Source organism: Ensifer sp. (assembly GCF_035999185.1).
Taxonomy (GTDB): Bacteria; Pseudomonadota; Alphaproteobacteria; order Rhizobiales; family Rhizobiaceae; genus Ensifer.
Genome location: NZ_DASYHB010000224.1, coordinates 114,170 through 163,095, shown reverse-complemented (window position 1 = coordinate 163,095; position 48,926 = coordinate 114,170). Strand labels below are relative to the sequence as shown.

The 48,926-nt window shown below is 61.0% G+C and carries 46 protein-coding genes and 2 pseudogenes (1 of these 48 cut by a window edge); 31 read left to right on the top strand and 17 right to left on the bottom strand.

The genetic code is table 11. The features are described 5' to 3' along the window. Nucleotides 1-171: 171 nt before the first annotated feature. From VGO04_RS32885 to VGO04_RS32860, 6 genes and pseudogenes are all read left to right on the top strand, one after another. Entirely contained in the window at nt 172-1,707 is a 1,536-nt protein-coding gene (locus VGO04_RS32885) for a sugar ABC transporter ATP-binding protein (protein WP_327500179.1), read from the top strand. Next, complete coding sequence (locus VGO04_RS32880) at nt 1,704-2,693, top strand: ABC transporter permease (RefSeq protein ID WP_327500178.1); 990 nt, start codon at nt 1,704-1,706, stop codon at nt 2,691-2,693. The genes VGO04_RS32885 and VGO04_RS32880 overlap by 4 nt, the downstream gene beginning before the upstream one ends. A gap of 102 nt (nt 2,694-2,795) precedes the next feature. Beyond that, nucleotides 2,796-3,584: an SDR family NAD(P)-dependent oxidoreductase gene (locus VGO04_RS32875; protein ID WP_327500177.1), complete on the top strand. Its 789-nt coding sequence runs from the start codon at nt 2,796-2,798 to the stop codon at nt 3,582-3,584. Between the two features lie 13 nt (nt 3,585-3,597). After that, complete coding sequence (locus VGO04_RS32870; protein WP_327500176.1) at nt 3,598-4,029, top strand: hypothetical protein; 432 nt, start codon at nt 3,598-3,600, stop codon at nt 4,027-4,029. A 136-nt stretch (nt 4,030-4,165) separates the two neighbouring features. Continuing rightward, the gene (locus VGO04_RS32865; protein WP_327500175.1) at nt 4,166-4,474 is read left to right on the top strand and encodes a type II toxin-antitoxin system RelB/DinJ family antitoxin; all 309 of its coding nucleotides are present in this window, start codon (nt 4,166-4,168) and stop codon (nt 4,472-4,474) included. Next, nucleotides 4,471-4,764: pseudogene (locus tag VGO04_RS32860) on the top strand (type II toxin-antitoxin system RelE/ParE family toxin). The gene VGO04_RS32865 and the pseudogene VGO04_RS32860 overlap by 4 nt, the downstream one beginning before the upstream one ends. A gap of 343 nt (nt 4,765-5,107) precedes the next feature. On the opposite strand, the gene VGO04_RS32855 reads toward VGO04_RS32860, so the two are convergent. Beyond that, entirely contained in the window at nt 5,108-5,233 is a 126-nt protein-coding gene (locus tag VGO04_RS32855) for a hypothetical protein (protein ID WP_327500174.1), read from the bottom strand. A 73-nt stretch (nt 5,234-5,306) separates the two neighbouring features. Here VGO04_RS32855 and VGO04_RS32850 point away from each other — a divergent pair, with 73 nt between their 5' ends. The 3 genes from VGO04_RS32850 (at nt 5,307) to VGO04_RS32840 (ending at nt 7,504) form a co-directional block, all read left to right on the top strand. Continuing rightward, nucleotides 5,307-6,143 carry an alpha/beta hydrolase gene (locus VGO04_RS32850; RefSeq protein ID WP_327500173.1) on the top strand — a complete coding sequence of 279 codons (837 nt, stop codon included), beginning with the start codon at nt 5,307-5,309 and terminating at the stop codon, nt 6,141-6,143. 96 nt (nt 6,144-6,239) lie between these two features. Further along, the gene (locus VGO04_RS32845; protein ID WP_327500172.1) at nt 6,240-6,701 is read left to right on the top strand and encodes a Rid family hydrolase; all 462 of its coding nucleotides are present in this window, start codon (nt 6,240-6,242) and stop codon (nt 6,699-6,701) included. Between the two features lie 116 nt (nt 6,702-6,817). After that, on the top strand, nt 6,818-7,504 hold the full coding sequence (locus VGO04_RS32840) for a gamma-glutamylcyclotransferase (protein ID WP_327500171.1): 687 nt from the start codon (nt 6,818-6,820) through the stop codon (nt 7,502-7,504). Nucleotides 7,505-7,543: 39 nt separating this feature from the next. Here the strand turns inward: VGO04_RS32840 and VGO04_RS32835 are convergent, their stop codons facing one another. Further along, nucleotides 7,544-8,443, bottom strand: a complete 900-nt coding sequence (locus VGO04_RS32835) for a LysR family transcriptional regulator (RefSeq protein ID WP_327500170.1) — start codon at nt 8,441-8,443, stop codon at nt 7,544-7,546. Nucleotides 8,444-8,553: 110 nt separating this feature from the next. On the opposite strand from VGO04_RS32835, the gene VGO04_RS32830 reads away from it, so the two are divergent. The 8 genes from VGO04_RS32830 to VGO04_RS32795 all read left to right on the top strand — a co-directional run bounded on the left by VGO04_RS32830 (nt 8,554) and on the right by VGO04_RS32795 (nt 16,086). Further along, a complete protein-coding gene (locus VGO04_RS32830; protein ID WP_327500169.1) occupies nt 8,554-9,486 on the top strand; it encodes a VOC family protein in 933 nt (310 codons plus the stop codon). A 316-nt stretch (nt 9,487-9,802) separates the two neighbouring features. Continuing rightward, on the top strand, nt 9,803-10,492 hold the full coding sequence (locus VGO04_RS32825) for a hydrolase (RefSeq protein ID WP_327500168.1): 690 nt from the start codon (nt 9,803-9,805) through the stop codon (nt 10,490-10,492). Between the two features lie 65 nt (nt 10,493-10,557). Then, nucleotides 10,558-10,845 carry a XapX domain-containing protein gene (locus tag VGO04_RS32820; RefSeq protein WP_327500167.1) on the top strand — a complete coding sequence of 96 codons (288 nt, stop codon included), beginning with the start codon at nt 10,558-10,560 and terminating at the stop codon, nt 10,843-10,845. After that, nucleotides 10,845-12,827: an amidohydrolase gene (locus VGO04_RS32815; RefSeq protein ID WP_327500166.1), complete on the top strand. Its 1,983-nt coding sequence runs from the start codon at nt 10,845-10,847 to the stop codon at nt 12,825-12,827. The genes VGO04_RS32820 and VGO04_RS32815 overlap by 1 nt, the downstream gene beginning before the upstream one ends. 160 nt (nt 12,828-12,987) lie before the next feature. Continuing rightward, a complete protein-coding gene (locus tag VGO04_RS32810; RefSeq protein ID WP_327500165.1) occupies nt 12,988-13,431 on the top strand; it encodes a DoxX family protein in 444 nt (147 codons plus the stop codon). Then, nucleotides 13,428-15,026, top strand: a complete 1,599-nt coding sequence (locus tag VGO04_RS32805) for an MFS transporter (RefSeq protein ID WP_327500164.1) — start codon at nt 13,428-13,430, stop codon at nt 15,024-15,026. Before VGO04_RS32810 ends, VGO04_RS32805 begins: the two co-directional genes overlap by 4 nt. A 369-nt stretch (nt 15,027-15,395) precedes the next feature. Further along, nucleotides 15,396-15,704 carry a hypothetical protein gene (locus VGO04_RS32800; protein WP_327500163.1) on the top strand — a complete coding sequence of 103 codons (309 nt, stop codon included), beginning with the start codon at nt 15,396-15,398 and terminating at the stop codon, nt 15,702-15,704. A 244-nt stretch (nt 15,705-15,948) separates the two neighbouring features. Further along, nucleotides 15,949-16,086, top strand: a complete 138-nt coding sequence (locus VGO04_RS32795) for a hypothetical protein (protein ID WP_275024823.1) — start codon at nt 15,949-15,951, stop codon at nt 16,084-16,086. 229 nt (nt 16,087-16,315) lie between these two features. Here the strand turns inward: VGO04_RS32795 and VGO04_RS32790 are convergent. From VGO04_RS32790 to VGO04_RS32755, 8 genes and pseudogenes are all read right to left on the bottom strand, one after another. Continuing rightward, nucleotides 16,316-16,446, bottom strand: a pseudogene (locus VGO04_RS32790) (LysR family transcriptional regulator); the annotation flags it as partial. A 142-nt stretch (nt 16,447-16,588) separates the two neighbouring features. Beyond that, nucleotides 16,589-18,163, bottom strand: a complete 1,575-nt coding sequence (locus VGO04_RS32785; RefSeq protein WP_327500190.1) for a TerC family protein — start codon at nt 18,161-18,163, stop codon at nt 16,589-16,591. 403 nt (nt 18,164-18,566) lie between these two features. Then, a complete protein-coding gene (locus VGO04_RS32780) occupies nt 18,567-19,283 on the bottom strand; it encodes a Bax inhibitor-1/YccA family protein (RefSeq protein WP_327500162.1) in 717 nt (238 codons plus the stop codon). A 10-nt stretch (nt 19,284-19,293) separates the two neighbouring features. Continuing rightward, a complete protein-coding gene (locus tag VGO04_RS32775; RefSeq protein ID WP_327500161.1) occupies nt 19,294-20,055 on the bottom strand; it encodes an anti-sigma factor in 762 nt (253 codons plus the stop codon). Beyond that, on the bottom strand, nt 20,048-20,578 hold the full coding sequence (locus tag VGO04_RS32770; protein WP_327500160.1) for a sigma-70 family RNA polymerase sigma factor: 531 nt from the start codon (nt 20,576-20,578) through the stop codon (nt 20,048-20,050). The genes VGO04_RS32775 and VGO04_RS32770 overlap by 8 nt, the downstream gene beginning before the upstream one ends. Nucleotides 20,579-20,735: 157 nt before the next feature. Next, on the bottom strand, nt 20,736-22,535 hold the full coding sequence (locus VGO04_RS32765; protein WP_327500159.1) for an NAD(P)/FAD-dependent oxidoreductase: 1,800 nt from the start codon (nt 22,533-22,535) through the stop codon (nt 20,736-20,738). A gap of 69 nt (nt 22,536-22,604) precedes the next feature. Then, nucleotides 22,605-23,678, bottom strand: a complete 1,074-nt coding sequence (locus VGO04_RS32760) for a 2,3-butanediol dehydrogenase (protein WP_327500158.1) — start codon at nt 23,676-23,678, stop codon at nt 22,605-22,607. A 162-nt stretch (nt 23,679-23,840) separates the two neighbouring features. Next, a complete protein-coding gene (locus VGO04_RS32755) occupies nt 23,841-25,712 on the bottom strand; it encodes a sigma-54-dependent Fis family transcriptional regulator (RefSeq protein ID WP_327500157.1) in 1,872 nt (623 codons plus the stop codon). A 415-nt stretch (nt 25,713-26,127) separates the two neighbouring features. Here VGO04_RS32755 and VGO04_RS32750 point away from each other — a divergent pair, with 415 nt between their 5' ends. The 8 genes from VGO04_RS32750 (at nt 26,128) to VGO04_RS32715 (ending at nt 34,371) form a co-directional block, all read left to right on the top strand. After that, complete coding sequence (locus VGO04_RS32750) at nt 26,128-27,015, top strand: amino acid ABC transporter permease (protein ID WP_327500156.1); 888 nt, start codon at nt 26,128-26,130, stop codon at nt 27,013-27,015. Then, entirely contained in the window at nt 27,015-27,776 is a 762-nt protein-coding gene (locus VGO04_RS32745) for an amino acid ABC transporter ATP-binding protein (RefSeq protein WP_327500155.1), read from the top strand. Before VGO04_RS32750 ends, VGO04_RS32745 begins: the two co-directional genes overlap by 1 nt. 32 nt (nt 27,777-27,808) lie before the next feature. Continuing rightward, nucleotides 27,809-28,636: an ABC transporter substrate-binding protein gene (locus VGO04_RS32740; RefSeq protein WP_327500154.1), complete on the top strand. Its 828-nt coding sequence runs from the start codon at nt 27,809-27,811 to the stop codon at nt 28,634-28,636. Nucleotides 28,637-28,804: 168 nt separating this feature from the next. After that, complete coding sequence (locus VGO04_RS32735; protein ID WP_327500153.1) at nt 28,805-29,698, top strand: polysaccharide deacetylase; 894 nt, start codon at nt 28,805-28,807, stop codon at nt 29,696-29,698. After that, nucleotides 29,695-30,588, top strand: a complete 894-nt coding sequence (locus VGO04_RS32730; RefSeq protein ID WP_327500152.1) for a polysaccharide deacetylase family protein — start codon at nt 29,695-29,697, stop codon at nt 30,586-30,588. The genes VGO04_RS32735 and VGO04_RS32730 overlap by 4 nt, the downstream gene beginning before the upstream one ends. Next, entirely contained in the window at nt 30,581-31,942 is a 1,362-nt protein-coding gene (locus VGO04_RS32725; protein WP_327500151.1) for an MmgE/PrpD family protein, read from the top strand. The genes VGO04_RS32730 and VGO04_RS32725 overlap by 8 nt, the downstream gene beginning before the upstream one ends. Nucleotides 31,943-31,997: 55 nt before the next feature. Continuing rightward, nucleotides 31,998-33,386 (top strand): argininosuccinate lyase, encoded by a 1,389-nt coding sequence (gene argH, locus VGO04_RS32720; protein WP_327500150.1) that lies wholly within the window; start codon nt 31,998-32,000, stop codon nt 33,384-33,386. A 100-nt stretch (nt 33,387-33,486) separates the two neighbouring features. Then, nucleotides 33,487-34,371, top strand: coding sequence for a LysR substrate-binding domain-containing protein (locus VGO04_RS32715; RefSeq protein ID WP_327500149.1), 885 nt, complete (start codon nt 33,487-33,489; stop codon nt 34,369-34,371). Between the two features lie 205 nt (nt 34,372-34,576). On the opposite strand, the gene VGO04_RS32710 is transcribed toward VGO04_RS32715, so the two are convergent. The 4 genes from VGO04_RS32710 to VGO04_RS32695 all read right to left on the bottom strand — a co-directional run bounded on the left by VGO04_RS32710 (nt 34,577) and on the right by VGO04_RS32695 (nt 39,073). Then, on the bottom strand, nt 34,577-35,635 hold the full coding sequence (locus tag VGO04_RS32710) for an SIS domain-containing protein (RefSeq protein ID WP_327500148.1): 1,059 nt from the start codon (nt 35,633-35,635) through the stop codon (nt 34,577-34,579). Between the two features lie 10 nt (nt 35,636-35,645). After that, nucleotides 35,646-36,614 (bottom strand): ROK family protein, encoded by a 969-nt coding sequence (locus tag VGO04_RS32705; protein ID WP_327500147.1) that lies wholly within the window; start codon nt 36,612-36,614, stop codon nt 35,646-35,648. Between the two features lie 9 nt (nt 36,615-36,623). Then, nucleotides 36,624-37,382, bottom strand: coding sequence for a GntR family transcriptional regulator (locus VGO04_RS32700; protein ID WP_327500146.1), 759 nt, complete (start codon nt 37,380-37,382; stop codon nt 36,624-36,626). Nucleotides 37,383-37,474: 92 nt separating this feature from the next. Beyond that, a complete protein-coding gene (locus tag VGO04_RS32695) occupies nt 37,475-39,073 on the bottom strand; it encodes a choline dehydrogenase (protein ID WP_327500145.1) in 1,599 nt (532 codons plus the stop codon). Nucleotides 39,074-39,264: 191 nt separating this feature from the next. On the opposite strand from VGO04_RS32695, the gene VGO04_RS32690 reads away from it, so the two are divergent. The 4 genes from VGO04_RS32690 (at nt 39,265) to VGO04_RS32675 (ending at nt 43,449) form a co-directional block, all read left to right on the top strand. After that, the gene (locus tag VGO04_RS32690) at nt 39,265-40,596 is read left to right on the top strand and encodes a sugar ABC transporter substrate-binding protein (RefSeq protein ID WP_327500144.1); all 1,332 of its coding nucleotides are present in this window, start codon (nt 39,265-39,267) and stop codon (nt 40,594-40,596) included. Between the two features lie 64 nt (nt 40,597-40,660). Continuing rightward, nucleotides 40,661-41,524, top strand: a complete 864-nt coding sequence (locus VGO04_RS32685) for a sugar ABC transporter permease (RefSeq protein ID WP_327500143.1) — start codon at nt 40,661-40,663, stop codon at nt 41,522-41,524. Then, nucleotides 41,521-42,348, top strand: a complete 828-nt coding sequence (locus VGO04_RS32680; protein WP_327500142.1) for a carbohydrate ABC transporter permease — start codon at nt 41,521-41,523, stop codon at nt 42,346-42,348. Before VGO04_RS32685 ends, VGO04_RS32680 begins: the two co-directional genes overlap by 4 nt. 30 nt (nt 42,349-42,378) lie before the next feature. Further along, a complete protein-coding gene (locus VGO04_RS32675; RefSeq protein WP_327500141.1) occupies nt 42,379-43,449 on the top strand; it encodes an ABC transporter ATP-binding protein in 1,071 nt (356 codons plus the stop codon). A gap of 299 nt (nt 43,450-43,748) precedes the next feature. On the opposite strand, the gene VGO04_RS32670 is transcribed toward VGO04_RS32675, so the two are convergent. Together VGO04_RS32670 and VGO04_RS32665 are read right to left on the bottom strand one after the other, a co-directional pair. Next, a complete protein-coding gene (locus tag VGO04_RS32670) occupies nt 43,749-44,630 on the bottom strand; it encodes a sugar phosphate isomerase/epimerase family protein (RefSeq protein WP_327500140.1) in 882 nt (293 codons plus the stop codon). A 30-nt stretch (nt 44,631-44,660) separates the two neighbouring features. Further along, entirely contained in the window at nt 44,661-45,626 is a 966-nt protein-coding gene (locus VGO04_RS32665; RefSeq protein WP_327500139.1) for a Gfo/Idh/MocA family oxidoreductase, read from the bottom strand. Nucleotides 45,627-45,793: 167 nt separating this feature from the next. Here VGO04_RS32665 and VGO04_RS32660 point away from each other — a divergent pair, with 167 nt between their 5' ends. Continuing rightward, complete coding sequence (locus VGO04_RS32660) at nt 45,794-46,618, top strand: helix-turn-helix transcriptional regulator (protein WP_327500138.1); 825 nt, start codon at nt 45,794-45,796, stop codon at nt 46,616-46,618. 39 nt (nt 46,619-46,657) lie between these two features. Here VGO04_RS32660 and VGO04_RS32655 read toward each other — a convergent pair whose 3' ends face one another. Further along, nucleotides 46,658-47,347: a hypothetical protein gene (locus VGO04_RS32655; protein WP_327500137.1), complete on the bottom strand. Its 690-nt coding sequence runs from the start codon at nt 47,345-47,347 to the stop codon at nt 46,658-46,660. A gap of 396 nt (nt 47,348-47,743) precedes the next feature. Here VGO04_RS32655 and VGO04_RS32650 point away from each other — a divergent pair, with 396 nt between their 5' ends. Beyond that, a protein-coding gene (locus VGO04_RS32650) for a thiamine pyrophosphate-binding protein (RefSeq protein ID WP_327500136.1) crosses the window boundary here: on the top strand, nt 47,744-48,926 show its 5' portion. It continues 620 nt past the right edge of the window; only the first 1,183 of its 1,803 coding nucleotides appear in the window; the start codon lies at nt 47,744-47,746; its stop codon lies beyond the right edge, outside the window.

Here is a 48,926-nt window from a genome sequence, read left to right as displayed (position 1 = left end):
GTGAACCTTGCGACCTATGCCAAGCGGGTGATGCTCGACGGTGACCATCCGAAGGAAGTCACCAACGGCAAGGACATCGTCTACTACGGTGCCACGCTCTTCACCAAGGACAACTGCAAGTGAACCGGTCGGGCGGGCGGTGCTGCCGCCCGTCCATTTCGGAGGTGCGACATGTCGATTGTTCTTGAGAACATCACCAAACAATGGCCGGGCACGCTCGCGCTCGATGGCGTATCCATCGAGATCGTCGAGGGCCGCGTGCACGGTATCGTCGGCGAGAATGGAGCCGGCAAGACGACGCTCGTCAGTATCTTGAGCGGTGCGGTCCAGCCGACGGCCGGCACGCTCAGCATGGCGGGCCAGCCGGTCGCTTTCGAAAATCCGGCAGCGGCCGTATCAAACGGCGTTTCGCTCGTATCGCAGGAAGGTAGCCTGGTGCCGCATCTGACCGGTGCGGAGAACATCTGTCTCGGCTTCGAACCGGTCAAGAGCCGGTTCTTAATCAACCGACGGGAGGTGCAGCGGCAGGCGGAGGAGCTCGCCAAACAGTGGTTTCCGGAAACGGCAATCGCGCTCAACCGCAAAGTCGACGAGCTCCCCTATGCCGATCAGAAGGTCATCGAAATCCTGCGCGCCCTGCACTCGCGGCCGAAGGTTCTGATCCTTGACGAACCGACGGCAACGCTGCCGGCCAAGGAAAAGCAGAGCCTCTGGACGCTGATCCGCCAACTGTCCGATGCCGGCATGGCGGTCGTCCTCATCAGTCACTTCCTGCAGGAGGTAATCGATCTCTGCGACGAGATCACCGTGCTGCAGGACGGCCGCAAGGTGAGCCACCTTTCCAATGCCAACCACGAGGTCACCGAGCGGCAGCTGATCGACCTTATGCTCAATCGCGGGCAGGCCGGCAATCAGCATCGTCTGCTCGATGGCGCCCTGACGGAGCGCACACTCGCTGATGATGCGGAGGTCGTCGTCGATATCAAGGGATGGCAGGGCGAGCGTTTCCATATGGACGGCCTTGAGGTGCGCAGCGGCGAGATCGTCGGTCTGATCGGCCTGACCGGTTCTGGGCATTTCGAGTTCGCCCAGTCGCTGTTCGAGCCGCGCCTTGCAACCGCCGGCCGATACCGGTTCAAGAGCAAGGACGTCGGGCGGGCCAGCGTGCGGGACATGAAACGCTGTGGGGCAGCGCTGATCCCGGATCACCGAATGATCAATGCCATGATCGGCGACTGGACCGTGCGCGAGAACATGTCGATGGCCGGTATTCAGGAGACGAGCCTCAAACCTATAGGGATTGTTCAGGCCGGACGCGAGCGCGCCGAAACGCTTCGCCTGATCAAGCGGCTGAACATCAAGACGTCCAGTGCGGAGACGAAGATCGTCGAGCTCAGCGGCGGCAACAAGCAGAAGGTCTCGGTCGCCAAATGGCAGTTCGCCTCCGAGGGCAAGTACAAGCTCTTCGTCTTTCTCGAACCGACCGAAGGCGTGGATGTCGGCGCAAAGCGCGAGATTCACGACCTCATCGTCTCGCTCGCCGAACGCGGCGCGGCTGTCATCGTCGCGTCGAGCGATCTCCTTGAAATCGCCCATGTGGCCGACCGGGTCGTGGCGTTCAGGAATGGCCGGGATGCCGACCAGATTGCCCGTCGCGATTTCAGCGAGGCCGTCTTCATCAATGCAATTGCGGGGGTAACCCAATGACCATGACAACGACTATTGCTCCGGAGGAAGCGTCCCGCCCGATGCGCATTGGCACACTCATCCAGAAGTACAGCACGCTTGCCGTCCTGATCATCCTGTTCCTGGCCTTCGCAATCGGCACGGATCGGTTTTTCACCGGCACCAACCTCGTCAACATCCTCCAGCAGATCTCGATGTTGACCATCGTCGCCGTCGGCCTGACCTTCGGGTTTGCGGCCAAGGAGATGGATCTTTCCGTCGGCTATGTCGTCGGTCTCGCCGGTCTGCTGGCGCCGCTTTTGATGGTGGCCGGCGTGCCGATCCCCGTGTCGATCATCGGCGCGCTCGTCGCCGGTCTTGCCGTCGGCCTCATCAATTCGGCGCTCGTCGTCGGGGTCGGTGTTCCCTCGCTGATCGCGACGCTCGCGGCCGGCTCCATTCTCTGGGGCATCAATTTCATGATTTCAGGCGGCCGGGCGATCTATGGCGGCATTCCCGCGGATTATCTGGCGGTCGGCCAGGGCAAGGTTGCGGGCATACTGCCCTATCCGGCGCTGATCATGCTGGTCATCGTTGGCGGGTCGTGGTTCGTGATGGAGCGCACGACCTTCGGCCGCTACCTCTATGCCGTCGGCGGCAACGCGCGCGCTGCCGAGCTCTCGGGCATCAAGGTCCGCTCCTACCGGGTCTATGGGCTGGCGCTGAGTTCGCTGTTTGCTGCGATCTCCGGGATCATCCTCTCGGCACGGCTTGGTTCCGGCCAGCCGAACGGCGGTGAAACCTATCTTCTGGATGGTCTGGCCGCGGTGTTCATCGGCATGACGATGCTTCGCCCGGGCACTGCGACCGTCATGGGCACATTCTTCGGAGCGCTGCTGATCGGCATCATGAACAACGGTCTCAACCTGGTGGGCATGGACACTTACGTACAGAGCATCGTCAAGGGCATCATCATCGTCATCGCCGTGTCGGTGGTCTCCCGCACGACGAAGCTGAAGCTGCTCTGACCAACCGGTCGAGGAAGATGCAGAAGAAACCTTGACGCGCTAGTCGATTGCCGTGGCATCCTTGCTGCGGCCATCGGGAAGCATGTGGAGGAGACTGCAGCCATGAACCTGAACCTGAAAGACAAGGTCGTCATCGTCACCGGTGCAAGCTCCGGCATCGGGCTTGAAACGGTCAAGGCGTTTCTGACCGAAGGCGCCCGCGTGCTGGGCGTCAGCCGCGACATGGCGCCGGTGAAAGATCTTGCTGCGCACGACCACTGGCAGACATGCGAGGTCGATCTTGGGGAGAAAGGGGCCGGGGAGACCGCCGTGGGCGCGGCACTCAAAGCCTTTGGCCGCATCGACGTGCTTTTCAACAACGCCGGCATCTGTCCGACGCGAGGCGGCTTTCTCGAGGTTTCGGACGAGGATTGGGCGCAGACGCTCAATGTCAATCTCATGGGCTATGTCCGCATGGCGCGGGCTGTGCTGCCAACGATGCTCGCCCAGAAGAAGGGCGTGCTGATCCATTGCGGTTCGGAAGCCGGGCGCATGCCGCACCCGCTGCTGCCGGACTACAGCACCTCCAAGGCGGCGATCGCCCTTCTGTCAAAGGCGCTTGCCCGTGAGTTCACTCCCAAGGGCATTCGCTCGAATGTGGTCGCACCCGCCCACATTCGCACCGAACTCTGGGACCGCCCCGGCGGCTTCCTCCATGCGCTCGCCGAGCGCTACGGCACGACGATCGACGGCGCGGTGGATGCGTTCCTTGCTGAATCGAAGCTGCCGGCTGGGCGGCTTGGAACCGCGCGGGACGTCGCCACTGCGGTTCTTTACCTGGCCTCGGATCTTTCCGAGTTCATCAGCGGCGATGTGATCAATATCGATGGCGGGGTCATACCCACCACATGATGGAGGAATCGGAATGGTATCGATGGCGCGGAGCAACGTTTCAATGTCGAAGGCTTTTCGCGATGAGATCGCGAATGCGGACGAGCGTGTGGGGCAAACCCTCGTGTCCGAGACCGACCTCGTACGTGTCTGGCACATCAACCTCGCACCCGGCGAGCGCCTGGGCTTTCATCGACATCAACTGGACTATTGCTGGATCGCACTGACGCCAGGACGATCCCGTTCGATGTATGCGGACGGCAACACTGTCGTGACCGACTATGAGCCTGGAGACTGCAAGGTCTTTGCCTTTGCCGCGGGCGAGACGATGGTTCACGATCTGACCAACATCGGATCGAGGCACCTTGCTTTTACCACGATAGAATTCAAGGGCTCGCTCAAGCGAGAACATGACAGGGTCGAACCACCAAAAAACGCTCTCCGCGATCTTAACGGCTCCATATGACGCAGGCGCTCTCCTTGCTATGGGAGTTTCCGTTCTGTGCGTCCTAAGTCGCATAGTGTATCGTCAGGAACGCTCTGATCCTGACTGGATACCGTCATGCAATCGAATTACACTGAATTCAGTAAGGAGATTGGCGATGGCTTCGAATGCACTCGTTCAAACGCGAATTGATCCCGACATTCGGGACCGTGCTACTGCAGTCCTGCAGAGCATGGGTCTAACGGTTTCGGATGCCGTGCGAATCCTTTTAACTCGGACGGCGAACGAAGGCTCGCTTCCACTGGAATTGGTCGGTAGCACTGAGGCTCACGATGCCTGGTTTCGCGCCAAGGTGTTGCAGGCTCTTGAGGACACGCGACCCGACTCTGAGGATGCCGACGCTGAAGCTCGCTTCCGCGAGCGCCGGAAGAGGGCTGCGCGTAAAGCAGGAGCGGGCGACCGATGAGGCTTGTCTGGGCGCAGTATGCGCTTGACGATCGCGACGATATCTTCAGCTACATCGAAAGTGAGAACCCAAATGCGGCGGGTCACGTCGACGAGGAAATCGCGCGCGCCGTTCGGTGCTTGCTAGATTTCCCCGAAAGTGGCAGGCCTGGGCGCGTTGAGGGAACGCGCGAGTTGGTGATTCCACGCACGCCATACATCGTAGCATAAATGCTGATGGCGGACCGGATCCGCATTCTTCGTATCTTGCATGGAGCTCAGATTTGGCCTTACGGGTTTGGGGACGAGTAATCGCCCCGTCTGCGGTTCAACTCTCTTCAAGGCGAAGCATAAGGTCGACCTTTACGGCTCTCGCATTCCCAACAGCTTCTTGATGGAATTCCTTACCTGCTGGGCGGCCTTTGACAGGCCATCCTCTCGCTCGACCAGTTGAATCCTGCTCGTGGGATGGGCGAAGGCGAAAGCGTTTGCCTCGGCTTGAGCATTCAGAAACTGGGCTGATCGGACCGTGGCGTGAGGAAATGTTGAGGCGCCGTCGGGACTGTCGACCGCCGCAACCATTTCAGATTCCGCAATAAAATCGAAACTATTGGCGCAATTGTGAGAGCCCCACGCTTGCGGCACTATCAGGCCGTCAGACGAATTCAGTGTCGCCTGACGCCTCAACGAAGAAGCCGCAGGCAACCGAAATGACCCAGACCATTTCTTCCATGACACGCAGGAGCGCGCTCCTTTCCGCCGGTGCCGCCGTCGCAGCCATGGCAATTTCGCCGTCTCTCAATCTAGCAGCCGAGGCTGCATCAGCATCCCGGTCAACCGAAGGAACCAAGACAATGGCATTTGTAACCACCAAGGACGGCGTCGATATATTCTACAAGGACTGGGGTCCGAAGGACGCTCAGCCGATCGTCTTCCACCACGGTTGGCCGCTGTCGTCGGACGATTGGGATGCCCAGATGCTGTTTTTCCTGTCGAAGGGTTATCGCGTCGTCGCCCATGACCGCCGTGGTCACGGACGTTCCGCCCAGGTTTCCGACGGCCATGATATGGATCACTACGCCGCGGATGCTTTCGCCGTCGTCGAAGCGCTCGATCTTGAGAATGCCGTCCACATCGGTCACTCCACCGGCGGCGGTGAAGTCGCCCGCTACGTTGCCAAGCACGGCCAGCCGTCGGGCCGCGTCGCCAAGGCGGTTCTCGTCTCCGCAGTTCCGCCACTGATGCTGAAGACCGAAGCCAACCCGGAAGGCCTGCCGATCGAAGTGTTCGACGGTTTCCGTTCGGCGCTTGCCTCCAATCGCGCGCAGTTCTTCTGTGACGTTCCGGCAGGCCCGTTCTACGGCTTCAACCGTGATGGTGCCGCAGTCCAGGAAGGCGTAATCCAGAATTGGTGGCGCCAGGGCATGATGGGCGGCGCGAAGGCCCATTACGACGGCATCAAGGCCTTCTCCGAAACCGACCAGACGGTAGACCTGAAGGCGATCACCGTGCCGACGCTGGTCCTACACGGCGAGGACGACCAGATCGTGCCGATCGCAGACTCCGCACTGAAGTCTTCCAAGCTCCTTAAGAGCGGCACGCTCAAGACCTATCCCGGCTTCTCGCACGGCATGCTGACCGTCAACGCCGATGTCCTGAATGCCGATCTCCTTGCCTTCGTGAAGGCCTGATCGGTCCGGCGGCGGGTGCGGCCTCCCACGCATCCGCCCCCTCCATGAACCACAAGTGCCTACTCGGCGCGCCGTCATTCAATGAAGGAATCCATCATGACGAAGAGCGACCACCCGTCCAGGAAAGTAGAGAACCATGGCGTCGCCTGGGAGCGTGCCTTCGGATACGTTCAGGCCGTGCAGGTCAAGGACACGATCTATATCTCGGGCCAGTTGAGCCACGATGACAAAGGCAATCTTGTCGCTCCGGCGGAACTCGATGAGAATAGGCGGCCTGCGGACTTCTCGCAGATGGAGAGCCAAATCCGCCAGACCTACGTCAACGCAAAGACCTTGCTCGCCAGATATGGTGCGACCCTTGACGATGTCATTGAAGAGACACTGTACGTGCTGGATGTTCCTAGCGCGTTTGCGGCCGGATCCAAGGTCCGCAAGGAAATGTATGGCACGGATGTGCCTCAGTGCGCCAGCAACCTGATCGGGGTTTCGGCGCTGGCTTTCCCCGAGCAGATCGTCGAAATCACCTTCCGGGCAATCACCAACCGTCCCGCTAATTGATGGGGCGGCCGCTCCTCCATTCACTGCCTGAGGCGATGGGCCTCCAGCGGCAAACTCGTTGAACGGTTCACACGATGTCAAAGGCACCGTCTGCCAAGGCGCCCGCACCTGCTACCATGGAACTTACCCCGGACCTCGTCGCCACGACCCTCAGAATTGTCGAAGACGAGGGACCGGAACCCAATTGGAATCCGATCTCGCCCGAGCAGCTCGACGACCTCGTCAGCAGGGTTGAGGAAGAGGCTGGTGACGAGGAGATATGGGTGTTCGCGTACGGATCCTTAATGTGGAACCCGGGTTTCGAGGTGGCCGCGAGCGAAGAGGCGGTCGCTTACGGCTGGCACCGTGCATTCTCGTTGAGGATTGAGCGGTTCAGGGCCACCTCCGACGTGCCCGGTCTCATGCTCGCACTTCGGCCAGGAGGAAGCTGTTCGGGTCTGATCCTCAAGCTTCCGTGCACTACCAAGAGGGAAAATCTGCGTACTCTTCTGGCACGAGAGATTCGGTATGCCGAAGTGTGCGACATGGTGCGTTGGGTTGCGGTCAAGACACTGACCGGTGTGCGACGGGCGCTCACGTTCTGGGCGAGTGGCAGGCGATCTCCGCTCACGCAGAAGATCCCCCTCGAAGAGGCGGCAGGGTTGATCGCCCAGGCATGTGGGCCTGCCGGATCTTGCGCGGAATACCTGCATCGGACGGTTTCAGATCTGGCGGATCGCAAAATCTACGATCGAAACCTGTGGCAGCTCCAGCAAATAGTCGCAGCTAGGCTTCGAGCACTCCAACAGCATGATCGCACCTGAAACGGTGTGCCAGATCAGGGTGAAGGACTTTTGCGTGCGTCAGCCCAACATGACCATCTTTGCCGCGACCTGCTCCTCGAAGAACTTGGAGAATGACGCAATCCTTGGCGGGAGGGCTTGGTAGGGCGGGTAGAACAGCGTCAGCCACAGGTCCGGCGGCGCCCATCCCTTGAAGACGTGGACAAGGCGACCGCTGGTGATGTGATCGGCGATGTTGAATCCTGGAAGCAGGGCGACACCCGCGCCGTCGGCGGCCATGTCCGCCAGAACCTCTCCGCTGTTCGCGCTGAAGGCTCGGCCTGCCGAAATCGTGATGCTTGACCCACCGTCTGACAGCACCCAGTTCTCACGCCGGCTTTCGCCGCTGTATGCGAGGCAGTCGTCGGGCTTCAGTTCGCTCGGGTGCTGCATGTCGGCGAATCTGCTTCCGGGAGCGGCGACCAGGATGCGCGGCACCACCCGGATCTTCCTCCAGATCGTGAACTTGTCCGAAGGCTGCGACGAGATGCGGATCGCCAGATCGTAGTCGTCGTCGACGATGTTCACCAATCCATCGGACAGCGATATCTCGAAGCTCATCTTCGGATAGCGTTCCTTGAACCCAGACAGAATCGGCGGCAGCACCGTCTTGCCGAACCACGTCGGCGCACTGATACGCAGCCGCCCCTCGTCCGCCTTGTGCGCGTTCATTACTTCGCGCCGCGCGTCCTCCAGAGTCTTGACCGCTGGCTGGATTTGCGCCGCAAAGATTGCGCCGTCGGTTGTCAGCGATACCTGTCTCGTCGTGCGCACGAAGAGCTGCACGCCAAGTTCCGCCTCGAGGGCGGCGATCGCCCGTGTGACGGCTGCTGGCGTCATGTCCAGTTCGCGGGCGACCTGGGCAAAATTCCGCTTCTCAGCGGCGAGCAGAAAGGTTCGGAGAGCTTTGTAGTCGTTCATCTCATTGTTTCATAAATTGCAATTCAGTCAAAAGGAATATTGCAATTCCGAGCAGTGAGCAACGGGTCTACACTCTTATCAACACCGGAACACAGCCGAGAGGATTCAAGATGATCAAGGACATCAAGGGACTGCACCACGTGACTTCGATGGCATCGGACGCGCGGCAGAACAACCGCTTCTTCACCGACACGCTTGGTCTTCGTCGTGTCAAGCAGACTGTTAACTTCGACGACCCGAGCGTCTATCACCTCTACTATGGTGACGAGACGGGCTCGGCTGGAACGGTGATGACCTACTTCCCGTTCCCGAACATGATGCTCGGCCGCCCCGGTGTCGGTGAAGTCGGCGAGACCCAGTTCTCCGTTCCCGAGGGATCGCTGAAGTTCTGGCAGGATCGCTTCACCACCCAAGGCGTGGATGGTCTGGAACGCGACACTGTTTTCGGCGTCGGCCGACTCCGTTTCATGGGACCGGACGGCGACAGCTTTGCGCTTATCGAGTCCGCAGACGACAAGCGTGCTCCATGGCTGTCAGATGGAATTCCAGATGATGCGGCCATCCGCGGTTTCGCTGGCGCACGCTTCAGCCTGCACGACACCGCTGCAACGGAGGAACTGCTCGGCTTCATGGGCTACGAGCGCGCCGAGAAGGAGGGCGACGTCGTACGCTTCATCATACCCAACGGCAACGGAGCGGACACGATCGATCTACTGGCATTGCCAAAGACTCCGTTCGCGCGGCAGGGCGCAGGTTCGGTGCACCATATCGCTTTTGCCGTCGACAACCGCGAGAAGCAGCTCGAGGTGCGCAAGGCGCTGATGGACACCGGCTACCAAGTCACCCCCGTCATCGACCGCGATTATTTCTGGGCCATCTACTTCCGCACGCCGGGCGGTATCCTCTTCGAGGTCGCCACAAACGAGCCCGGATTCAACCGCGATGAGGATACGGCCCATCTTGGGGAAGCCCTTAAGCTTCCGGTCAGATACGAAGAATACCGCGAACAGATTCAGGCTAGTCTCGTGCCGCTGGCGGCATAAGCAGAAGTCACCGAAAGTTTGAAATCAGAGCGCCGTGATCCGATAGGATCGCGGCGCTCTTCCGTTTCTAACGCGCTCTCCGGCCAACGATTATTTCAGATGACGCAATTCAATCGAAAGTCTTATTGCAATTCCTCGGATGGTAACGGCGCGGTAAGTTTGTTTTCAGCAGCCAAGACGACGAGTGCACCGGCCCGGAACGGAGCCAGCGACACTCAGAGATTTAGAGGACGAGTGTCGCTCGAGGGCGTCCGATCGACGGCTGCTGACCATTTTTTGGCACCGCACGCGGGCCGCAACCGAAGAGGAACGAATCATGTCCAAGCTTGAAGTCCTGACCCCGGCCAACAGCCAGCTCATCTTCATCGACCAGCAGCCGCAGATGGCCTTTGGTGTCCAGTCGATCGACCGCCAGACACTGAAGAACAACGTCGTCGGCCTCGCCAGGGCCGCCAAGATCTTCAATATTCCGACCACGATCACCACGGTCGAGACGCAATCCTTCTCTGGCAACACCTTCCCCGAGCTTCTTGCCGTTTTCCCGGAGAACGACCTTCTCGAGCGCACCTCGATGAACTCCTGGGACGACCAGAACGTCCGTGACGCTCTGGCGAAGAATGCCGCCAGCGGCCGGAAGAAGATCGTCGTCTCCGGTCTCTGGACCGAGGTCTGCAACACCACGTTTGCTCTTTCCGCTCTCCATGATGTTCCGGAGTACGAGATCTACATGGTCGCCGATGCTTCCGGCGGCACTTCCGCCGACGCGCACAAATACGCGATGGACCGGATGGTGCAGGCAGGCGTGATCCCGGTCACCTGGCAGCAAGTCCTGCTCGAATGGCAGCGCGACTGGGCGCGGAAGGAAACTTACGATGCGGTCACCACGCTGGTGAAGGAGCATTCCGGCGCGTACGGCATGGGCATCGACTACGCCTACACAATGGTTCACGGCGCAGAAGAACGCGTCAAGCACGGCAAGCGCATCGGCCCGAACCCCGCAAAGTAAGGGCTCGATCAGGCCGCTCCGATAACCCCGTCGGCGCGGCTTTTTCTGCAACCGGAGAACATGAAATGAAAGTCTATCTCCTATCACTTGGCGCAGGCCTGTTTGTCGGCATCGTCTACAGTCTGCTCAATGTCCGATCGCCCGCACCACCTGTCATTGCCCTGGTTGGCCTTCTCGGCATTCTGGTCGGCGAGCAGATCCTCCCGCTCGCAAAGTCGCTTTGGACAAAGGAGCCGGCGGCCATTTCCTGGATCCACCAGATCAAGCCGCACGTGTTCGGCCACCTGCCGAAGGGCACCGATCGTATTGCGATTGCCCATCAGGAGAAGGTGAATGCCGAGGAACGGAGCTGATGACGACACGTCGATCCTTTCTTGGAGGCGCATCGAGCCTGGCGTTCTCGAACCTCTTCTCCCCGGCAAAAGCCGCCAATCCCAACCCGACCGGAGTAGACACCATGCATCCCGACCTGATCCTCCACAATGGCCGCGTGACGACCCTTGACCGGACCAATCCGAATGCGACGGCGATCGCCATCAAGGACGGGCTGTTTCTGGAAGTCGGATCCGACAGCGAGATCATCGCACTCGCAGGTTCCAACACCAGGGTCGTCGATCTCAAGGGCAAGCGTGTCCTGCCCGGTCTCATTGACAACCACACCCACGTCGTGCGCGGTGGCCTGAACTACAACATGGAACTGCGCTGGGACGGCGTGCGCTCGCTCGCCGACGCAATGGATATGCTGAAGCGGCAAGTGGCCATCACGCCTGCGCCGCAATGGGTGCGCGTGGTCGGCGGCTTCACCGAACATCAGTTCGCCGAAAAACGCCTCCCCACCATCGAGGAAATCAACGCAGTCGCGCCCGACACGCCTGTCTTCCTTCTTCATCTCTATGACCGCGCGCTGCTCAACGGCGCCGCTCTTCGTGCCGTCGGATACACCCGCGATACGCCGAACCCGCCTGGTGGGGAAATCACCCGTGATGCCAGTGGGAACCCTACAGGCATGCTTCTCGCCAAGCCGAATGCGGGTATTCTGTATTCGACACTTGCGAAGGGACCGAAGCTTCCTCTCGACTATCAGATCAACTCGACGCGCCACTTCATGCGCGAACTCAATCGCCTCGGTGTGACAGGTGTCATCGATGCAGGCGGCGGCTTCCAGAACTACCCCGACGATTATGAAGTCATCCAGAAGCTTTCCGACGAGAACCAGATGACGGTGCGGCTGGCCTACAACCTCTTCACCCAGAAGCCGAAGGAAGAGAAGCAGGACTTCCTGAACTGGACGCAGTCAGTCAAATACAAGCAGGGCAATGACTACTTCCGTCACAACGGTGCTGGAGAGATGCTCGTCTTCTCGGCTGCCGACTTCGAGGATTTCCGCCAGCCGCGTCCGGAGCTGGCCCCGGAAATGGAAGGCGAGCTTGAAGAGGTCGTCCGCGTCCTGGCGGAAAACCGCTGGCCCTGGCGTCTGCATGCCACCTACGACGAGACGATCTCTCGCGCCCTCGATGTGTTCGAGAAGGTCAACAAGGACATTCCGCTCGAAGGGCTGAACTGGTTCTTCGACCATGCCGAAACCATCTCGGACCGCTCTATTGACCGTATCGCCGCACTCGGCGGTGGCATCGCCACGCAGCACCGCATGGCCTACCAGGGCGAATACTTCGTTGAGCGGTACGGTCACGGCGTGGCCGAGGCGACGCCGCCGATCCGCCGCATGCTCGACAAGGGCGTCAACGTCTCGGCCGGCACAGACGCCACCCGCGTCGCCTCCTATAATCCTTGGGTTTCGCTGTCGTGGATGGTGACCGGCAAGACGGTCGGCGGCATGCAGCTCTACCCGCGCGCCAACTGCCTCGACCGCGAAACCGCGCTCCGGATGTGGACCGAGAAGGTCACCTGGTTCTCCAATGAGGAAGGCAAGAAGGGCCGCATCGAGAAAGGGCAGTTCGCCGACCTCGTGGTGCCGGACAAGGACTTCTTCTCCTGCGCCGAGGACGAGATCTCCTTCCTGGTATCGGAGCTGACCATGGTCGGCGGCAAGATCGTCTATGGCGCGGGCGACTTTAAGACGCTGGACGAGAACGACATCCCGCCTGCGATGCCCGACTGGTCACCTGTCCGCAAATTCGGCGGCTATGCGGCCTGGGGTGAACCGGAAGGGGCAGGCGCTCGTTCCCTGCGCCGCACCGCGATCGCCACATGCGGATGTGCGAGCGATTGCGGCGTTCACGGCCATGACCACGCCGGAGCCTGGACATCCAAGCTGCCGATCGCCGATCTCAAAGGTTTCTTCGGCGCTCTCGGCTGCTCGTGCTGGGCGGTCTGAGCAAACTTCAGTTCGGGTGACCTGGCCACCCGAGCGTCACTCTATAATTGCAGATTACGCAATTAAATCGAAACTTTTACTGCAATTGTTGGCGAGGCGGCACCCAGACAATATCGCTCCATCGAATGCAGCCGCTCGCGGCGAACACGCAGGAGTAGATATGACCTACCAATCTCTAAGATCCAACTCAGTCCGGAGTGCCTTGGCACGCGTCGTCGCCTCGCCTGTCGTGCGGACGGTTTCGCTGCTCGCACTTTGCGCAGCCTATGTCCAGGGTCCGCTCACCAAGATCTTCGACTTCGATGGCGCGTTGGCGGAGATGGATCGTTTCGATCTGCAGCCGGCCGCGTACTTCGCGATCGCCGTTATCGCATTTGAACTGACGGCCTCCGCCCTGGTGATCTCCGGCTTCCTGCGGTGGGCGGGTTCCCTGGCGCTGGCCGGCTTCACGCTTCTCGCGACCTTTATCGCTTTGCGCTTCTGGGAGATGGCTCCGGGTCTGGATCGCATGATGGCGACCAACGCCTTCTTCGAACATCTCGGGCTCGCTGGCGCATTCCTCTTCGTCGCCGCATTCGACTTATCCAAGGGAGCTGGCAAATGAGCGCCGCAAAATCACCTGGGGGCACCTTCGCTCCTCTCGCGCAGCCTGTGTTCGCGGTCCTCTGGATCGCAACCGTCCTCGGCAACACCGGAAGCTTCATGCGCGATGTCGCAAGCTCCTGGCTGATGACGGACCTGTCGGCATCCCCTGCCGCAGTCGCCATGGTTCAGGCGGCGGGAACGCTGCCGATCTTCCTGCTTGCGATCCCTGCGGGCGTTCTCACCGACATCCTCGATCGTCGCAGGTTCCTGATCGCCATCCAGGTGCTGTTGGCCTCCGTCAGTATCTCCCTGATGGTTCTCGCTCAAACTGGCATGCTTTCGGTCAGCGCGCTGATCGGCCTGACCTTCCTCGGCGGCATCGGTGCCGCGCTCATGGGACCGACGTGGCAGGCAATCGTTCCGGAACTGGTGAACCGCGAGAACGTGAAGAGTGCAGTTGCTCTCAATTCGCTCGGCATCAACATTGCCCGATCCATCGGTCCTGCCGCGGGTGGTCTCCTTCTCGCCGCCTTCGGAGCCGGGATCACCTATGGCGCGGACGTTGCCAGCTACATCGTGGTGATTGCTGCTCTCGTTTGGTGGCCTCGTGCGAAGAATGCCAATGACGCGCTTCAGGAGAACTTCTTTGGTGCCTTCCGGGCAGGACTTCGCTACACCCACTCCAGCAGGCCGCTCCACGTCGTTCTCATACGTGCGGCCGTCTTTTTCGCCTTCGCCAGCGCTGTCTGGGCGCTCTTGCCACTCGTTGCCCGCCAATTGCTCGGTGGTGATGCGAGCTTCTACGGCATTCTCCTTGGTGCTGTCGGAGCAGGTGCGATCGGCGGTGCGCTGGTCATGCCAAAATTGCGCGAACGCCTGAGTTCCGACGGTCTTCTTCTTGGTGCAGCGGTGATCACTTCCATCGTCATGGGTGTTCTGTCGCTTGCTCCGCCGCGACCCGCAGCGCTCATCGGACTTCTTTTCCTCGGGGGCGCATGGATCACCGCCCTGACGACACTCAATGGCGCCGCGCAGTCTGTCCTACCAAACTGGGTGCGAGGTCGTGGTCTCGCCGTCTATCTGACAGTCTTCAACGGTGCGATGACAGCAGGAAGCCTCGGCTGGGGCGCTATCGGTGAGGCTGTCGGCATTCAGTTCGCCTTGGTCATCGGAGCCGTCGGCCTCCTAATCGCCGGGTTCGTCATGCATCGCGTGAAACTCCCGGCAGGCGATGCCGACATGATGCCGTCGAACCACTGGCCGGAACCTCTCGTCGCCGAACCTGTCGCCCACGACCGTGGCCCGGTTCTGATACTGATCGAGTATCGTGTCGAGAAGCAGCACCGCAGCGCATTCCTGCACGCTCTCGACGATCTTTCCTACGAGCGTCGGCGCGATGGAGCCTACGGATGGGGTGTCACCGAAGACTCAGCCGACCCCGAGAAGATCGTTGAGTGGTTCATGGTTGAGTCCTGGGCTGAGCACCTTCGCCAGCACAGGCGGGTGTCCAACGCCGACGCCGATCTGCAGGGCAAGATAGTTGCTTACCATGTCGGCCCCGACAGGCCTGTCGTTCGTCACTTCCTGACGATAAATCGACCCAATACCGCATAACGGATAGGGGAGTGGCGGCTGCGGCCGCCGCTTGGTTTGTTTACCCCACGCTGCCAGCCGCGCAAGCTATGTTCTCGACGCCTCGCCGACGAACCAGAAGATCTATCTGTTCTCCGCCCAGGGGCTCGAGGTCAACGGATACTTCGGCACCCCCAGACACGGGTCGCCAGTTCGAATCTTTTCAAGGCGTCCACTCTTCTTCGTTCGAGATAGCGTCGAGCGGCGATGAAATCGCGAACCTTTCGACGCGGCAAAAGGTCGAGATTAGATGTTGGCTGCCGAGTAAATCTCGAACGGAAGAATGTGCTGCGAGACGAGAAGAGGGACGTGGTTGAAGTTCCCGCCCTGACCAGGCGCAGCGAGGACATCTTGAAGCTGTTCGACGCTTTGCCCCAGGGTGAAAAGCTCCGGTTTCTCACCGAGTTCTCCGGCACGTCGGAAGGCCGGCAGGTTCTGGAGGAGGCGAAGACCATTGCCCGGGCTCTTGAGCAGCGTCTCGGCAGTTCGGATCCGCGGAGTTTCAAGAAGGAGCTCGACCGGCTGGGATTGAAAGACGCGGCCGTGATCGACCGCATCAAGGACGTCGCTCGTCTTGTCGATCGGGCAGATCGGGCCGAGCTCAGCCGGAAGCACGAGCTCACGCGGGGACTGAAGAAGGGGCTTGGTTTGGGCATGTAGGTTAGCGTTTCGGACGCCCACGTCCCGTTGTTCGCGGCCATCACCGACTTGACCACCTCAACCGCGATCGCCGTCGGGATTTTCCTCAGTCGTTCGACCCGGTCGCCGCTACGAGACCTTTCGCTCCGTCAGGCTTGACCACCGCGCCGAAGACACAGGGTTTGGTTGAAAGTCCTGCGGTCCCTGGTTGTCGGCACGTTTGCCGATGACTATGTGTGCGGTAGCGAAGAAAGGATAAAGCCCAATGCGTATTGTCACCTTGTTGCTCGTACTCTCCGCGCTTGCCGGATGTTCCCAGACCGCCGGCGGTGCGAGCAGTGTCCGAGAGGATTACTACGGCGGCGACGGGGGTTTCTATGCGGGCGCGGTTGCCCCGCGCTGAAACGGCGCCACGGCGCTGCCCTTGCGCAGCTGACGTTTGTGAAAACTCCGAGAGCGGCTGGGGCGTGACCAGTCGATTCCGCTCGCATGACGGGGCATCATCTGAACCTCGTCAGTCGTGCCGAACGTCGTCTCGGCGTTGAGCCTCCCAGAATGTCATCTTCATGCTTTGCGTGCGCAGCGCTCGGTGGCTGTGTGGGGCCAGGGGCGGTCGCATGACGGCCGTTTGGCTAGTCGAGCATGATCATGTGTGCCGGCTGCTGCTCTTCGAAGAATATCGAGAAGTCGCTATGCGGGGCGGCAAGGTCTGGTCGGGCGGGTAGTAGAGCGTCAACCAGAGTCCTGGCGGCGACCAGCCTTGCTTCGCCGCCCTCGCACGGTCGCGATTTGAGATGTTTCTCGCTCCATCCTGGAGGGGCTTGAATGCTACAATCCGGCCAGCGTAAGTGCGCCTCCGGCGGCGCGAAAACCTCGTCGAGTTGGGTCTTGGACGGCACTCAGTGCTACTGGGCGAAATTCGACACGGCCGGTTGCAATGTTTGGATCCTGACCTTGTCGATGTTGCGGCCGTCCAGCGCCACTACCTCGTAGTGCAGACCACCGAAACTCACACTTTCTCCCTGGTCGGGCAAATGTCCGAGCCGCCAAAGAATGAGGCCTGCGAGCGTGGAGTATCGGTCGGCCTCATCCACGAGATCGACCTCCAACAACTTCGAGACATGGCGGATGTCGATCCATCCATCGACAAGCAGCGAACCGTCGTCTCCATGCTCGACGGTCAACGGATCCTCGTCATCGTCGGCAAAGTCGCCGGCGATCGCTTCGAGCAGGTCTGTTGGCGTGACGATGCCCTCCATCGAGCCATATTCATCAAGGACGATCGCGACTTGAAGCGGAGACTGGCGCAACTGTTCGAGCAGGCGAAGCGCACTGACGGTTTCGTGTACGACCAGAGGCTGTCGAAGAGAACGGTTGAAATTGATCTTGCCAGTCTCGAGCAGGTCTCTCAAAAGATCTTTCGCCAGCGCAATGCCAAGGAACTCATCGAGATTGCCGCGTCCGATCGGGAAGCGCGAATGGCCCGTTTCGATGATTTTGCGGCGCAGCTCGTCATCGCTTTCTTCGATATCCAGCCACTCGACATCAAGCCTCGGGGTCATGACTGACTTTGCAGGCCGATCCGCAAGTGCCAGCACGCTTTCAATCATCTCGTGTTCGACCGGCGTGAACAGTTCGTCTTCTGTCGCCCGCTCTGCGATGACATCGGCCGTATCGCCGAGAGACGTGTCGCTCTTGCGTCTACCGAGGAGCGAAAGGACCGCGTTTGCGGTGCGTTCCCGCAAGTCGCCCGTCGTCAGGAACCGTTCGCGGTTTCGTCGTCCGATCTGGTTGAAGGCCTCGATCAACACCGAGAATCCGATCGCGGCGTAGAGATAGCCCTTGGGGATGTGGAAGCCGAAGCCTTCGACGATCAGCGAGAAGCCGATCATCATCAGGAAGCCGAGGCAGAGAATGACGACGGTCGGGTGTTTCGACACGAAGGCCATCAGCGGTTTCGATGCGAGAAGCATTACGCCGACGGCAACGATGACCGCGATCATCATGACGGAGAGATGCTGCACCATGCCGACGGCGGTGATGACGCTGTCCAGCGAGAAGACGGCATCAAGGACGACGATCTGCACCAGGACCTGCCAGAAAACCGCATGTTCCACCTTGCCCTCCTTGTGCCCGGAGTGGCCCTCAAGGCGCTCATGGAGCTCCATCGTTCCCTTGAACAAGAGAAACAGACCGCCGAACAACAGGATCAGATCCCGGCCGGAAATTTCCACGCCGAGCACTGTGAACAGAGGCGTCGTCAGCGTGACTATCCAGGCGATTGACGCGAGCAGGACGAGACGCATGCCGAGCGCGAGGCCAAGACCGATCAGCCGAGCTTTTTCCCGTTGATGCTCAGGAAGCTTGTCCGCAAGGATGGCGATGAAGACGAGGTTGTCGATACCGAGCACGATCTCGAGAACGATGAGGGTGGCGAGACCCGCCCAGGCGGCCGGATCAGACATCCATTCGAACATCATTGAGTTCAAAGGCCAGCCTTCAGGGCAAGGCCAATCCTTCTATTGATAAGGGGAGAAAAGAGACTCCGCCCGGCGCCTGACAGATAGCTGCAAGCAACAAGAGAGGTGGCCTCGGGCCGCATCTCAGCGCGGTCACGAGGCAACTTCGCAAACGTTGGTCGGGTTCGGCGTCGTCAGGCATTCCGATCGCTCCGCCCTGTCGGAAAGGTGAGGAACGTTCGGCAGGCAGGCAGTCGAAAACCGCGCACTCTCCGCGTATGGCGAGCCATCGGAAGCGGAGCAGACTTAGGCTGTGGGTTTGGCGCGGGGGCGGTCATGAAGACGGGTCGGTTTTGAGTGCAATGGCCTCCGGGAAAGGAGATGGAGATCCCGGAGGCCAAAACGTGAAATGGTCTTGACGCGGTTACTCTTCGCGCTGGCCGGTGAAGTTCAGCAGCAGCTGGAAGATGTTGACGAAGTTCAGATAGAGCGACAACGCGCCGAAGACCGCGAGCTTTTGCTGGGATTCCTGGTCGAAGTTGTCGGCGTACTGTTCCTTGATGTTTTGCGTGTCCCACGCAGTCAGCCCAACGAAAACGACGATACCGATCACCGAGACGGCGAACTGAAGAGCACTGGAACCAAGGAAGATGTTGACGATTGACGCGATCATCACGCCGATCAGGCCCATGATCAAAAACGAGCCGAACTTGGCCAGGTCGCGTTTCGTTACGTAGCCGTAGAGGCTCGTCGCACCGAACATGGTCGCGGCAATGAAGAAGGTGCGGGCGATGCTGGCTCCGGTAAAGACGAGGAAGACGGAAGCGAGTGACAGGCCCATCACCGCACAGAAGGCCCAGAAAGTCATCTGGGCCGAGGATGCAGACATCGAGTGCATCTTGAAGGAAAAGAAAAAGACGAAGGCGAGCGGCGCCAGCATCACCACCCACTTCAGCGGTGTGGAGAAGATGGGCACGTAAAGTGCCGGCGTGGTGCCGACGATGAAGGCCACCAGGCCCGTCACGACGAGGCCGAGGCCCATATAGTTGTAGACGCGCAGCATATGCTGGCGAAGGCCCTCGTCAAGGGCGGCAGCAGAAGCCTGGCTTCTGCCGCCGAAGCGGTTCTGGTTCGAATACATGAAGGTTTCCTCAGTAAAGTGAGTTCTTGAGAAGCTCGGCCTCGTCGCGGAGGCCGATGCCCGGCGTGCTTGAAACAACCGCATAGGCGACCTCGCCAACCTGCCACCAGGCCGCCTCGGCGTTGGAAAGATTGAAGTCCTTTACGGGCTCGACCGCGAAGTGGCCCGGCCGTCCGGCAAAGAGCGAAATCAGTGTGCCGTCATCTGTCCTGACACTCGTCTCAACGCTGGGCCCGAAATCCGATGGGAACACCTGAACATCCACGACGTGCCATTCCTTCGGAAGCTCAGGCATCACGATGGCCGTCGCAGCACGAATGTCGTCTCGATCGTAGTTTTGCACTTCCGGTTGGGAAGGCATTGTCGCTCTGACGCGCGAAATCTGATGCGCACGGATAGCGTGCTCCACGAAAGGCGGCGGATGCCCCGACGCGTTGACTTCGCTCGGGCCGACGGACGAATGGGCAATCCACCCGACCGCAACCATCAGGCCGACTGCAGCCACCTTTTGCAGGACGTTCAACACGCGCGCATTCGCCAGTCCCGACGAGAGCCGGCGTGCCGCCTCGCGGGTATCGGGGCGTCCGGAGACGACGTCCGACGTCATCGCCAGCTTGAGTGTGGTCCGCATGCCGAGATCGGCCATGACGCGGGCCGCCGCATCGGGATTTCGGGCGAGCCAGGTCTCGATCCGGAGCCTGCCGGTCGCGTCGAGCTGGTTGTCCACGTAGGCACAGAGATCTGTATCGAGAACCGTGTCGACGTCAGTCATGGTCGCCTCCGACAAGCCTCAGGTGGCTGGGCTTTTTCGTTCCGTTTTCAAAGTCTCTGAGGCTTGCTCTTGCGCGTGAGACGCGCGACATCAGCGTTCCAACCGGAATGTCGAGTATGTCCGCTGCTTCCTGATAGGTGAGGTCTTCGACGGCGACGAGATGCAGGGCTTCACGCTGCTCCTCGGGAAGCTGCGTGAACGCCTCGCGAATCTGTGAGAGGCGGACGCTGTGTTCCTGGTGGGCTGGATAGATGGACGCAGCCTCCTGCGCTGTCTGGTCGTCGCGCTGGCCACGAGACGTTGCGGATCGCACGTGATCGATATGGGTGTTGCGCACGATGGCGAAAAGCCAGTTTCTTAGGCTCGCTCCGGACCGGAATGTCGAGCGTCGCTCGTAGGCCCTCACCAAGGCGTCATGAACAAGGTCTTCCGCGTCCGGCGAGTTGCGGGCAAGCGAACGGGCATAGCGCCTCAGCGCCGCCAGCTGGCCAATAACGTCAAACGCACCCTTTTTTAGTTCCATATCCGCATATACGGAATGGACGCGGTTTCTCATCCATCATCGATGGAAAAAACTTCATCAATTCGATTGCGGTGACCGTTTTTTGTCTCTGCACGCGTCGTGCCGGGTGCCACGATACAGCAGAGGGCGGGGTGGTGCCCTCTGCTGCTTTGACGCGTCAACGTTTGTGATGAACGCTCTGGAGGCCATAGACCGGGGTCTGGATGCCTTCCGATCGTGCCTTCAGTTGCAGCGAGAGATACTGCGAATAATGGCGCGACTGGTGCAGGTTGCCGCCATGGAACCACAACGCCTCCTGTTGGGTCGGCTTCCACATATTGCGCTGCTCGCCCTCCCAGGGGCCGGGATCCTTCGACGTGTCGGAGCCGAGCCCCCAGACCTTGCCGACCTTGTCGGCAGTCTCCTGGTCGATGAGATCTGCGACCCAGCCGTTCATCGAACCATAGCCCGTCGCATAGACGATGACGTCGGCCGGAATTTCCTTTCCGTCAGACAATTTTATGGACGTCTCGGAGATCTCCTCCACCTGTCCGGCTGCAAGCTTCACCTTGCGATCGATGATCAGCTGCGAGGCGCCGATATCGATGTAATATCCCGACCCGCGGCGCAGGTACTTCATGAAAAGTCCCGAGCCATCCGCCCCCCAGTCCAGCTGGAAGCCGACGTTCTCCAGCGCCGCGTAGAAATCGGCGTCGCGCTCGCGCATCTTGTCGTAAAGCGGAATCTGAAACGCGTGCATGATGCGATAGGGGAGCGAGGCGAAGATGAGGTCCGCCTTGCCTGTCGTTACGCCATTTGCCAACGCCTGTTCGGAATAGAGCCCGCCGAGCCCGATATCCATCAGCGTGTCGGACTTGACGATATGGGTCGTCGAGCGCTGGATCATCGTGACGTCGACGCCCGCTTCGTAAAGGGCTGCGCAGATATCGTGGGCCGAATTGTTCGAGCCGATCACGACCACCTTCTTGCCCTTGTAGCCATCCGGCCCCGGGTGCTGGGATGAATGATGCTGCTCGCCCGTGAAGCGTTCACGCCCCTTGAAATCCGGAATGTTCGCCTTGCCGGACATGCCGGTCGCAAAGACGAGCTGCTTCGGTCGCAGCACCACTTCCTCGCCGTCGCGGTCGACAACGATAGTCCATTCCTTCGCGGCTTCGTCCCATTTGGCCGATTGGGCGGTGGAGCGCGTCCAGTAATTCAGCTCCATCACCTTGGTGTAGAATTCCAGCCAATCGCCGATCTTGTCCTTCGGTGCGAAGACCGGCCAATTCTTCGGGAAATCGATGTAGGGCAGGTGGTCGTACCAGACGGGGTCATGCAGGCAGAGCGACTTGTAGCGCTTGCGCCAGCTGTCACCTGGCCGATCGTTCTTTTCGAGGATGATGGTGGGCACGCCCAGCTGGCGAAGACGAGCGCCGAGAGCAATGCCGCCCTGACCGCCGCCGATGATCACGACATAGGGCTGCGTTTCATAGCCGAGTGTGCGCTCCTCATGCTCGCGCTCCTCTTTCCAGGTCTTCGCGCCGACATTCTGGCCGTGCTTGGCCCCGAGCGGTCGGGTAAAACCGGACTTCTCCTCGTGGCCCTTGAGTTCGGCCAGCGCCGTCAGCAGCGTCCAGATGAGGCCGTTCTTGATGCGCACGAGGCCATAACCGCGGCCGGTCGCCGTCTCGAACGAGATCCAGCTTTCGATCACGCCATCCGCCTCGGTCGCTTCCTCGCCGGCGGCGACGCGCCAATTGGCGGGCTTTGCGGAAGCGAGCTGTGCATCAAGCATGTCGCGCACCTGGTCCCGGCCCTCGACCGTCTTGATGTTCCAGGTGAAGGCGACGAGGTCGCGCCAGTAGCATTCCTCGGCGAAGAGATTGACGGCATCGTCTATGCGGCCGGTTTCGAGTGTGGCGCCAAAGGTGTCAAGCAGCGTCTGGACGCGGGTGGTGGGGGTCTTCTCGAGCATAATTTCTCCTCCTGCTCTACGATGGAAAAGCGGGACGGCTCCTCAACCGTCCCGCAACGCGGGACCGGCCTAACGCTTAAGGTCGATCAGAATTTTCAGTTGGGTGCCGGCCGGATCGAGCAGCTTGTCGAACCCTGCCGAAACCGCCTCGCGGAGCGAGACATATTTGGTAACGATCCGGCGGGCCGGGATCTGGCCGCTGGCGATGAGGCGCGCGACACGCGGCCAGTAATGGGTCGGGTAGGCCCAGGAACCGCGGATATCGATGTCCTTGAAGGTCACGTCGAACCAGTTCAGCGGGTTTTCCCCGGGATGAAGACCCGTCTGCACGACGACGCCCTGCTTGCGCACCGCGCTTGCGCAATTCTTCAGTGCATGCTCGTTGCCGACGCATTCGATTGCGACGTCGCAACCGGCTCTGCCCTCGGTCTCCCCCTGGACGACGTCGCTGACCTTCTCCTTCTTCGGATTGATCGTGCGAACGTCACCGAGCGCTTCTTTCGCCAGCGACAGCCGCGTGTCGTTGAGGTCGGAGAGGAAAATCTTCGAGGCGCCGGCGGCTCGTGCCGCCATGGCTACGAGAATGCCGATCGGCCCCGCGCCGGTGACCAGAACACTGTTTCCTGCGGTGACGCCGCCACGGTCGCAGGCGTACACGGCGACTGCGGTCGGCTCTATGAGCGCAGCTTCTTCGTCGGAGAGCGCATCGGGAATGGGCTGGACATTGTAGTCGTTGAGAAGGGCTGCTTCTGCCATCCCGCCGGAATGCCAGGAGAGGCCCGCAAGCGCGAGGTTGGCGCTGAGGTGAAACAGGCCGCGATCGGAATAATAGTCGCCGCGGCGCGGCATGATCAGTGGCTGGATCGAGACCCGGTCGCCCGGCTTAACGTGACTGACCCCTTCGCCGATCGCCTTCACGACGCCGCCGAATTCATGACCGAGGATCTGTGGCCCATGGGCGCCCGTGAACGGATGAGGCTCCTTCGGGATGAAGATCGGGCCATAGGCATATTCATGCAGGTCGGTCCCGCAGATACCGCAGAAACGATTTTCGACCAGCACCTGGCCCGGTCCGGGCTGAGGCGGGGTCTCGACATCATCAATGCGTAGGTCCCTGGCGGCGTGAAAGCGCAGAGCTTTCATTGTGTGTCCTCCTGTTGTTCTTGCACAGGAGGTGCAGCAAGCAGCATGCCAGATCGAGAAGCCGCCTATTTTCTACGTGATATCAACTGTTTAAAAATGCCCGCGGCCGAAAGTGCCGGGGAATGCAACAGTTGCCGCGCAACAGGTGTTGCAGGTGCCGCGTCAGTTGAGCCGCTTCAGGCGACGGTGGATGGTGGAGCGGTTGACGCCGAGCTTCCTTGCGAGTGCCGAGACATTGTCGCCGCAGTCTCTGAGCGTCTGGCGCAGTGAATCATCCTCGCCTGGCAGCGAACGGATCGTTTCGGAAAAGAGATGTTCCGGCAGGCACTCGGTATCGATGCGGCCACCTTCGGAAAGGGCGGCGGCGACCCTGAGAACGTTGGAAAGCTCACGCAGATTTCCCGGCCAGTCATGGGCCAGCAGGGCTGCTCGCGCGGCCTTGTCGATGCGGTAGGGCTCGTTGTTCTCCTTCTCGATGCGACCGAGCATCTGGTCGATCAGCCAGCCGAGATCCTGACGCTCACGCAATGACGGTAGGCTAAGCGTCGCGGCGTTCAGGCGGTAGTAAAGGTCTTGGCGGAACCGGCCTTCCTTCACCAGGTCCGCCAGATCGCGGTGCGAGGCGGAGATGACGCGAAGTCGGATCGGGCGAGCTTTCAGCGCGCCGACTGGCTGCACTTCATTTTCCGAGAGCACGCGCAACAGTCGGCTTTGCAGCGCAAGCGGCATGTCGCCGATCTCGTCGAGGAACAGGGTGCCGCCATCGGCATCCTCGATCAGGCCGCGTTTGCCTTTCTGGCTGGCGCCGGTGAAGGCGCCGGGAGCATAACCGAAGAGTTCGGATTCGATCAGATGCTCCGGGATCGCCGCGCAATTGACGGCGACGAAATTGCCGTTGCCGCCGCAACTGTCATGGATCGCGCGCGCAAGATATTCCTTGCCGCTACCGGTTTCGCCTTGAATGAGTATGGGGATGTTGCGGGTCGCAAGCTTTGCCGCGCGGGCCTGCACCCGTTCCATCGCTGCGTCGCCGCGACTGAGATCGCGCAAGGCCCGGGGTAGGCGCGGCTCCGGCCCCAAGGGCGTGCGCAGGCTGACGACCGGCGCGATGGCGCTGGCAAAAAGGACGAGACCGCTCCTGGCTCGAAGCAGGCGCTCGCCGTTCGGCCGGCCGCGCATGAAATTCGGCAGATCGTCCACGTCGATATCGAAGACCTCCGAGACAGGCAGTCCCAGGAAATCGCGCGTTCTCAGGCCGCGGATGTTCATCGAGCGGGCGAGTGCGCCGAAACCGCCATGGGTCATGCCGGTGATACGCCCGCTGCCATCGAGAGCGATGGCGGCATCCGGATCGACATCAAGGAATTCCGGAGACCGCGCGAGCCGCAGGACCCAGTCATTGCGGGTGCGGGTCATGAGGTTGGCAAGTTCGATCCGTCGCGCAGTGGCGGATACGAGGTGCAGCGCCAGTTGCTGGCTCGCCTTGGCCGTGGGGGATCGGAGCTGGGAGATGTCGAGCACGGCGGTAAGGTCACCAAGCGTGTCGAAGACGGGCGCCGCCGTACAGGTCAGCCCGATATGACTGGCGTCGAAATGATCGTCCTGATGAATGATCACCGGTTCCCCAGAAACGATGCAGGCTCCGACCGCGCAGGTGCCCGCCCGGTTTTCAGACCATTCCGAGCCAAGATAGAGCCCCGCCTTGCGCAATTGGTTGTCGAAGGTCGGGTCCCCCATGAAGTCAACGGTAACGCCGCGCGCGTCGGAGAGCAGCAACACATAGTTTTGCTCGGCAACCTGATTGAACAGCCCTTCAAGGCCTGATCGGCCGATGCGGATCAGTTCCTCGGCTTGCTCGCGATGTTCGCGCAACTTTGATCCGGGAACAATATACGCCTCCTGCGCGATGGTGGGATCCAGCTTGTAGTCATTCAGGCAACGCAGCCAGGACTGGATGACGGGTTCGTCGCGTGGGCTCACAGCGCCGGAGGCGACACGCTCGATCTCACGAATATGCGATAGCGATGCTGACATCGATCGCCCTCCCGGCGGGAAAGCTGACACACTCCCGTCGGCAACGTCAAGCGAACGACACGTCGGTCATGGGGCGAGGGCTGCCGTGCCTGCCCACGGATCATTCAGTGGCCAGGCTCGGACGGAAATCTGAGCTATGCGTCCACGCCGAAGAGACGTGCGTCGCATCGGGACATTGGTCGGCACCATCAACGGTCGGCTCGATCCTAGTCACGCAGTAGGATCTTGCGGCGTTCCTCAAGTCCAAATTTGGCGGCGTCTGGACCAACTGGAGCACCGAAACAGTTGGCGCCGTGATTTATGCGTTCAGCGCATGAATTGTATGTCGATATCTCGTTTGCGCTAACCGGACGATCGGCAATAGGCTGACACCAATCCAGAACAACAGTGAAGCGCAAAGCTTCGGGGAACCACAATGAGCGATACCAGACTTGCCGACCCCGGCCAGTTTGTCGTCGTGCCGCGACGCAAGATCGGCACGAAGATACTGGCCCTCGTATTCATCGCCTTGCTGCTTCTGCTTGTCAGAGCATTCTGGCTTGGTGACATCGCCTGGAGCTATGTCGGAGAAAACCTGTTCTCGAAGGCGGTGATGGCCGGCGTCGTCAACACGATCGTCATGACCTTCTGTGCCATGGCGCTCGGCATTCTGCTCGGTGTTCTCGCGGCCGTGATGCGCATGTCCGACAACCCGGTGCTCCGGAGCGTTTCCGTCGGCTACGTCTGGCTGTTTCGCGGTACGCCGGCCCTGCTACAGTTGCTTCTCTGGTTCAATCTCGCGTTGATTTTCCCAACGATCGGCGTTCCCGGCCTGTTTTCGCTGCGCACCGTCGACGTGATGACGCCCTTTGTGGCTGCCTTTCTCGGTCTCGGTATCCAGCAGGGCGCCTACACGGCGGAAGTCGTTCGCGCCGGCCTTCTCTCCATCGATCGCGGACAGACGGAAGCCGCGCTGTCGATCGGCATGACGAAGCTGCGTGCCACCCTGAAGATCGTCCTGCCGCAGGCAATGCGGGTAATCGTTCCACCGATTGGCAACGAGACGATCGGCATGGTCAAGCTGACCTCGCTTGCCAGCGTCATCCAGTATTCCGAGGTGCTGCGCAGCGTCGAAGACATCTACTACGTCAACTCGCGTGTCATCGAGCTGCTGATCGTTGCTGCCATCTGGTACATGGCCGTGGTCACCGTCCTCAGCATCGCGCAGATGTATGTCGAGCGTTATTTCTCGAAGGGCTGGGGCGCCACCCGGCGGGCAGAAGCCGCACCGGCGCCGCATACGACCGTCGAGGAGGCCGCGTGATGGAACCTCTTATCGTCGCTCACGGTCTTCAGAAGTACTTCGGCACCTTCCATGTGCTCCAGGATATCGATTTCAGCATCCGCAAGGGCGAGGTCGTCTGCATCATCGGCCCGTCCGGCTCGGGAAAGAGTACGTTTCTGCGCTGCATCAACCAGCTCGAAAGCATCGATGGTGGCTACGTGACCGTCGATGGCGAGATTGCCGGCTACCGCCGCGACGGAAACCGCCTCTATCCACTCTCCGACGTTGAGATTGCAAGGCAGCGCCAGTCGGTGGGCATGGTCTTCCAGCGTTTCCATCTCTTCCCGCACCGCACGGTGCTCGAAAACATCATCGAGGGGCCGGTTGGCGTCCAGAAGCGTCCGAAGCAGCAATGCGCAGAAGAAGCGCGCGCCCTGTTGAAACGTGTCGGCCTTGCACACAAGGCGGATGCCTATCCCGGCGAGCTTTCAGGCGGCCAGCAGCAGCGCGTCGCGATTGCCCGGGCGCTGGCGATGAAGCCGAAGGCGATGCTGTTCGATGAGCCGACGTCGGCGCTCGATCCTGAACTGGTCGGCGAAGTGCTTGGCGTCATGAAGGAACTGGCAGCCGCCGGCACGACGATGATCGTCGTCACGCACGAGCTCGGCTTCTGCCGCGAGGTGGCGGACCGGGTCGTGTTCATGGACGCGGGCCGGATCGTCGAGACCGGGACGCCGGCCGAGATCCTGGAACGTCCCACAAATCCCAGAGTGAAGAGCTTCATCTCTGCGGTGCTTTGAAGACCAAGAAACAGCCTCAAGAGGAGAATGACATGAAATTTCTAAGGGTAGCCGTCTCAGCGCTCGCGCTTCTTTCTGCAGGTGTCGCTTCGGCCGAAACCAAGCTCAGCCTGGTCAACGACGGCGAGCTTCGCATCCTCACCAATCCGATCTATCCGCCGATGGAGTTCGTCAATCCGGATAAAGGCACGCTCGATGGGTTCGACGTCGATCTGGCGACGGCGATTGCCGCAAAGCTCAAGCTCAACCCGCTGTTCGTCACCTCCGCCTTCCAGGAATTGCAGAGCGGGCTCCAGACCGGACGAGGCGACGTCATCATCTCGGGCATGAGCGACAACGTCAAACGCCAGGAAAGCATGGACTTCGTCGATTACCTGACGAGCGGACCGATCCTGTTCACGACCAAGGCCAGCGCTGAACAGTACAAGCAGCCGGAAGACCTCTGCGGCAAGACGGTTGCCGGCAGCCGCAGCACCAGCTTCGGTGAGAACGTCACCGGCTGGAGCGAGGCCAATTGCGTCGGCAAAGGCAAGGCTGCGATCAAGTTCGAGGGCACGGCCGATTCCAACGCCGCTCGCCTCGGCATGAAGCAGGGTCGTTACGACGCTGTGGTCCAGGGCATCGAAACCATCGCCTACCAGATGCGCGTCGAGCCGGACACGTTCACACTGGTTGGCGACCCGCTGATCAGCAACGACACCTTCGGCATGGGCTTCAAGAAGGACAATTCGGGCCTGCGCGATGCCGTTGCCGGTGCGCTCGACGCGCTGATCGAGGATGGCACCTACAACGAGCTGCTGACGAAGTGGGGCCTCGTCCACAATGCCGTGCCGAAGGCCGTGATCAACGGCGTCAAGTAAAGAGCCTCTTTCGCCCGCGCATCTGATCTCCAAGGGATCGTCGGGCGGCAACCTCCCCAAAGTTCTACCGCTTTTCAACTGGCCGCGGGCCGGAACGGCAGAGCTTTGCCTTCATAAAAACCGCACCCGGCGCTCCGGCCGGGTGCGGTCGCCAACCGGACAAACGCCATGCTCACTGAACCTTCCCTTGCCGCTGATCCTCGGGCTTTGCTCTGGCCAGCCGGAAAACAATCCGCCGTCGCGCTCGCCTTCGATGTCGACGGGCCGACCGGCGATGCGATGCTCGACGGCTCGCTGCTTTCCAATCCGCGCTATTTCACGCAAGGCGCCTACGGACCTTTCAGAGCGCTGCCGCGCCTGCTCGATCTGCTTGGAACCTACGGCCTCAAGGCCACTTTCTTCATTCCCACTTGGGTCGTGCTGCACTGGGGCGAGTGCTGCGAGCGCATTGTGCGCGAAGGGCACGAGGTCGCCTATCATGGCCACCGCCACGAAGTGTTCATCGATCTGAACCGTGAGCAGCAGCTCGATATCATGGAGCGCTCGCGTGCCATCTTTGAAGATCGGCTCGGCATCACGCCGATCGGTTTTCGCACACCCTCGGGCGACTGGAGTGCGGAAACTGCGGAGATCCTGCGCACGTTCGGCGTGCTCTATTCGAGCTCGATGAGGGGCGACGATCGACCCTATTTTCACACGAGTGCCACATCCGAATACGGCCTCGTAGAGATACCCGGTCGCTGGGATATCGATGACTATACGGCCCTTGCCTACACGGAGGAGCCGGACTTTCCCATCGGTCTCGACCGGATCTCGGATTACCGCACGGTCGAGCAGAACTGGCGCGCCGAGTTTGAGGGCTACCACCGCGAGGGGCTGTGCTGGACCACCATCCTGCATCCGAAGGTCTGCGCCAAGCCGGGCCGTCTTTCGATCCTTGAAGGGCTGTTCCAGGCGATCACCGCTCATGGCGACGCGGTCTGGGCCGCACGCTGCGGCGACATCGCCCGCTGGTGGATCGAGCAAAATTCGGCCGGTGGCCGTCACGGGAGGCCGGCATGAGCGTGGTCGCGGCAACAAAGTGGCCCGAGGGCAAGCGCTCCGCGGTGCTGATCTCGGTGCTGTTCGATGACGGCATGGATGCGGTGGCAGCAGCGCCCGATCTGGTCCAGCGCAGCAAGAGCTTTTCGGTCTGGAAATATGGCGCCCAACGCGGCGTCGAGCGCCTGTGCCGAACCTTCGCTTCGTCGGACATCGCCGCGAGCTGGTTCGTGCCGGGGCAGGTGGCTGAAGAACATGCCGCCCTCCTCAAGGACGTTGCGGCGGCCGGTCATGATCTTGAAAGCCATGGCTGGGCCTTCGAGCGTCATGATTGCCTGCCGTCGGCGCAATCGCTGGAGCTCTTGAAACGGTCGCGCGATGCTCTCGGGCGTATTTCCGGCCGGGCTGCGACCGGCTTCCGCCTGCCTGCCGGAAACTGGCCACAAGGTTTCGACCGACTGCTGTCAGACGCGGGATACGGGTGGTCCGCTTCGCTCAACGGCGACGACGTACCCTATCTGCATCCCTCATGTCTGGTCGAGGTACCGGTTCACGTCGAACTGGAGGACCGCCCCTATTTCCAGTTCAACTTCGCTCCGGCCTTTCCCAAGGGGCAGAGCCGCATCCCGTCCTATGACGGCGTCCTGCACAACTGGATCGCGGAATTCGACGCCTATCGTCGCTTCGGCCTCTGTTACGTGCTGCAGCTCCGGCCTGAATGGAGCGGCACGCCGGGACGGATCTCGCTGGTCGAGGATCTGCTGGCACATATCCGCGGCTTCGACGATGTCTGGATCGCCACCGGCGCCATGATCGCCGACTGGCAGCAGGAAAACGGAAGTCAGCCGCCGCCGACCCATCCCCTCAACGTCTATGACGCCTACCTGCGGGAGCAGCAATCGCATGGCTGATCCAGTTCTCCTTTCGCTTGCAACCAAGATCGCTGCCGCGGGCTTCGACGACTTTCCGGATGCAACCGTCAAGAAGGCCAAACTGCACATTCTCGATACTTTCGGCGTTGCCGTCGCCGGCTCCGCTTCAGCCGAGACGCGCATGACATTGGCAGCCCTTGGAGTGGAGGCATCAATCGGTGCTTCGATCATCTGGGGAACGCCGCTTTCGCTCGACGCCCGCACCGCCGCGCTCGTCAACGGTGTTTCGGCCCATGCACTCGAACTCGATGACAGCGGCGGCTGCGACCATTCCGGAGCGGTCGTTCTTCCGGCGGTCGTTGCAGCCCTCGGTGAAATGAACCGGCCTGTCCATGGTCGGGAGTTTCTGAAAAGCGTGCTGATCGGCTACGAGGTCGGACGGCGCGTATTGGAGGCCGCCGGCGGCTATGAGACGCATAACGGCCTTGGCTGGCATTCCACCGGAACCTGTGGTGTCTTCGGTGCGGCGGCAGCCGTAGGCACGCTGCTCGGCTTTGATGCCGAGCGCCTTACCTCGGCTCTCGGCCTTGCGTGTTCCTTTGCGAGTGGAACTTGGGCCTTCATTCACGACGGCAGTCCGGCAAAGAAACTGCATGCCGGCCGTGCCGCCGAGGGCGGGCTGCTGGCCGCACGGCTCGCCGCCAGCGGCTTTGCCGGTCCCGGCGACGTGTTCGACGGGAAGGCATGGGGCAGCTTCTTCCAGGCGTTTTGCCGGGGCGAGGGCGATCCTGCGGCACTCGACAGCGCCTTCGGTGAAAGCTGGCGCATCGATCGATGCTCGATCAAGCCGCATGCCACCTGTCGTGGCACCCACTCGGCCATCGACGCGATCGACAAGCTGCTCGGCGATCATGCGTTGAAGAGCGAGGATGTCGCGGCGGTCACCGTCGAGATGAGCGGTTTCCAGTTCGGCATGTGCGCAGGCAAGACGCTGACCTCGCGCGCGCAGGCACAGATGAGCCTGCCCTATGCGGTCGCTGCGCGGCTTCGGTATGGCAAGGTGTCGCTCGCCGAACTCGAGGAGCGCGCCTGGCGCGACGCGAGTATCGGGCCTTGGCTCGATCGCATCGACGTTCGTATCGACCTGGCCATGTCCGACGAGGCAGAACCGGCGGTCGCGCTTACAACGGTCGATGGCCGAAAACTGAAGACTACGGTGGAATTTCCGCTCGGCAGTCCCGCAAACCCGCTGAGCGACGATCGGTTGATCGGCAAGTATGACGAGCTCGCAGCCACTGTCCTGCCGGCGAGAAAGGCCATGGCTCTACGCGAGTGCGTTCTTGAACTCGATCGCTCGGCCGATGCGCGCGCGCTCCTGGAATGGTTGCGATGAAGCCGCACCCGGCAAGACGCCGAAACCCTAACCACAAGATTGCTTAGAGGATCAGATGACAGCACAGATACAGTCGACGTGGTCGCCACTTTTCAAGGAAGCCGTGTCCACGGACTTCCGCGATTTCCACGAATGCCTCGATCAGGACAAGCGCATCGCGCTCTACGACGTCGCTGGCTCCAAGGTTCATGCCAGCATGCTGGCGCGCGCCGACATTCTGACGGCAGAGGAAAACGACCGGATCCAGGGCGGGCTCGATCAGATCGCCGCGGAGATGCGCGCCGGCACCTTCGCCTGGAAAAAGGAGCTGGAAGACGTTCACATGAACGTCGAAAACCGCCTGACCGCACTCGTCGGTGACGCCGGCAAGAAGCTGCACACGGCGCGTTCCCGAAACGACCAGGTGGCAACGGATATTCGCCTCTACGCCCGTGCCGAACTGGACGCGCTGGCTGCGGAATTGAAGGCGCTCGTGCTTGCTTTTGTCGATCTCGCCGACGAGCATGCCGACACGATCATGCCCGGTTTCACCCACCTCCAGGTCGCCCAACCCGTTACATTCGGCCACCACCTGATGGCCTATGCCGAGATGTTCCTGCGCGATCTCGAACGGGTAGGCCAGGCGCGCGAGCGGCTCAATGTCTCGCCGCTCGGTGCTGCGGCGCTCGCCGGTACCGGCTATCCGATCGACCCGGCCTACAGTGCCAGTGAACTCGGTTTTTCGCGTGCGTTCCGCAACTCGCTCGATGCGGTTTCCGATCGCGACTATGTCGTCGATATCTGCGCGGCCGGCGCCATCATCATGGGCCATCTGTCGCGCTTTTCCGAGGAAGTCATCCTGTGGTGCACCCCGATGTTCGATTTCATCGAGGTCGGCGATCAGTTCTGCACCGGCTCCTCGATCATGCCGCAAAAACGCAATCCAGACCTTGCCGAACTGGTGCGCGGCAAGGCGGCGCGAGTCATCGGCAATCTGACGACTTCGGCGGCGCTGATGAAGGCGCAACCGCTCGCCTTCAACAAGGACCAGCAGGAATCCAAGCCGCCGCTCACCGATACGCTGGAGAATGTGCGGGGGGCGGTCACGGTGACCGCCCAGATGCTGCCGACGATCAAGGTGCGCGACCGCAAAATGCTGGCGGCGGCCGAGCAGGGCTATTCCACCGCAACGGACCTTGCCGACTATCTGGTGCGTGCCGGCCTGCCGTTCCGCGATGCTCATCATGCGGTCGCTGCAATTGTCGGTGCCGCTCGCGAGCGGGATCTTGCGACGCTCTCCGCGATGCCGCTTGCCGAAATGCAAGCCTTTGCCCGGATCATCGGCGCGGATGTCTACGAGGTGCTGACGGTCGAAGGGTCGGTTGCCAGCCGCAATCATCCAGGCGGAACAGCACCTGAGCAGGTCAGACGCGCGATCGCGGAACTCCGCTCCCTGCTTGCCTGATCACGGCAATCTGGCCTTTACCACCATGATGGCGACTGTTTAAATGTCACGGTCGCCATCGCGGAGGAGCCCTTTGAAGCCGGTTTTCGAGCAGACTCGCTTGCCGCCCCTGCAGACGCTCCAGACGTTCTCGATCGTTGCAGAAACCGGCAGCTTCACCGCTGCGGCGACGGAGCTCAATCTCAGCCAAAGTGCGATCAGCCGCCAGATCCAGCAACTGGAGCATTATTTCGGCTGCACCCTTTTTGAACGCCACACGCGCAAGGTTGTCATTACCGAGCAGGGTGCTGCGATCATGCCGATCGTCAACGGTCTACTGGTTTCGCTGCGAAACTCGTTCGAGGCAACGCGAACCAAGAGCCGGTCGCTGACGATCCGGATGCCCCCGACGTTCGCCCGGCGGTGGCTGCTGCCGCGGTTGCCGGAACTGCAAAGTCGCCACGAAGATCTGAATATCACGATTGACACCGCCTGGTTTGCCCGCCCGACTTTCACTGTCGGCGACATCGATCTCTTGATCACCTATGGCAACGGACATTGGCCCGGGATGGACGTTTTTCTGCTGCTTCCCGAGAAACTGACGCCGATGTGTGCGCCGACGATGGCCGAGACGCTCGGGGACCCAGCGACGCTCGAGAACCTGTCGCGTTGCGTGCTGTTGCATTCCAATCCGCGCCAGAGCGACTGGACGTTGTGGCTGCAGGCGGAAGGGGCGTATGATTTTCGCGCTGCGCGCAACCAGATCTTCGACACGCAGGATTTTGCAATGACCGCGGCCGCAAGCGGCTACGGCGTCACAATGGGCGACCTTTATCTCGCAAAACACGATTTGCAGAACGGGGAGCTGGTGAGGCCGTTCCCGCGTATCATCGACAGCGGCTACGGCTATTATGCCCTTTATCCCGCTCAGCCCGAAGCCCGCAGGAAAGTGGCGGACCTGGTGGAATGGCTGTCGGAAGTATGCCCGGATGGGAACGTCGCCTAGGGGCACCGGTTCTGCTTGCGCGCAGACCGTCTCATAGGGCTGGCAAACCCGAATTCTCTCAACGACATTGCCCGGTCGCTGGCGCGGCCGGGCAGGTGGGGGCGGGTTGGTCGAGCGCGGCGGCTTGATCCGTGCCGAACCAAGCCACTGTGATGGAAAGTAGTCTGAAGGGCCCTGCCGCGCGCTACGTCGACCCCTTCGACTCCTATTCGATCACGGTGATCTTCGAGCCGTTGAGGAATTTCGCAGGCTCAAAGCCGCGGGCAAGGGCCATGGGGACCATCAACAGCTGGATGGGAAGGATTTCCAATACGGGAAGCAATCCTTCGGCAACGGTCGGAAGAGGCAGGACCAGGCTGTGACCGGATGGTTCCGGTACTGAGTTTTCGGGGGCGATCACGAGGCAGCGGCCCCCGAGACGGGTGATGTCGGCCACGGTCCTGAGGTTGAGGTCAAGGGTCGCGCCCGGGCCACCGAGGAACATCACGCTGCGGAAGCCCTCGCGGACCAGTTCCAGTGGTCCATGGCGAAACTGGCCACCGGACAGCGCCTGCGTCGGTGCTTTTGCCGCTTCCGCGGTGACCAGTGCTGCCATTGCAGCACTGGCAAAGCTTCCGCCGCGGCCGACGAAGGTCAGAGGAGCATCGTGGCCGACGAAGGCCAGCATCTCGTGCAGTTTTGCGGGCAGAGAGGCAAGGAGAGCATCGACGGCGTCAGAAAGCGTCGTGATTTCTACGGCAAGCGCATCGGTGTGGCCGGTCAGGATGCGCTCGAGGACGTAGAGGGCCGCAAGCCCGGCGGTGTAGGTCTTGGTCGAAACGGTCTGTTCGGCGCCAACCTCGGTTGCCATCGAAAGGGAGGCCCAACGCGCAAGCGTATTGTCGCGCGGATTGGTGATCGCGACCTTGACGCTCACGCCGGCGTCCAATTCCGTCATGCGGCACAGCTCGACGCTCTCACCCGACTGAGAGATGGCGATGACCATTGCACCCTTCCGCAACAGGGCAGGCGCCTGTTGGATCAACTCCGACGTATCCCACAGCGACACTGGAACCGGCAGCGACTGGCTCAATCTCAACCAGGTGCCATAGGCGCTGTACAAAGATCCGCCCATGCCGGTGAGGATGACGTGCTGCACGTCGCCCCGATCGATCGCGATGCGGATCGCCTGAACCTTCTCGATGAGGTCGGGCGTAACAAGCTGAGCCAGCTTGCGGATTGCGGCCGGTTGTTCTGCGATTTCGTCAAGATAGGATTGGGACACGGGAACTCCATCATGCCTGGGGGATAGAAAAGATCTGCGTTGCGGCGCCGATGATGCCGGCATCGTTGCCAAGCGAAGCGAGCGAGAAGCGAACCGGCGCGAGATACATGTCGAGACCGCAAAGCCGGGCTTCGCGTTCGAGCGGTGCGAGCAGAAGGTCGCCGGCCGCACTCAGGCCACCGCCAAGCAGGATGACATCCGGTGCGAAGATTTGCGCCCAGGTTGCAGCGCCCCGCCCGAGCCACCGGCCGACATCGGCAAGCATGGCTCGTGCAGCGGTATCGCCGTCAAGCGCCGCCACGATGACATCCGATGCATCGGCCTCCCGCCCGAGGTCACGTGCCCTTGCGGCGATCGCGCTGTCGGGAACCTCGGTGCAATAGCGTCGCGCAATGCCGTTCAATGCGTCTCCGGACGCCAGCGATTCCAGGCAGCCGACGCAACCCTGGCGACAGGGCTGGCCCTCGCTGCCGGACATGATGAGCTGTCCCGCGTTTCCAAGGCCCCCGCCGGATGTGATGAAGGGTTTTCCGTTGACCGTCAGCGAAACGCCGATTCCCGTTCCAGCCGCGATCAACAGAAGGCGCCCGGCATCCTTGTCCTTGCCGAACACGGCTTCCGCGAGGCCTGCCGCTGTCCCGTCGTTTTCCATCCGGGCGGGGAGCGAAAACCGTGCACCGATGCGCTCGGCCAGGGGAAAATCATCAAGCGCAGGGATGTTGCCGAGATCTCCGGATAGGTTGTCGGGATGGATGCGGCCCGGAAAGCCGATGCCGATACCGAGTGACCTTGCCTGCGGCTGCGCGGCCATGATCTCCCGGATCGCTTCCGCATAGCGATCGACTATGCCATCGGCATCGTCAGCGTCGCCGACGACAATGCGACGCCTCTCGACGATCTCGCCCGTTGCCGAGACCAGCCCGATTTTCGTGCTGCCGCCGCCAATGTCGATACCGATTGCGAAATCCTGATCCGGCACTGACTGCTCCTAGAGACGATAGCGGTTGACGCTGAGCATGAAGCCGTCGCCCTTGTAGACGGACTTCACATATTCGACGGCCTGGTCCGTGTCGGTGACGGTGACGCGCCAGACGGTGAGCACCGGCGAGCCGGGCTCAATCTTCAGGTGGCCGGCCTCTTCCTCAGTTGCAGACGTCGGCTCGAACAGTGCGTCGGTCCAGGTCGGAACGATGCCCCAGGTCGCTGCCATTTCCGCATAGAGCGAGGCACCTTCGAAGGTTGCGCGCGTCGCTGATGGGTAGAGCGCTGCCGGCAGGTACGCATCCTCGAGTGCCACCGGGTTGCCATCGATGCTGCGAACCCGACGCAGGAAGAGGAAATCCGGACCGCTTTCGCCTGCCGTCTGGAGATGCTTGCGGAAGGCGGGTGACAAGGCTTGGCCTTCCTCGTAGGCAACGATGGTCGAGCCGGGCTCGGCGCCGAGCTTGCGGACTTCCGTCGTGAAGCTGTGGAAGCCGGAGACACCCTTCATGCGCGACGCGGTGCTGAAGTAGCCGCGGCCATGTTCGCTGTAGATGACACCGCGGGTCTCCAGTTGTTTGAGCGCCTGGCGAACGGTGACGCGGGACACGCCGAACTCGCGCGAAAGTTCGCCTTCGGAAGGCAGGGCGAAATGTGCGCCGTTGCGTGCCTTCACCTCGTTGTCGAGGATTTCAGCCACCTGGACATACATCGGCGTAGCGCCGCTCTTGCGGATCGGTTTCTTTTTCAGCCACATCTCGGTCATTGGTCTTCCTTTCTCCTGAAGGTGGTCGAACCGTTAGTCTCTAACATGTCGAGACAAGTCGGCAAGTACACCTGCAGGGTGCGGTCTTTTCTTCAATGCCTTGTCATGGTCGCGGCGATCTTCTCGGCCGCCATGATGATCGGAGCGTTGATGTTGGCAGACGGCACGCGCGGGAGGATGGAGCCATCGACAATGCGCAACCTCTCCAATCCGTGTACTCGGCCGGCAGAATCGGTGACCGCGAAGTCGTCGGAACCCATGCGGCAGGTGCTCGTCGGGTGATGTTCGGTGTTGGCAACGGTGCGCAGCCAGGCCTCGATCTCGGCGTCTGACGCTTTGACGTCGGGCGTGTCGACCGCCTGACCGCGATAGCGACCCCAGGCCGGTTGGTGCGCCATTTCCAGCGTCTTGCGGATACCGTCCACCATCTCGAGCGTGTCGCGCCGATCGGTGAGGTAATTGAAACGGATCGATGGTTTCGCAGCCGGGTCGGCGGATCGAAGCGTGATCCGGCCGCGGCTGTAGGGGCGCATCTGGCTGACGAAATACTGGAAACCGTCTGAGATCATAACCTTGCCGGACTGGAAGTCGGCGAGGAACGGCAGGAATTCGTGCTGCATGTTGAAGTAGTCGATCGCGTCGCTGGACTTGAAGAAGGCGCCGACCTCGAAGAAGTTGGTGGCACCGAGCCCGCGCTTGAAAAGCAACCATTCAACGCCGAGCTTCAGCCTGCCGACCATGTTCAGCTGCCGGCGGATGGACACGCCACCCGGTGACGTGAAGCGCAGCGGCGCAACGACATGGTCTTGCAGGTCAGCGCCGACGCCTGGTAGGTGGGCGGTACTGCTGATGCCGTGCTCCTTCAAGGTCTCCCGGTCGCCGATGCCGGAAAGCATCAGCAGATGCGGCGAGCCGACCGTGCCGGCCGACAGGATGGTTTCGCGTGCCGCGCGGATCGTCCGGCGCTCACCGCGCTCAACGAGCACAACGCCGGACGCGGAGCGACCATCGACGAGGATTTTTTCGACCAGGCAGCCGGTCATCACGGTGAGATTTTTCCGGTTCTTCGCCGGCGTCAGGTAGCCAAGGCTGGTGCTGCAGCGAACGCCGTCGCGGATCGTCGCCTGGGTGATGTGAACGCCATCCTGCGCGCCGCTGTTGTAGTCGCCGGCGTCCCGCAGGCCGAACTCCTGGCCCGCCGCAAGGAAGGTACGGTAGAGCGGGTGATCAGCCTTGCTGCGAACGACGTTGATCGGGCCGGCGCCGCCACGCATGGGGTCGCGGCCACCCTCGAAGCTTTCCAGCTTCCTGAAATAGGGAAGGCAGTCGTCAAAGTTCCAACCCTCGACACCGAGGTCGCGCCAGCTGTCGTAGTCCTGCTTTGCACCGCGCACGAAAACCATGCCATTGATCGAGGAGCTGCCGCCAAGGCCGCGTCCACGCGCCTGGCCGATACTGCGGCCATGAAGTTCCGACTCGGGCTCGCTCTCGAATTTCCAGTTGTAGCGATCGCTTTCGATCGGGAAGGTCAGGGCGGCCGGCATCTGGATGAAGATGCTGCGGTCGCTCGGGCCTGCCTCGATGAGGCAGACGGAAACCGCCGGGTCCGCGCTCAAGCGATTGGCCAGCACGCAGCCCGCCGAGCCGGCGCCGACAATCACATAGTCAAATTCCTTGGTCGCGGTGGGCATTTGTCTTGTCTCCGAGCGGCGCTGGGCCGGATTTCTGCGCTTCCGCCCGACCTCGTCTCACGTTTGGAGCGCTTTTTAGAGGGGGCTGGACAGCGATCTGAGCCTGTGTTAGCTACTGTTTAACATGTAGTAACAAGTTGTCAAGCGGTCAACATAACTACATGCCACCAAAACAAATCGGGAGCAGAGCCATGAAACGAAGGGGATTCATCACTTTAGCGGCTGCGTTCGCAGTTGCTGCCTTGTCCACCAGCGCATACGCGATCGACTGGAAGCAGCAGTCCGGCCAGCAAATCACCGTGTTGCTCAGCGAGCACCCGTGGACGGCCGAGCTGCGCAAGCATGTCGGGGAATTCGAGGCTGAGACCGGAATCAAGGTCAAGATCGACGCGTTTGCCGAGGATCTCTATTCGGATCGCATGAACCTTGCGGTCCGCTCGGCCGATTCCGTCGCTGACGTCTACATGATCCAGATGGACTCAGCACTTTACACCCAGTGGGAGGCCGGCGTCGTCGAGCCGCTGACGCCCTATCTCGACGATCCTGCCAAGACGGACGCCGACTATAATCTCGCGGACTATCCGGAAGGTTTTCGCGCCGGCGCGTCCTTCCCCGTCGGAGAGCCGAACCCGCAGCTATACGCGATCCCGATCTCATTTGAGGCCTACACGCTCTTCTACAACAAGGAGCTGGTCGACAAGTATCTTGGCGGCAAGGTGCCGGCGACGATGGATGAGCTGATTGCTGCGGCAAACGACATCAGTGCCAAGGGCGAGGGCAAGATCTTCGGCGCATCGATGCGCGGCAAACGCTCGGCCGAGCTGGTGGACACGATGACGGGCATCGTGCTCGACGCCTGGGGCAGCGAACCGGCGAACCTTCCCTATAACATCTGGTTCGATGGCGACTGGTCGAAACCGCGCTTCAGTGATCCGCGTGTCGCCAAGGGGCTCTCCTACTATGCCGGTCTCCTGAAGGCCGGCCCGCCAAGCGCGCTTTCCTATGGCTGGGAAGATGCGAGCCGCTTCTTCTCGCAGGGCAATGCCGCCTTTTTCGTCGACGCCTCCGTCTTCGGTCCGGGCTTTGAGGATCCGAAGACTTCAGCAATCGCTGGCAAGGTCGGCTATGCGCGGCTGCCGGCGTCCACGGGAGACATCGGCTACAGCGGCCATTGGTCCTGGGGCATTTCGATTGCCAAGAACTCCCCGAAAAAAGACGCCGCCTGGCTCTTCGTGCAATGGGCGACGAACAAGAAGATGACGGCGGCGCTTGGCGTTGCGACCGGCGGTGCGCCGCGCGACACGTCCTGGGAGGATCCCGACTACGTCAAGGCGCTCGACGCCGGATACGTCGCCGCGGTGAAGACCCAGATGAAACACACGCGGCCCACCTCGGTCTTCCGCCAGGGCTGGAACGATGTGGTTCTCCTGGTCGTCGACGCCATTCACCAGATCTACCAGGGCACCACGCCTGAGGATGCGGTGGCGGAACTCCAGACCAACGTCGAAGACACGCTCGAATAGCCCGTCTCCTTCCGGGGCCGGACCATCCGGCCCCGTTTCTCCCGAAAGCAGGATCGTATCGACCATGCGTCGTGAAAAACACATCCGTTGGCTGATCGCGCCGGCCCTCGTGCTTCTGGCCGCGGGAACGCTCTATCCGGTCATCTATTCCGGCTATCTCTCGCTCCTCCAGTGGAACTGGGGCTCGGAGGCAAAGTTCGTCGGGTTGCGCAATTTCGTGCGTATCCTGTCGGGCAGCGGCTTCCCTAAGGCGCTGTTCAACACCTTCTATTTCGCCGTCTTCGCCGTCGTGATCGAGACCTTCCTGGGCTTGGGTCTGGCCCTCGCCATCAACCGCATCCGCGTTGGCGCGGGGCTGATCCGGACCTTGATGATCCTGCCGCTGATGGTCTCCGGCATCGCGGTGTCGCTGATCTGGAAGGTCATGCTCGACCCGACGCTCGGCATCATCAACTACCTGCTGTCGCTTGTCGGCATACCCGGTCCCGCCTGGCTCGGTACGGTGCCGACTGCGATGCCTTCGATCATCATGATCGACACCTGGTGGCAGACGGCCTTCACCTTCATCATCCTCTCGTCGGCGTTGAAGAGCCTGCCTGCCGAACCGTTCGAGGCCGCAAGGCTGGAAGGTGCGACGGCCTTCCAGACGTTCCGCTACGTCACCCTGCCGATGCTGAAGCCGGTGCTGATCACCGTCATCATCTTCCGCACCATCGACACGCTCAAGGTGTTCGACATCATTTTCGGCACGACAGGCGGCGGGCCGCTACGGGCGACCGAGAGTGTCCAGACACTCGCCTACCAGACTGCCTTCAAGTCCTACAAGTTCGGTGAGTCAGCGGCCATCGCCGTCGTCTTCTCGCTCATCATTCTGGCCCTCTGCATCATCTACCTGATGATCGACACAGACGATGGAGAAAAGGCATGAGCCGCTCCGCTTCCTCACGCCATGCCCTTTGGCCCTATGCGGTTGCGCTCGTTGCCGTGGTCATCTCGCTGTTCCCGATCTACTGGATCCTGACGATCGCGCTGAAGAACCGGGTCGACGCTTTCGCGATGCCGCCGGTCTGGCTCTTCTCGCCCGTATGGGAAAACTTCGGAAAGGCCTGGTCCTCGACCGGCTTTTCCGGCGCGTTCTTCAACAGCCTGGTCGTCTGCGCCATCGGCAATGTGCTGGCGCTGGCGGCTGGCATTCCGGCCGCCTATTACCTCAACAGGAAGCACGTGCCCGGCAGGCGCACGATCCTGATCTGGCTCCTGATCTCCTACATGTTGCCGGAGTTCCTGTTCATCGTGCCGATGTACGTGCTCTTCCAGTCCGTCGGGCTCTACGACACGGTGATCGGCCTGGCACTGATCTACCAGGTGTTCACGCTGCCCTTCACGATCTGGCTGCTGCGCGCCTTCTTCGCCGATATTCCCGAAGCGCTTGCGGAGGCCGCAAGGTTGGAGGGCGCAAGCACCTTGCGCATCATCTGGACGATCTACGTGCCGATTGCAGCACCCGGTATCGCGGCAACGGTCATCCTCAACTCCATCAAGATGTGGAACGAGCTGACCATCGCGTTGGCACTGACCTTCGAGAAGGCGCAGACCGTCACGCTCGCCGTCGCCGGTTTCCGCGGCTACGCCTCCATCGACTGGGGGGCGATGTCGGCTGCTTCCATCATCATCATCCTGCCCATGGCCCTGTTCGCCATCCTGGCGCAACGACGCATCGTCCAGGGCCTCAGCCTCGGCGCGGTCAAGTAAACCGCACCCGACCAATCAAGGAAAAAAGCCATGTCCGCCGTTTCCCTTCAGGGCATCGATATCTCCTACGGCTCCGTCGATGTCGTCCGCAATCTCGATCTTGATATCCGTTCGGGCGAATTCGTCGTCTTCGTCGGCCCCTCCGGCTGTGGCAAGTCGACGACGCTGCGCCTGATCGCGGGCCTCGAGGAGGGACGCTCGGGCCAGATCTCCATCGGTGAGCGCATCGTCAATGACGTCGATCCGGCAAAGCGCGATGTCGCCATGGTGTTCCAGAACTATGCGCTCTTCCCGCACATGTCCGTCGCCGACAATATTTCCTTCGGCATGCGGCTGCGCGGCGAGGCGAAGGAGAAGATCCAGTCGGGCGTCGCCGACGTGGCACGCATGGTCGGCCTAGCGGATCACCTGCACAAGCGGCCGGGCGCGCTGTCGGGCGGCCAGCGACAGCGCGTGGCGCTTGCCCGCGCCATCGTGCGAAAGCCGGCCGTCTTCCTCTTTGACGAACCGCTCTCCAATCTCGACGCGGAGTTTCGCGCCGCCATGCGCTACGAGCTAAGCAGGCTCCACCGCGAACTCGGCTCGACCATGATCTACGTCACCCACGACCAGGTCGAGGCGATGACGATGGGCGACCGTATCGCCGTGCTTGCTCCCTTGAAGCAGGCCGGCCGGTCGAACCTCATGCAGTTCGGCACGCCGGAAGAGGTTTACCATCGTCCCGCCAACCTGTTCGTCGCCAAATTCATCGGCTCGCCGCCGATGAACTTCTTCGAAGGCCACGCGAACGGTGCCACCATCTCCATCGGTACGCTCGGCTTTCCGGGGGCGAGCCATCTACCGGCCGACCTCACGGTCGGCATCCGCCCGGAGCACGTGGGTCTCGGCACAGGCGAGGGACCCTTTGTTGCCGGCACGGTGGATGGGGTAGAAAACCTCGGGCATGAGAAGCTTTGGTTTCTGGCCACGGAGCAGGGGCGGGTCGTCGCCCGCACGTCGGGTGCGGTCAGCCACGCTGTCGGGGATCGCATCCGCGTGCATTTTGCGACGGATAAGATCCACCTTTTCGACCGAGCAACGGGCGAGAGGGTCGAAGTCTAGGTGGCGCGTGGGCACTTCGGGACCTAGAGCACCAGGGTTCGCGTCATGACCAATGAAGGTCTGACGCCGGTGACAGCATAGCTGCCACCGGCTGACCAACCGCTTGGGAGGTGTAACGTTACCAGCGGTTGGATTGGGCGATATGCTCATTCAGTCGAAGGGTGCCGTTGAAACCATTCGGCACTCTTGGGGATCAACACGTCGTCGGCGGTTTGGGCCGTAGCGCCAGCATTTCAATCGTGGCCGGAGTCGATGCGGCGTTTCCATCGCATGCTGCCCGGCGTCGATTGGCACGTTCATCAGCCCAGGATCATTCGTTCCATCAGCGCCTTTAGATCCCGCGCTACGTCGTAACTGTTGTCTTGGTGCTGCCGATTGCAGAAGAGTTCGCAACTCCACCAGCCGCGATAGCCCGTTGCCTTTACGGCATCGACCCAGCTTTGCAGGTCGAGGACACCTTTTCCCGTCGGCACGTCGCGGAGTAACGCCTCGTTCGGTAGGCCGCCGTGGTACTCTAGGGAGTCGCACACATGCACGCCGTAAATGAGGTCCTTGTCGAGGCGCGCAATTCGCTCCGGTGTGTCCCCGGAGGTATATGCGTGCCAGAAATCGATGACCAGGCGGACGTTGTCTCGCCGGCAAGCCTCGATGATCTGCAGTTGGGCGTCTATCGTATTGAGCGGCGTCCAGGAGAGAGATTCGAGATAGACGATCAGCCCGTACTTTGCCGCAACATCGGCGACGGCACGCAGGTTCTCCGCGGTCAACGTGATCTGGGTCTCCCTCGGCGCATCGATCAGGCCGCGATAAAATGCGGGATAGCGCTGAGCAGAGCCAGGTTCGAAGGCCCGTAGGTCGAGCGGCCCGGTAATGGCCTCGATGCCCTTCGCTCCGATCGCAACAGCAAGCCTGCAGAGTTCCTCCGCCTCCCGCAGCATCTCTTCCCGGCCGGCTCCCTGGCGCTCGAGGTCGACGAGAAAGCCGATGCCCGGAACGTCAAGCGCTTGGAGCCGTCCCTTCAGATCGTTCTGTGTGAAGCCGGAATTGAGGAACGCCGCGATTTTCGTTCCCGACGTTTCGAGGCCATCGAAGCCAACGGTTTGCGCGATATCGATATCGATCGAGAGCGTGTTGAACTTCGAAGCCATGGAGTGAAATATCAACGTGTCTCGCGTGGTCATTGCTTTCATTCCTGTAGTTGAATTGAAGGACTACTTGGATTGGACGGGTACGGTCCGCTGGCGCTTGTTGGAGGCCTTGATTGCCTCGGCCGCCCTTAGGGCGATGACGTTGTCGTCGCCTCGACAAAGCCAGTCGGAAGCGGTTCGGGTGGAGGCGAGAAACCCCTCGATCGTTGTTGCAGGTAGGTCCCTTTCCCTGACTGGCACCAGTTCGTTGCGGGCGTTTGCGCGCCGGGTCAGCGTGCCCGCCTTTCCGTTCAAAGTGCCCTGAGCGATCAGGGCCCCTTGATCGCCGGCCAGCATGACGACGCTCTCGATTTCTGCGGTCGTATAGCTTTCGAACGCCTGGAACATTGCGCCTCCAGACAGGCGCATTGCGTAGGAGAGTTGCTGCTGGCTCGCGCCGTTCGGCGCTGCGGACAGCGCCGAGACTTCGACCGGCTCCTGTCCGGTCAGGAAGCGCGCCAGATCGATGTCCTCGACAGAGACGTCGAGCAGCAGCTCCCCTTCGGGTACCATTTCCTCACTTCTTCGGTTCGGCGGCGAGTGATAGGGCGCGCCGCGGACGATCAAGAGCGATTGAAGTGTCCCGATATGCCCCTCCATGGCGAGGCGTCTCATCGTCTGATGGACAATTGAGGCCCGCGAAGGCTGATTTACCGCCAGCGCCACGCCTGCCGCCCTGCACCGATCAACCAGTCCGCCCGCAATTCGGCTGCTGTGGGAAATGGGAGCGTCGCAAAGGATGTGTTTTCGTGCCTCTGCGGCCGCCGAAATGTAGTGCTTCCGGCGATCTCTGGCAGCACTCACATAGGCGAAATTCACGAGCGGGTCGTTGAGCGCCTGGCGAGCTTCCGTCGACGTTTGCGGGATCTTCAGGTCTTCGGAGAAGAATTTGGCGTATTCCTTGTTTCGGCTGACGACCCAACGAGCCTCGTGTCCGATCGATCGGATCGCTGCCACCATGTGCTCCGTGGCGATAGTGCCAGTCCCCATCACCGACCATCCTGGCTTTCTCGAAGAGGTCACCGCCGTATCCTTTCCACTCGACGTGCACAGATTGGCTGGAGGGGCGCCTGTTCACAATTTCGCAAGTTGTTGAAGTGCTTCGCAATATGAAGTATAGTATGCTTCATATTGCTTCACTTGTGAGGACAGGCCGGATGGAACATTTGGGGAAAGACGCGTCTGCCTTGGCAGCAAATCTTCGCACGCTCTGCGAGCAGCACGGGTCTGTCGCTGCGGTGTGCCGGAAGATCAACGTCAACCGGCAACAGTTTAACAAGTACCTGTCGGGGGCCCACATCCCTTCGGCCGCTAACCTAAGGATTATCGCCAACTACTTCGGCCTGAGCGTGCCGATCCTGTTTTCAGATCCGGACGAGTTCCGCACGCTGGTCGATGGGAACTTCTTCCATGCGATGCAGACCGCGCGTCAATTGCCGGAGTTCTCGCGATTTGTTTCCAACATGATCGTTGAGAACAAGTCGGATCACAACGATATCGTCGGTATCTACGATCGCTACCAATACTCCTCCATCTACAAGGGATTTGTGCTCCGGTCGGCGTTCTGCATCTATCAGAACAAGGAATTCCTGCAGCATTACTATGTGGAGAGGTTTCCGAGCTTCGATGATCCCAGAAAGACAGAGTACGTCTTCAAATATTACGGTTTCTGCTTTCCTGTAGCGGATCGATTGTTCACGGCCGACTTTGAAGGAATTCAGTCAAACGAACTGACGTTTGGCGTCTACGCCCAGGTTAAGCGCAACGCGAAGAAGTTCATGTTCGGGATTTCGAGCGGGATCGCGGCGAATGTCTTCCGCCAGCCGTACTCCACCAAGGTCGCCCTCCATTACCGCGGACCCGGTCTTCTGCGCCGTGAACACCTGAAGAGCCTCACCGTTATGGACCGCAATGATCCCGCAATTCCGCGAGAAGCGCTGCAATATCTGGGGGATGGTTCTGACATGATCCAGATGAACTGACGCGCCCCGCGTGCCAGTTCATTCTCGATGAAAGACGATCTATGGGTGAAGTTCGACCGCGAGCCACACGCTGTCGGTGTCGGCATAGTAGCGATGCCAGGGATACGTCCATTCGTTGTGGCCGGTCACGCGGCAGAAGGGATCGTGCGAGTATCCGATCGGCATCAGGACGTCCTCATAAATGGTCGCCTGGTCGCGGTGCTTGAATTTCTGCATCCGGCCAATGCCGTGGATCTGCGTATGGGTCTCGAGGAACGGGTGTTCGTTGTGGATGAAGCAATCCGTGTCGCCGGGCGACCACCACAGATTTAGTTTCAGGGTGAACTCCTGGAGTTCCCTAGAGGTCGCGCGTTCGTTGGTGAAGACGCGGGGATCCAGCGAGATCTTTCCGATCTCATCCTGCGCCGAGATGTAGAGCGGCGTATCCCTTGGAAAGCTCCGGATGCGATTTCCAAGCCAGTCCCAACCCCGGAACATGCAACCGCCGAGATTGGTAGGCTTCACGACCTTGATAAGGGCGGCACGTTCGGCGGACTTGATCTTTCCACCCTTCAGCCAGGTCGATTTCCAGGCTGGGACGATCCCTGGGTGTTCATCGCCAGTGACCATGACCGACGGGCTCAGGTTGACAACCACCGCGTCTTCTACGTGGTAGTCAACCACATTCTCAACGAGCTTTGCGACGATGAATTCGTCGGCGAAGGCAAGGTTTCTGGTCGCGTTCTGCACGTCGGATGTCCTTCCAAGCATTTGCATTTTTTACAGGAAGCCACATCGCCTTTCGTTACAAAAGTGCGCGCCTTCATGAATCTATGTGCGTGTTGAAGCGATCTCCGCTTCACATTGCGAAGCGCTTGGCTCGGCCCGTGAGGACGAGAACGTTTCGATAATGCTCTCTCTTTGCGTCGCCGGCCAGGCAGTCCGGCCGCTACCGCAGGGCGTTGCCTTTCTTTCCACTGGCATTTGATGCACTTGGAAACCATGTGTGCGTCACCTTGCTTCGGTGATTCAACTCCTGCGAACTTGAAGCTTCCGCCATCTGGTCGAGAATAGTGCCATCGTTGGGTAGGTGATTACGTCCGATTGCCTCCCCGTTGAGAAGCATAACAATCAGAGGGTCGATCAATGAAGCTCACAGGTGGCCAGGTAGTCGCGAAAGCGCTGAAGGAATATGGTGTTGAATATGTCGCTGGTGTGCCTGGACATGGCATTTGGTCGCTTTTCGATGCCTTTTTGCAGGAAGGTTCTGAGATCCCGTTCATCCAGGTGATGCACGAACAGAGCGCGGTGCACATGGCTGACGGTTACTATCGTGCGTCTGGCAAGCCCATGGCCTGCTCGACCTCGGTCGGACCGGGGGCCGCCAACACCATCATTGGCCTGGCAACCGCCTATTGTGACTCGACATCGCTGTTCTACGTGTCTGGCTCACCGCAGACCTATATGCATGGCCACGGCACCATGCAGGAACTCGAACGCCAGCAAGACAACGCCTTCCCACGCATCACCGAGCAGGTGACGAAGCGCGCTTGGCAGGCCAATTCCGTCGAAGTTCTCCCAAGCATCATGCACCGCGCTTTCAGCGAGATGCTGACCGGCCGTCCCGGACCGGTTCACGTCGAAGTCCCGATGAACGTCCAGGTCGAAACGGCCGACGTCGCCATCCATCCGCTTCAGAAGCGCTTGCCGATCGGCGTTGCCTACCCGGACCCGAAGGCGATCGAGGCAGCTGTGAAGGTCCTGCTTTCCGCCGAGCGCCCGGTCATCGTGGCCGGCGGCGGTGCGATCACTTCGGGTGCGTCCAAGGAGCTGACGCGCCTTGCCGAAAAGCTCGGTGCGGCCGTCTCCATTACCTGGAACGGGAAGGGCGCCATTTCCGAGGATCATCAGCTGTTCATCGGTGCGGTTGGCCAGACCGGAACGACGTGCGGCAACAAGATCACCGCCTCTGCCGACGTCGTTGTCTCGGTTGGTTGCCGGTTTACCGACTGGTCCGCATCGTCCTATGCGAAGGGCGTGTCCTTCTCGATCCCTTCGGCGAAACTGATCCACATCGATCTGGATCCGCGCGAGATCGGCAAGAACTACGAAACGGAGGTTGGCATCGTCGCAGACGCGAGGGTCGCGCTCGAGGCCATTCTCGCGCTGATTTCCGACGCGGACAGCAAGAAGATGATTTCGCGCTGTGAGACGTTCCTGGCCGATGTGCAGAAGGCAAAGGCGCAGTGGCGCGCGCAGGTCGAGCCGCGCGAAAACAGCCGCGAAACGCCCTTCACCTCCCAACGACCGCTTATGGCGCTTCGCAAGG

Excerpts from the sequence above, each read along its gene's own strand:
- VGO04_RS32885 (WP_327500179.1), top strand. The coding sequence starts at position 172 with ATGTCGATTGTTCTTGAGAACATCACCAAACAATGGCCGGGCACGCTC.
- VGO04_RS32880 (WP_327500178.1), top strand. The coding sequence starts at position 1,704 with ATGACCATGACAACGACTATTGCTCCGGAGGAAGCGTCCCGCCCGATG.
- VGO04_RS32875 (WP_327500177.1), top strand. The coding sequence starts at position 2,796 with ATGAACCTGAACCTGAAAGACAAGGTCGTCATCGTCACCGGTGCAAGC.
- VGO04_RS32870 (WP_327500176.1), top strand. The coding sequence starts at position 3,598 with ATGGTATCGATGGCGCGGAGCAACGTTTCAATGTCGAAGGCTTTTCGC.
- VGO04_RS32865 (WP_327500175.1), top strand. The coding sequence starts at position 4,166 with ATGGCTTCGAATGCACTCGTTCAAACGCGAATTGATCCCGACATTCGG.
- VGO04_RS32855 (WP_327500174.1), bottom strand. The coding sequence starts at position 5,233 with ATGGCTGCGACGGCGGCACCGGCGGAAAGGAGCGCGCTCCTGCGTGTC.
- VGO04_RS32850 (WP_327500173.1), top strand. The coding sequence starts at position 5,307 with ATGGCATTTGTAACCACCAAGGACGGCGTCGATATATTCTACAAGGAC.
- VGO04_RS32845 (WP_327500172.1), top strand. The coding sequence starts at position 6,240 with ATGACGAAGAGCGACCACCCGTCCAGGAAAGTAGAGAACCATGGCGTC.
- VGO04_RS32840 (WP_327500171.1), top strand. The coding sequence starts at position 6,818 with ATGGAACTTACCCCGGACCTCGTCGCCACGACCCTCAGAATTGTCGAA.
- VGO04_RS32835 (WP_327500170.1), bottom strand. The coding sequence starts at position 8,443 with ATGAACGACTACAAAGCTCTCCGAACCTTTCTGCTCGCCGCTGAGAAG.
- VGO04_RS32830 (WP_327500169.1), top strand. The coding sequence starts at position 8,554 with ATGATCAAGGACATCAAGGGACTGCACCACGTGACTTCGATGGCATCG.
- VGO04_RS32825 (WP_327500168.1), top strand. The coding sequence starts at position 9,803 with ATGTCCAAGCTTGAAGTCCTGACCCCGGCCAACAGCCAGCTCATCTTC.
- VGO04_RS32820 (WP_327500167.1), top strand. The coding sequence starts at position 10,558 with ATGAAAGTCTATCTCCTATCACTTGGCGCAGGCCTGTTTGTCGGCATC.
- VGO04_RS32815 (WP_327500166.1), top strand. The coding sequence starts at position 10,845 with ATGACGACACGTCGATCCTTTCTTGGAGGCGCATCGAGCCTGGCGTTC.
- VGO04_RS32810 (WP_327500165.1), top strand. The coding sequence starts at position 12,988 with ATGACCTACCAATCTCTAAGATCCAACTCAGTCCGGAGTGCCTTGGCA.
- VGO04_RS32805 (WP_327500164.1), top strand. The coding sequence starts at position 13,428 with ATGAGCGCCGCAAAATCACCTGGGGGCACCTTCGCTCCTCTCGCGCAG.
- VGO04_RS32795 (WP_275024823.1), top strand. The coding sequence starts at position 15,949 with ATGCGTATTGTCACCTTGTTGCTCGTACTCTCCGCGCTTGCCGGATGT.
- VGO04_RS32785 (WP_327500190.1), bottom strand. The coding sequence starts at position 18,163 with ATGATGTTCGAATGGATGTCTGATCCGGCCGCCTGGGCGGGTCTCGCC.
- VGO04_RS32780 (WP_327500162.1), bottom strand. The coding sequence starts at position 19,283 with ATGTATTCGAACCAGAACCGCTTCGGCGGCAGAAGCCAGGCTTCTGCT.
- VGO04_RS32775 (WP_327500161.1), bottom strand. The coding sequence starts at position 20,055 with ATGACTGACGTCGACACGGTTCTCGATACAGATCTCTGTGCCTACGTG.
- VGO04_RS32770 (WP_327500160.1), bottom strand. The coding sequence starts at position 20,578 with ATGGAACTAAAAAAGGGTGCGTTTGACGTTATTGGCCAGCTGGCGGCG.
- VGO04_RS32765 (WP_327500159.1), bottom strand. The coding sequence starts at position 22,535 with ATGCTCGAGAAGACCCCCACCACCCGCGTCCAGACGCTGCTTGACACC.
- VGO04_RS32760 (WP_327500158.1), bottom strand. The coding sequence starts at position 23,678 with ATGAAAGCTCTGCGCTTTCACGCCGCCAGGGACCTACGCATTGATGAT.
- VGO04_RS32755 (WP_327500157.1), bottom strand. The coding sequence starts at position 25,712 with ATGTCAGCATCGCTATCGCATATTCGTGAGATCGAGCGTGTCGCCTCC.
- VGO04_RS32750 (WP_327500156.1), top strand. The coding sequence starts at position 26,128 with ATGAGCGATACCAGACTTGCCGACCCCGGCCAGTTTGTCGTCGTGCCG.
- VGO04_RS32745 (WP_327500155.1), top strand. The coding sequence starts at position 27,015 with ATGGAACCTCTTATCGTCGCTCACGGTCTTCAGAAGTACTTCGGCACC.
- VGO04_RS32740 (WP_327500154.1), top strand. The coding sequence starts at position 27,809 with ATGAAATTTCTAAGGGTAGCCGTCTCAGCGCTCGCGCTTCTTTCTGCA.
- VGO04_RS32735 (WP_327500153.1), top strand. The coding sequence starts at position 28,805 with ATGCTCACTGAACCTTCCCTTGCCGCTGATCCTCGGGCTTTGCTCTGG.
- VGO04_RS32730 (WP_327500152.1), top strand. The coding sequence starts at position 29,695 with ATGAGCGTGGTCGCGGCAACAAAGTGGCCCGAGGGCAAGCGCTCCGCG.
- VGO04_RS32725 (WP_327500151.1), top strand. The coding sequence starts at position 30,581 with ATGGCTGATCCAGTTCTCCTTTCGCTTGCAACCAAGATCGCTGCCGCG.
- argH (WP_327500150.1), top strand. The coding sequence starts at position 31,998 with ATGACAGCACAGATACAGTCGACGTGGTCGCCACTTTTCAAGGAAGCC.
- VGO04_RS32700 (WP_327500146.1), bottom strand. The coding sequence starts at position 37,382 with ATGACCGAGATGTGGCTGAAAAAGAAACCGATCCGCAAGAGCGGCGCT.
- VGO04_RS32695 (WP_327500145.1), bottom strand. The coding sequence starts at position 39,073 with ATGCCCACCGCGACCAAGGAATTTGACTATGTGATTGTCGGCGCCGGC.
- VGO04_RS32690 (WP_327500144.1), top strand. The coding sequence starts at position 39,265 with ATGAAACGAAGGGGATTCATCACTTTAGCGGCTGCGTTCGCAGTTGCT.
- VGO04_RS32685 (WP_327500143.1), top strand. The coding sequence starts at position 40,661 with ATGCGTCGTGAAAAACACATCCGTTGGCTGATCGCGCCGGCCCTCGTG.
- VGO04_RS32680 (WP_327500142.1), top strand. The coding sequence starts at position 41,521 with ATGAGCCGCTCCGCTTCCTCACGCCATGCCCTTTGGCCCTATGCGGTT.
- VGO04_RS32675 (WP_327500141.1), top strand. The coding sequence starts at position 42,379 with ATGTCCGCCGTTTCCCTTCAGGGCATCGATATCTCCTACGGCTCCGTC.
- VGO04_RS32670 (WP_327500140.1), bottom strand. The coding sequence starts at position 44,630 with ATGACCACGCGAGACACGTTGATATTTCACTCCATGGCTTCGAAGTTC.
- VGO04_RS32665 (WP_327500139.1), bottom strand. The coding sequence starts at position 45,626 with ATGGGGACTGGCACTATCGCCACGGAGCACATGGTGGCAGCGATCCGA.
- VGO04_RS32660 (WP_327500138.1), top strand. The coding sequence starts at position 45,794 with ATGGAACATTTGGGGAAAGACGCGTCTGCCTTGGCAGCAAATCTTCGC.